The sequence below is a fragment of the Marinobacterium profundum genome (genome assembly GCF_001528745.1).
Classification (GTDB): domain Bacteria; phylum Pseudomonadota; class Gammaproteobacteria; order Pseudomonadales; family Balneatricaceae; genus Marinobacterium_A; species Marinobacterium_A profundum.
In genome coordinates, this window is sequence record NZ_BCNS01000091.1 from 1 (window position 1) to 57,671 (window position 57,671).

General features: G+C 57.6%; 50 protein-coding genes (1 of these 50 running past the window's edge). 24 read left to right on the top strand and 26 right to left on the bottom strand.

Annotation, left to right across the window (positions count from 1 at the left end):
* Positions 1-351: 351 nt before the first annotated feature.
* A complete protein-coding gene (locus MPRO_RS05990) occupies positions 352-912 on the bottom strand; it encodes a class I SAM-dependent methyltransferase (protein WP_067288792.1) in 561 nt (186 codons plus the stop codon).
* A 23-nt stretch (positions 913-935) separates the two neighbouring features.
* Positions 936-2,948, bottom strand: coding sequence for a DNA helicase Rep (gene rep, locus MPRO_RS05995; RefSeq protein WP_067288795.1), 2,013 nt, complete (start codon positions 2,946-2,948; stop codon positions 936-938).
* Between the two features lie 304 nt (positions 2,949-3,252).
* Between rep and MPRO_RS06000 the strand changes: the two genes are divergently transcribed.
* Positions 3,253-4,965 carry a two-component system response regulator gene (locus MPRO_RS06000; protein ID WP_067288798.1) on the top strand — a complete coding sequence of 571 codons (1,713 nt, stop codon included), beginning with the start codon at positions 3,253-3,255 and terminating at the stop codon, positions 4,963-4,965.
* A gap of 162 nt (positions 4,966-5,127) precedes the next feature.
* Here MPRO_RS06000 and MPRO_RS06005 read toward each other — a convergent pair whose 3' ends face one another.
* The 5 genes from MPRO_RS06005 to MPRO_RS06025 form a co-directional block, all read right to left on the bottom strand.
* Positions 5,128-6,072 (bottom strand): amidohydrolase family protein, encoded by a 945-nt coding sequence (locus MPRO_RS06005; protein WP_067288801.1) that lies wholly within the window; start codon positions 6,070-6,072, stop codon positions 5,128-5,130.
* A gap of 27 nt (positions 6,073-6,099) precedes the next feature.
* Positions 6,100-7,038, bottom strand: coding sequence for a YncE family protein (locus MPRO_RS06010; protein WP_067288804.1), 939 nt, complete (start codon positions 7,036-7,038; stop codon positions 6,100-6,102).
* 174 nt (positions 7,039-7,212) lie between these two features.
* Positions 7,213-8,187, bottom strand: a complete 975-nt coding sequence (locus tag MPRO_RS06015; RefSeq protein WP_067288807.1) for a YncE family protein — start codon at positions 8,185-8,187, stop codon at positions 7,213-7,215.
* Between the two features lie 129 nt (positions 8,188-8,316).
* Positions 8,317-8,733 carry a GlcG/HbpS family heme-binding protein gene (locus tag MPRO_RS06020; protein ID WP_067288810.1) on the bottom strand — a complete coding sequence of 139 codons (417 nt, stop codon included), beginning with the start codon at positions 8,731-8,733 and terminating at the stop codon, positions 8,317-8,319.
* A gap of 52 nt (positions 8,734-8,785) precedes the next feature.
* Positions 8,786-9,802, bottom strand: a complete 1,017-nt coding sequence (locus MPRO_RS06025; RefSeq protein ID WP_067288814.1) for a LacI family DNA-binding transcriptional regulator — start codon at positions 9,800-9,802, stop codon at positions 8,786-8,788.
* Between the two features lie 305 nt (positions 9,803-10,107).
* Here MPRO_RS06025 and MPRO_RS06030 point away from each other — a divergent pair, with 305 nt between their 5' ends.
* From MPRO_RS06030 to MPRO_RS06085, 12 genes are all read left to right on the top strand, one after another.
* Entirely contained in the window at positions 10,108-10,581 is a 474-nt protein-coding gene (locus MPRO_RS06030) for a TRAP transporter small permease (protein WP_067288817.1), read from the top strand.
* On the top strand, positions 10,578-11,858 hold the full coding sequence (locus tag MPRO_RS06035; RefSeq protein ID WP_067288820.1) for a TRAP transporter large permease subunit: 1,281 nt from the start codon (positions 10,578-10,580) through the stop codon (positions 11,856-11,858). Before MPRO_RS06030 ends, MPRO_RS06035 begins: the two co-directional genes overlap by 4 nt.
* A 19-nt stretch (positions 11,859-11,877) precedes the next feature.
* Complete coding sequence (locus MPRO_RS06040; RefSeq protein ID WP_067288832.1) at positions 11,878-12,855, top strand: DctP family TRAP transporter solute-binding subunit; 978 nt, start codon at positions 11,878-11,880, stop codon at positions 12,853-12,855.
* 320 nt (positions 12,856-13,175) lie between these two features.
* Positions 13,176-14,195: a 4-hydroxythreonine-4-phosphate dehydrogenase PdxA gene (locus tag MPRO_RS06045; RefSeq protein WP_067288835.1), complete on the top strand. Its 1,020-nt coding sequence runs from the start codon at positions 13,176-13,178 to the stop codon at positions 14,193-14,195.
* 19 nt (positions 14,196-14,214) lie between these two features.
* Positions 14,215-15,387 carry an L-rhamnonate dehydratase gene (locus MPRO_RS06050; protein ID WP_067288838.1) on the top strand — a complete coding sequence of 391 codons (1,173 nt, stop codon included), beginning with the start codon at positions 14,215-14,217 and terminating at the stop codon, positions 15,385-15,387.
* Between the two features lie 10 nt (positions 15,388-15,397).
* A complete protein-coding gene (araD1, locus tag MPRO_RS06055; RefSeq protein WP_067288840.1) occupies positions 15,398-16,387 on the top strand; it encodes an AraD1 family protein in 990 nt (329 codons plus the stop codon).
* A gap of 11 nt (positions 16,388-16,398) precedes the next feature.
* Positions 16,399-17,982: an aldehyde dehydrogenase (NADP(+)) gene (locus tag MPRO_RS06060; protein ID WP_067288843.1), complete on the top strand. Its 1,584-nt coding sequence runs from the start codon at positions 16,399-16,401 to the stop codon at positions 17,980-17,982.
* A 291-nt stretch (positions 17,983-18,273) separates the two neighbouring features.
* The gene (locus MPRO_RS06065) at positions 18,274-19,269 is read left to right on the top strand and encodes a TRAP transporter substrate-binding protein (RefSeq protein WP_082708483.1); all 996 of its coding nucleotides are present in this window, start codon (positions 18,274-18,276) and stop codon (positions 19,267-19,269) included.
* Between the two features lie 64 nt (positions 19,270-19,333).
* Positions 19,334-19,912 (top strand): TRAP transporter small permease, encoded by a 579-nt coding sequence (locus MPRO_RS06070; protein ID WP_067288846.1) that lies wholly within the window; start codon positions 19,334-19,336, stop codon positions 19,910-19,912.
* On the top strand, positions 19,909-21,195 hold the full coding sequence (locus MPRO_RS06075) for a TRAP transporter large permease (RefSeq protein WP_067288856.1): 1,287 nt from the start codon (positions 19,909-19,911) through the stop codon (positions 21,193-21,195). Before MPRO_RS06070 ends, MPRO_RS06075 begins: the two co-directional genes overlap by 4 nt.
* Before the next feature lie 202 nt (positions 21,196-21,397).
* Positions 21,398-22,453 (top strand): 4-hydroxythreonine-4-phosphate dehydrogenase PdxA, encoded by a 1,056-nt coding sequence (locus tag MPRO_RS06080; protein ID WP_067288860.1) that lies wholly within the window; start codon positions 21,398-21,400, stop codon positions 22,451-22,453.
* 178 nt (positions 22,454-22,631) lie between these two features.
* Positions 22,632-23,546, top strand: a complete 915-nt coding sequence (locus MPRO_RS06085; protein WP_082708485.1) for an AEC family transporter — start codon at positions 22,632-22,634, stop codon at positions 23,544-23,546.
* Positions 23,547-23,974: 428 nt separating this feature from the next.
* Here MPRO_RS06085 and MPRO_RS06095 read toward each other — a convergent pair whose 3' ends face one another.
* Together MPRO_RS06095 and MPRO_RS06100 are read right to left on the bottom strand one after the other, a co-directional pair.
* Positions 23,975-25,498 (bottom strand): YifB family Mg chelatase-like AAA ATPase, encoded by a 1,524-nt coding sequence (locus MPRO_RS06095; RefSeq protein WP_067288870.1) that lies wholly within the window; start codon positions 25,496-25,498, stop codon positions 23,975-23,977.
* A gap of 131 nt (positions 25,499-25,629) precedes the next feature.
* Positions 25,630-25,893, bottom strand: coding sequence for an accessory factor UbiK family protein (locus tag MPRO_RS06100; RefSeq protein WP_067288873.1), 264 nt, complete (start codon positions 25,891-25,893; stop codon positions 25,630-25,632).
* 331 nt (positions 25,894-26,224) lie between these two features.
* Here MPRO_RS06100 and glnK (MPRO_RS06105) point away from each other — a divergent pair, with 331 nt between their 5' ends.
* The 6 genes from glnK (MPRO_RS06105) (at position 26,225) to astD (ending at position 32,355) form a co-directional block, all read left to right on the top strand.
* The gene (glnK, locus tag MPRO_RS06105; RefSeq protein ID WP_067288876.1) at positions 26,225-26,563 is read left to right on the top strand and encodes a P-II family nitrogen regulator; all 339 of its coding nucleotides are present in this window, start codon (positions 26,225-26,227) and stop codon (positions 26,561-26,563) included.
* Between the two features lie 35 nt (positions 26,564-26,598).
* Positions 26,599-27,873, top strand: coding sequence for an ammonium transporter (locus tag MPRO_RS06110; protein ID WP_067288880.1), 1,275 nt, complete (start codon positions 26,599-26,601; stop codon positions 27,871-27,873).
* 270 nt (positions 27,874-28,143) lie between these two features.
* Entirely contained in the window at positions 28,144-28,482 is a 339-nt protein-coding gene (glnK, locus tag MPRO_RS06115) for a P-II family nitrogen regulator (RefSeq protein ID WP_020679463.1), read from the top strand.
* 542 nt (positions 28,483-29,024) lie between these two features.
* Positions 29,025-29,828: a DUF1338 domain-containing protein gene (locus MPRO_RS06120; RefSeq protein ID WP_067288883.1), complete on the top strand. Its 804-nt coding sequence runs from the start codon at positions 29,025-29,027 to the stop codon at positions 29,826-29,828.
* 23 nt (positions 29,829-29,851) lie between these two features.
* Positions 29,852-30,886 (top strand): arginine N-succinyltransferase, encoded by a 1,035-nt coding sequence (gene astA, locus MPRO_RS06125; protein WP_067288886.1) that lies wholly within the window; start codon positions 29,852-29,854, stop codon positions 30,884-30,886.
* Complete coding sequence (gene astD, locus MPRO_RS06130; protein WP_067288888.1) at positions 30,883-32,355, top strand: succinylglutamate-semialdehyde dehydrogenase; 1,473 nt, start codon at positions 30,883-30,885, stop codon at positions 32,353-32,355. The genes astA and astD overlap by 4 nt, the downstream gene beginning before the upstream one ends.
* A 73-nt stretch (positions 32,356-32,428) precedes the next feature.
* Here the strand turns inward: astD and MPRO_RS06135 are convergent, their stop codons facing one another.
* The 5 genes from MPRO_RS06135 to MPRO_RS06155 all read right to left on the bottom strand — a co-directional run bounded on the left by MPRO_RS06135 (position 32,429) and on the right by MPRO_RS06155 (position 38,930).
* Positions 32,429-33,709 carry an ATP-binding protein gene (locus tag MPRO_RS06135; RefSeq protein ID WP_067288890.1) on the bottom strand — a complete coding sequence of 427 codons (1,281 nt, stop codon included), beginning with the start codon at positions 33,707-33,709 and terminating at the stop codon, positions 32,429-32,431.
* Positions 33,706-34,410 carry a response regulator transcription factor gene (locus tag MPRO_RS06140; RefSeq protein WP_067288893.1) on the bottom strand — a complete coding sequence of 235 codons (705 nt, stop codon included), beginning with the start codon at positions 34,408-34,410 and terminating at the stop codon, positions 33,706-33,708. Before MPRO_RS06140 ends, MPRO_RS06135 begins: the two co-directional genes overlap by 4 nt.
* Positions 34,411-34,501: 91 nt before the next feature.
* Positions 34,502-35,368, bottom strand: a complete 867-nt coding sequence (locus MPRO_RS06145; protein WP_067288896.1) for a helix-turn-helix transcriptional regulator — start codon at positions 35,366-35,368, stop codon at positions 34,502-34,504.
* A gap of 151 nt (positions 35,369-35,519) precedes the next feature.
* Positions 35,520-37,115, bottom strand: coding sequence for a sulfatase-like hydrolase/transferase (locus tag MPRO_RS06150; protein WP_082708487.1), 1,596 nt, complete (start codon positions 37,113-37,115; stop codon positions 35,520-35,522).
* 18 nt (positions 37,116-37,133) lie between these two features.
* Entirely contained in the window at positions 37,134-38,930 is a 1,797-nt protein-coding gene (locus MPRO_RS06155) for a solute:sodium symporter family transporter (RefSeq protein WP_067288900.1), read from the bottom strand.
* Between the two features lie 294 nt (positions 38,931-39,224).
* On the opposite strand from MPRO_RS06155, the gene MPRO_RS06160 reads away from it, so the two are divergent.
* Entirely contained in the window at positions 39,225-39,704 is a 480-nt protein-coding gene (locus tag MPRO_RS06160) for a Spy/CpxP family protein refolding chaperone (RefSeq protein ID WP_067288902.1), read from the top strand.
* A 303-nt stretch (positions 39,705-40,007) separates the two neighbouring features.
* Positions 40,008-40,352 (top strand): hypothetical protein, encoded by a 345-nt coding sequence (locus MPRO_RS06165; RefSeq protein ID WP_067288905.1) that lies wholly within the window; start codon positions 40,008-40,010, stop codon positions 40,350-40,352.
* A 32-nt stretch (positions 40,353-40,384) separates the two neighbouring features.
* On the opposite strand, the gene MPRO_RS06170 is transcribed toward MPRO_RS06165, so the two are convergent.
* From MPRO_RS06170 to MPRO_RS06215, 10 genes are all read right to left on the bottom strand, one after another.
* Positions 40,385-42,286 (bottom strand): beta-galactosidase, encoded by a 1,902-nt coding sequence (locus MPRO_RS06170; protein WP_067288908.1) that lies wholly within the window; start codon positions 42,284-42,286, stop codon positions 40,385-40,387.
* A gap of 4 nt (positions 42,287-42,290) precedes the next feature.
* A complete protein-coding gene (locus MPRO_RS06175) occupies positions 42,291-43,151 on the bottom strand; it encodes an SMP-30/gluconolactonase/LRE family protein (protein ID WP_067288910.1) in 861 nt (286 codons plus the stop codon).
* The gene (locus MPRO_RS06180) at positions 43,148-43,759 is read right to left on the bottom strand and encodes a 2-dehydro-3-deoxy-6-phosphogalactonate aldolase (RefSeq protein ID WP_067288913.1); all 612 of its coding nucleotides are present in this window, start codon (positions 43,757-43,759) and stop codon (positions 43,148-43,150) included. Before MPRO_RS06180 ends, MPRO_RS06175 begins: the two co-directional genes overlap by 4 nt.
* A gap of 1 nt (position 43,760) precedes the next feature.
* On the bottom strand, positions 43,761-44,696 hold the full coding sequence (locus MPRO_RS06185) for a 2-dehydro-3-deoxygalactonokinase (protein WP_067288915.1): 936 nt from the start codon (positions 44,694-44,696) through the stop codon (positions 43,761-43,763).
* Positions 44,693-45,463, bottom strand: coding sequence for an SDR family NAD(P)-dependent oxidoreductase (locus MPRO_RS06190; RefSeq protein ID WP_067288919.1), 771 nt, complete (start codon positions 45,461-45,463; stop codon positions 44,693-44,695). Before MPRO_RS06190 ends, MPRO_RS06185 begins: the two co-directional genes overlap by 4 nt.
* Positions 45,463-47,178 carry an IlvD/Edd family dehydratase gene (locus MPRO_RS06195; RefSeq protein WP_067288922.1) on the bottom strand — a complete coding sequence of 572 codons (1,716 nt, stop codon included), beginning with the start codon at positions 47,176-47,178 and terminating at the stop codon, positions 45,463-45,465. Before MPRO_RS06195 ends, MPRO_RS06190 begins: the two co-directional genes overlap by 1 nt.
* Positions 47,175-49,259: an alpha-galactosidase gene (locus tag MPRO_RS06200; protein WP_067288925.1), complete on the bottom strand. Its 2,085-nt coding sequence runs from the start codon at positions 49,257-49,259 to the stop codon at positions 47,175-47,177. Before MPRO_RS06200 ends, MPRO_RS06195 begins: the two co-directional genes overlap by 4 nt.
* Entirely contained in the window at positions 49,256-50,104 is an 849-nt protein-coding gene (locus MPRO_RS06205) for a carbohydrate ABC transporter permease (protein ID WP_067288929.1), read from the bottom strand. Before MPRO_RS06205 ends, MPRO_RS06200 begins: the two co-directional genes overlap by 4 nt.
* Before the next feature lies 1 nt (position 50,105).
* Positions 50,106-50,993 (bottom strand): carbohydrate ABC transporter permease, encoded by an 888-nt coding sequence (locus MPRO_RS06210; RefSeq protein ID WP_067288932.1) that lies wholly within the window; start codon positions 50,991-50,993, stop codon positions 50,106-50,108.
* A 67-nt stretch (positions 50,994-51,060) separates the two neighbouring features.
* Positions 51,061-52,305, bottom strand: a complete 1,245-nt coding sequence (locus tag MPRO_RS06215; protein ID WP_067288936.1) for an ABC transporter substrate-binding protein — start codon at positions 52,303-52,305, stop codon at positions 51,061-51,063.
* 186 nt (positions 52,306-52,491) lie between these two features.
* Here MPRO_RS06215 and MPRO_RS06220 point away from each other — a divergent pair, with 186 nt between their 5' ends.
* Genes MPRO_RS06220 through MPRO_RS06230 form a run of 3 tightly spaced genes read left to right on the top strand, consistent with a single transcriptional unit; the run spans position 52,492 to position 55,420 of the window.
* Positions 52,492-53,280: an IclR family transcriptional regulator gene (locus MPRO_RS06220; RefSeq protein ID WP_067288939.1), complete on the top strand. Its 789-nt coding sequence runs from the start codon at positions 52,492-52,494 to the stop codon at positions 53,278-53,280.
* Positions 53,281-53,298: 18 nt separating this feature from the next.
* Positions 53,299-54,360: an ABC transporter ATP-binding protein gene (locus MPRO_RS06225; RefSeq protein ID WP_067288943.1), complete on the top strand. Its 1,062-nt coding sequence runs from the start codon at positions 53,299-53,301 to the stop codon at positions 54,358-54,360.
* A gap of 46 nt (positions 54,361-54,406) precedes the next feature.
* Positions 54,407-55,420 (top strand): aldose epimerase family protein, encoded by a 1,014-nt coding sequence (locus MPRO_RS06230; RefSeq protein WP_067289419.1) that lies wholly within the window; start codon positions 54,407-54,409, stop codon positions 55,418-55,420.
* A gap of 41 nt (positions 55,421-55,461) precedes the next feature.
* Here the strand turns inward: MPRO_RS06230 and MPRO_RS06235 are convergent, their stop codons facing one another.
* Entirely contained in the window at positions 55,462-56,427 is a 966-nt protein-coding gene (locus MPRO_RS06235) for a D-2-hydroxyacid dehydrogenase (RefSeq protein ID WP_067288947.1), read from the bottom strand.
* Positions 56,428-56,450: 23 nt separating this feature from the next.
* Positions 56,451-57,671, bottom strand: partial view of a transketolase gene (tkt, locus tag MPRO_RS06240; protein ID WP_067288951.1) — the 3' portion only. It continues 759 nt past the right edge of the window; only the last 1,221 of its 1,980 coding nucleotides appear in the window; the start codon falls outside the window, past its right edge; it ends in the stop codon at positions 56,451-56,453.

Genomic DNA, 57,671 nt, shown 5'->3' on the forward strand with positions numbered 1-57,671 from the left:
GCCGGCGAGCACTGAGGTCATTCGGCGATCAGGCCCGAAGGGGCGCAACAGGGACTGATGCGCCCGCGATGAGGTACATGGATGTACCAACTCCTAACCTTGAGAGCCGCAGCCCTCCGAATGATTTCAGAGCACAGCGAATAGGCTTCATCGGGGGCGTCGTCCGTCAAGATAAAGAGCCTTGGTTACTTTCTTTGCACGAGCAAAGAAAGTAACGCGCCAGCAAGGCGCAACATGAGCCATCAAACCGCTCCGATACCCCAGCCTGCACAGACTCCAACAGGGTCACCTTAATCTCGTCTCAACTATCGCAATGGGTCGATGTATGGTGAAAGTGCTCTAGCAACCTGATCAGCGGCGGCGAAACAGATAATCGTCGAAGCAGTCGTCACCGCGCGTCACACTCACGCAACTCAGCAGTTCAAGCGCAGGGTCGATAGCCTTGAGTTCGCCCGGCGCTACACAAAAGCGGGCAGGAAAGCCGTGCCGTTCATTTTGCTCCAGATTGAAAGTGCTGAATGCCAGCAGGCCGCCCGGCACCAGGGCGGCTGCCAATTGCGGCCAGAGTTCAGCTTCGGGCTTGTAACGACAAACAAGGATGTTATCGAAGGGGCCCAGGCCCTGCAGGCAGTCCGGCTGAGCCAAATCACGGCAGTGGGTCTGGATTGCCAGCTGTTCGACACTGGCAAAGCCCGACAGGCGAGCCAAACCAACCTCGGCGATATCCACCGCCGTTACCGCAAATCCCAGCCGTGCCAGCTCAAGGCTCCCAGCACCGTCGCCCGCGGCCAGGTCCAGCACTGAACCTGGCAAAAGCCCAGGCGCCACCTGGGTCACAAAGGCCGGGGTTGCAGGAGCGACTTGCGAGCGGGCCTCGTAACGGCGGTTCCATTTTTCCCGTGCGGCATTCATCTGCAAATCCTTGAAAAGATGACCTAAAAACTGTCGAGCAAACTTTTTAAACTGTTTAGCGTCGCCTTTCCCCGCGCCTTGTTCTGATCCTGATTACGCTCCAGCCCCTCGATCACCAGATCTTCCTGCGGTATTTCGTCGATAAAGCGACTCGGCAGGCAGTCCACCATCTCGCCGTACTGCTTGCGCTGGCGCGCCAGGGTCATGGTGAGGGTTTCCCGCGCACGGGTGATGCCGACGTAGGCCAGCCGGCGTTCTTCCTCGATGGTGCCCGTTTCGATGCTGTTGCGGTGCGGTAATAGCTCTTCTTCCATCCCCATCATGAACACATGGGGGAACTCCAGCCCCTTGGACGCGTGCAGCGTCATAAGCTGCACCCGGTCTGAGTCATCTTCTTCTTCCTGGCGATCCAGCAGGTCGAGCAGGATCAGGCGGGTGATGGTTTCCTCGATACCGGCATCGGGATCGTCTTCACGCAGCCTGTCGAGGGTAGAGCGAATGGAATCCAGCAAAAACCAGACATTTTTCACCCGCTTGTCGGCCGCAGCTTCACTGGCGGTGTTCTGCCGTATCCAGCCTTCATAGTCGATATCGCGCACCATTTCACGAATGGCATCCACCGGATCGCCTTCCTGGCACTGGCGATAGATACGCTGCATCCAGTCGCGGAAACGGCGCAGACGATCGATCGCCTGGGCCGGCAGCATCTGCTCGAGCCCCATTTCGTCACAGGCCGCAAACATGCTCACCTGGCGTTCAGAGGCATAGGTGCCGAGCTTTTGCAGCGTGCTCGGGCCTATCTCGCGCCTGGGCGTATTGATGATGCGCAGGAAAGCATTGTCATCATCCGGATTGATCAGCACTTTGAGGTAAGCCATTACATCCTTGATCTCGCCGCGGGAGAAAAAGGAGGTGCCGCCACTGAGCTTGTAGGGCACCTGGTAAGCCTGGAGCTTGACCTCCAGCAGACGGGCCTGGAAATTGCCGCGGTAGAGGATGGCGAAATCCTTGAAAGGCACAGCCTTGCGCAGGTGCCTGTCGAGTATTTCGGTGGCAATGCGCTCGCACTCGGTTTCTTCGTTGCGGTTATAAATGATCCGGATCGGCTCGCCGTAGCCCATGTCGCTCCACAGTGTCTTTTCGAACACATGGGGATTGTTGGCGATCAGGGTATTCGCAGCCTTCAGAATCAAGCGGGTGGAACGGTAGTTCTGCTCCAGCTTGACCACTTTAAGGCTCGGGAAATCCTCATTGAGCTGAATCAGGTTCTCGGGCCGTGCGCCGCGCCAGGCGTAGATCGACTGGTCATCGTCGCCCACCACCGTCAGGGCGCCACGATGCCCCACCAGCTGGCGCACCAGCCGGTACTGCGACAGGTTGGTGTCCTGGTACTCGTCCACCAGCAGGTAACGGATACGCCCCTGCCAGCGCTCCAGCACCTCGGGATTGTTCTGAAACAACCGCACCGGGATCAGAATCAGGTCGTCAAAATCCACCGCGTTGTAGGCCCGCAGATGGATCTCGTAGGACTCATAGGCGCGGGCCGCCAGAATCTCATCCGGGCCCTGGGCCTGGGCCAGCGCCTGGCCGGGCTCCAGCATGTCGTTTTTCCAGTTTGAAATCTGGTTACGTACGCTATCGACCTGCTCGGCATCCTCATCCTGCTGCAGCATCAGATCACGCAGCAACGCCTTGCTATCCTGATCATCGAACAGCGAAAAAGCAGGCTTCAACCCCAGGATACGATGTTCCCGTCGAATGATATTCAGACCCAGGTTGTGAAAGGTGGATACCTTAAGACCGCGGGCTTCCTTGCCTTTCACCAGCTGCCCGACCCGCTCCTTCATCTCGCGGGAGGCCTTGTTGGTGAAGGTTACGGCGGCGATATGACGCCCCTCAACACCGCACTTATGGATCAGATAAGCGATCTTGCGCGTGATAACGCTGGTTTTGCCGGAGCCAGCGCCGGCCAGAACCAACAGCGGGCCACCCACATACTCCACCGCTTCTTTCTGTCTGGGATTGAGCTTGCTCATGAGTCAATATTCGAAAAAGTGCTAAAGCCGCAGGAAACACGGCCGCTAACCGTCAATATCGGAAGGGGAATCCGGAACTGGCTAGGTTCTGGATACATTCAAGGATTGACTGAAATGACAGCACAACTGCCTGATTAAACGGGCTTTCGCTGTCATTTGTAGTGTTGGCGGCTCGTGCCAAGTTTGTCCTGCGCATTATGCCACGAACAGCACCACACAAGCACAAAGGATCCCTCACCAACCAGCGGCTGCAGTCCAACGCACGCACTTGAGAATTGCTGTCCAATTGTGGGGTATTAACTTGATGCAGTCTGCCCAGCGGCAAACCAGCGAGTCAGTGATCAAACTACTGATCGTCGCTGATGATCTCCAGACATCGGACAAGATCTGCACCCTGCTCAACACCGAACATGTATACGATATACAGTATTGCGAAGATGTGTCCCAGGCACTGATTCTGATCGGCTGCGAGAAAGTCGACCTGCTATTTCTCTGCCTGCCGGCAAGCCATTTGCTCGACAATGCCACCCTGCTGACCTTCAAGCGCTGCAACAGCACAGTTCCCATCATAGTGCTGGATGACGACATCAATGACCTGACCGGCCGCAAACTGCTGAATCAGTCCGTGGCCGATTACCTGCCACTGCGAACACTGGTAGCCGACACCCTGCAGCGCGCCATTCGCTATGTGCTGGGCAGCCAGCGCCAACATGCCCAGATTGATTACCTGCGCCACGCCGACCCGCTCACCGCCATCGGCAACCGTCAGTATTTCTACCGCCAGCTGCTCGAAGCCCTGGCGCGCATCGACAGTCATCAGCGCAATGTCGCGCTGATCACTGTGGATCTCGACGGTTTTCGCAAGTTTAACAACAGCATTGGCCATTCCGCCGGCGATGATGTGGTGCGCCAGCTGAGCCAGCGATTGCAAACCTGCCTGCAGAACGAGCAGCTGTGCCGTATTGGCGGCGACGAATTTGCCATCATTCTGGAAGTCGAGCAGGACACCGACCTGCGCGCCAGCACTCTGGCGCTGATTACCCGACTGATGCAGCATGTAAGCCACCCCTACCAGTGCAGTGAGCGGGAGATAATGCTGCCCAGCAGCATAGGTGTGGCCTTTGCACCTGAACACAGTCGGGAGCTGGATTCACTTATTCGCCAAGCCTCACAGGCGCGGCAGCGGGCCAAGCAACTACATGGCTGCAGCTATGCCATTTTCGAAGTCGACAAGGACACAGACCCCGCCACCCAGATTACGCTGGAACCCGAGCTGTGGAGCGGCCTGCGCCAGGAGCAGTTCGTCCTTTACTATCAGCCGCGCATTGACCTGCGCACCGGCAAGATCATAGGCGCCGAAGCCCTGATGCGCTGGAACCACCCCGAGCGTGGCCTAGTGCAGCCCGACGAGTTCATCCCCATCGCCGAGAAAACTGGCCTTATAGTTCCCATGGGGTACTGGGCTATTCACCAGGCCGGCCAGGACATGCTCAAGTTCAAGGAAGCGGGCTTTCGTTACGGCAGCATTGGCGTCAACCTGTCATTTCGCCAGTTCAAGGATGACTTCCTCGCCAAGACCATTCGCCGCATTATCGACAAGAATCAGATAGACCCGCACCGGCTGGAATTCGAACTCACCGAAACCGCGCTCTTCTCGGACGAAGCCCATGTGCAGAGCTGCCTGAAAGAACTCAGTGCTCTGGGCATCGACTTCTCGCTGGACGACTTCGGCACCGGTTACTCCTCCTTTGCACTGTTGCAAAAGCTGCCGATCAGCACCCTCAAGATCGACAAGTCCTTCGTCGCCGGCGTGAATCAGAACAAAGATGACGAGGAGATTGTGCGTGCCATCATTAATCTGGCGCACAACCTGCAGAAAAAAGTTATCGCCGAAGGCGTCGAAAACAAGGCCCAGCTGGAATTTCTGATCCGTCACGATTGTGATCAGGTGCAGGGCTATTTTTTCAGCCCACCGGTGCCGATCGAAGACTTTATGCGCATGTTGCGCGGTAACTGAGCAGCAACTGAAAGGCATTCGCCCCCACCACGGGAACCAGATGCAGAGGCACTTCAGAGTCGCAAATCTAGTCCGCCACTCCCTTCAAACAAGGCTCATCGCAGACTTCATGCTTGAGCTGAACAAACGGCTCTCGCGCTTGAGCCGTTGTTCGTCGCGTCCCTACAATCCTGGAATAAACAGTCGCTTTTCATCAAGCCGATACCAGTGGCAGGCGTTGCGCCACAGAATGTCGTCACGCGCTGTCGGCGCGCCAATCCTAATCGCTTCTTCGATCAGCGCCAACCATTGTGAATAGCTAATCTGTAACCCCGATACCGGCATGTTACTGGCAAACAGACAGCGCTGCGGGCCGAAAATTTCGATAACCTGGCACAATAACCGCAGATTTTGTTCCGCGTTCCAATCTTTCCCCGGCACCCCTAACTCGGATAGCTTGACGCAGACATTGGGATTCTCTGCCAGTATCTCCATCTGCTGCCGCCAGCTGCCCAGGCCGGCCTGGGAGCGATCCCAGGGGAGTCCGCAGTGGTTCAGCACGACCCGCAAGTTGGGCCGATGCTCCAACACTTTGGCGGCATCGGCCAGGTGCCAGGCGGGAACACGAAGGTCCCACGACAGGTTGCGTTCCTCGAGCAATGTCAGACCGGCACACCAATTCGCATCCTGCAAACTGCCAGTGCTTCCATTGACCCTATCTCGCTGAGCGGCCGAGGCAGCGGTTACCGGTTTGACCCGAACCCCGCGAAACAGGGCTGAACTCATCTGTCGCTCGAGCCATGCAGCGCAACGCGCAGTTCCGAACGGTGCCCATCCGACATGGGCACAGGGCAACCCTTCGCGCTGCGACAGGGACGCTACCCAGGCGGTCTCATCGCACGCCTGAGTGCGATCAGCCTCGGCTTCGCAGTGAACACTACCAAGCAAGCGATAGCCTTGCGGAATCAAACCTTGCAGCTGCAGAGGCAGAAAGGCACGACGAATCGCGGCATAATCGCCCAGAAAAAAATCACCAACAATCTGATCGCTAAGCCACGGGTAATAGATCCGACCATCAAGTCGCCAAAGGTGATGGTGACTGTCAATCAACCGCTGCACGTCGTTCATCGGCTTTCTCCCCTGGTTGCTGGTGACTTACTTGATCGGCGGCAGATAAGTGACCACGTCGGGAGTATCAAGGGTGTCGAAGTAACGCACGATTTTCTGGCTCTCAAGGTCCAGCACGCCCATCTTGTCACCCACAAAGGTGACGAAAGCACGCTTGCCATCCGGGTGAAAGGCCAGGGCGACCGGACGGTGTTCAAGTTCAATTGACCCCAGCGAGTTGAGCTGCTGATCGAACAGCGCCAGTGAGCTTTCACCGTAATTGGTCACGATCAGGCGATCGTTGGGATCGAGATAGATGCGGGTCGGATCTTCGCCGGTCGCAGCGGTATGGGTCACTTTCAAGGTTTCAACGTCGATCGCGACAATGCTGTTGTCGATGCGGTTGGCGACGAACAGGGTTTTTTCGTCGGCGGATAAACGGTTGCCTTCAGGCTTGCGGCCAGGATAAACCGCGACCGGTGTAAAGGTCGGATCTTGCGGCTTGATCAGGGTAACGGTATGGCTCAGCAGGTTGATGCCAAAAGCAGTTTCACCGTCGCGGCTCAGTGCAAACAGGTGGGTTTTGTAACCGCCCGACGGCACAGCACGATCAGCTTCATCGCGTTTTTCCGGCTCGTCAAAAATCAGCAGAGTGTCGTTGCCTTCGCTCATCGCATAGAGACGATCCTGGTCGTCCATGCCCAAGCCGTGGATGCGATAAAAAGGCCAGGTATTGAGGGTGCGGACGTGTTCACCCTTTTCCAGATCAATAACAAACACCGAGCAACCACCTTGATTACCATAGTGGTGAATACTTTCGATGCCGTAATGGGCGACGTAAGCAAAGCGGCTTTTAGAATCCACCACGAGCTCATGAGGAAAATCCGGTAACCGAATGTTTTTCAGTACCTCACCGCTTTCAAGATCGTAAAAGCTTAATGTATGAGCACACTTCTGATTGAGCAGTAAGACTTCTTTACTTCGCATTGGAGGGTTTCCTATAGTAAAAATCGAAGCCGCGAAACAGAACAAACCGGCACAGGTACCCCTGACCGTTCGATAACAATCTTCGCGGCGAGCTTTTAATTGGGTTTAGTGTCGAGCTTTGCAGCCCATACCTAAGCGGAGGTCGTGGCTGCCTTCACTGTTGCCACAGGCATATCAGGACCGTGGAGTGCCGTTGGCAATGGCATTGCAGTCGTCGGCCAGCATCACAATGGCCGAAACATCGGGTTCCTCGTGGGTGTAAATGCTCTGGCTGATCGCCAGGGTGTCCAGATCAACAATATGCAGCATGTTGTCATCGACACTGAGGTAGGCGTGCTTCATTTCCGGATCCAGACTCATCGCTACCGGCGCGGCCTGCAGATCAATACCGCCAACCCGCTCCAGACTCGACTCATCAAACACCGAGACCGATTTCCCCCCGTAGTTAATGGTCATCAAACGACCGCGGCGACTGTCATGAAAGATGCGTACCGGATCACCCGGCGCCGACGTTGAGGCCACCACGCTGAAGCTCACCGTATCGATAGCCACCAGTGTTTCACTACCCCGGTTGGCGACATAGAGCATTTTTTCGTCGGCTCGCAGCAGGCGCCCCTCGGGCTTTTCGCCGGTATTCAAGGATACCGGTGCAATTGAAGTATCCTGCGGGTTAAAGCGGGTAACATCATTTGAGGCAAGGTTCATTGAATAGCAGGTATTGCCGTCGCGGGTGATCGCAAACAAGTGAGATTTAACACCGCCACTAGGCGCGCTTCGATCCGGCGCTCCTCCTTTTGCCGGGTTATCCCAAACCAGCAGGGTGGAGGCCGTTTCCGACAGAGCATAGAGGCGCCCGTTACCGTCCAGACCTATGCCATGCGGTCGTCCCATTCCCTCACCGCAGCTAAAGCGATCTGCAATCTTTCCTGCCGCTACATCCAGCGCCAGAATTTCATTACCACCGTCACCGGTACTGCCGGAGTTAATCACCCCATAATGGCCGATATAAACGCGCGATCCGTCCGCCGTCAGTACAAACTCATGCGGGAAGTCGGGTAAATCAACTGTGTGCAGCCGCTTGCCGCTCTCAACATCGTAGTAGGACAGACAGTTTGAGCTTTTTTCGATTAACAGCAGAACCTTACGCATCTTATTTTCCTTACAGCGACGTGACCACGCGGTTACGGACAGTCGATCTCCATCACACGGGCGTGGCGAACGCTCAGTTATAAAACAGGCGTAGCGGTGCAATGCTTATATGTATCGCGATGGCGGCCGTCAGATCTGGGCGCCAACCGCCACCAGAGCGGCAGTAGCGACCGCAACATCCTGCTCACCAGTGCCCGAGCCAATCCCAACACCGCCAACCAGCACACCATCGATCCGAATAGGCAGACCGCCTGGCAAGCCCGTGATGCTACCTTCAGTAGCCAGCCCAATAGCGCTACGTACAGTTTCGGGAATACTGCTCGAGGCGCCGCCGGTGGATGCCGAGGTTAGTGCCTTGGCCAGTGCACTTTTGCGACTCAAAAACTTAGCGCCGCTCATCCGGATTTCACCCAGGGTTTCGCCGCTAGCATCAACAATCACGATACATTGCGGCTGGCCCACCTCATCAGCTTTGCTGATAGCCGCCTTGAGCATGGTCATCACCCCGTTATCGGTAAGACTTATAGTGGCCTGGGTAAAACTCATCAGATTCTCCTGTGTCCGTTACTGCGCGCCTATCGCGACGGCCAAAAGGCTGTCAGGTGGTATTACCTTGCACCAAACAAATGGGAGAGCGAACGATGCGCTGAGGTTTTTCGCCGGCGGCAAGCGCGATAATCGCGTTGCCGGCAGCGGTTCCAATGCCGTGACGCGGCAGATCGACCGTGGTAATGCGGGTACGAATGGAGTGCCCTATAGAGGTGCCATTAAAACCGGCAACCGCCACTTGCCCAGGAACCGGAATACCTTGCTCACATAACCAAGCAGTACCACCAACGGCCATGGCATCATTGAGGTAGAAAATGGCATCCGTTTCCGGATACTTCGCCATCAACTGCCGTGTCAGCTCCCGGCCCGATTCGGCTTGGCGCGGAAGATTCGGATCGATCACCTCAACCACCGTCTTGCCAGCGGCTTGCAATGCCTCAACAAACGCCACATGGCGAATCTCTGCACACAGGTCTTTGCCAAGTTCGGCGCCTATATAACCAACATGCTTAAAGTCACGCTCCAAAAAATGCTGCGCCATCAACTGCCCGGCCTCAACATGGCAGGGGCCGATACTGACGTCACCAAAGTCCTCATCCGGCCGCCAAAGATGTACCGACGGACAATGCTTGAAATTCAATAACTTGACGGCACTTTCAGTATGATTCAAGCCACCGCAGATAATCATCCCGAGGGGCTGGATCGAGAGCATGGTTCTAATCAGATCTTCCTCAATCTTGCCGTCGAACAAGGATTCACCGATCAGCGTGTTTAATCCGTGCGGCCGCAGCTGTTCATTAATGCCACTGAGTATTTCAGCGAAAATCGCATTGCTGGCAGAGGGGATAATCACCCCAACAAAGGAGCTGGTTTGCGATTTCAGCGAACCCGCCAGGAAATTTTTGACATACCCCAGCTCATCGGCCGCAGCGAGAACCCGGGCACTGGTTTTTTCCGAAATGCTGCCGGCGCCTCGCAGCACTTTCGACACCGTCATCCGGCTAACGCCGGCAAGCTGGGCAACATCATCCAGCTTGACCAGTTTTTTCTTCTTAATTTCACCCATCCTGCGACCAAGACCTCTGACTATCTGCGGCTCGGCTGTCACCGCATATGCGAAACAAGGACAGGATTCTCAATCACGAACCCAATGCCGAACCGCCTCGCTTGATGCTGATGTCACCGCACAACATTATTTTACGCGTTGACGTACGCTCGAAAGTTAACGTTAACCCAATCGATATGCAAGCAAAACTTTAACATAAAAAAAACCATTTGATTTGTTTGCAATACGTCTTGGCAACCATTAGGGTTATCGTTAAACCTTGTACTGAACACACCATACAAAAAAACTAAATATTGGCATTTCAAATGGCAGATCTCGTTAAAAAAATCTGGAATATCATCGATATTCTATTGGCTGGCTTGATGATGATGATGATCCTCCTCGTCTTCATCAATGTCGTCATGCGCTACGGATTCTCGTCGGGTCTGCGCCCTTCTGTCGAGCTTTCCCGACTCGGGTTCGTATGGATCGTCATGCTCGGCTCGGTCACGGTATTACAACGCGGCGAGCATTTAGCCATTACCGAAATATCCGAGTATTTGTTTCCACGCGCGCTGCCCTTTCTGCGTCGAATCGTCTGGTTAATCATTATTGTCTGTGTCTCCATGTTGTTCTGGGGCTCGCTCAATCAGACCATCGCCAACTGGAGCAACATTTCGCAGCTGACCGGTTTACCTAAAGGGCTGTTCTACCTTGCCGGCGCGCTTTCCGGCTTTCTGATGTTCTTTGTTGCAGTTTTTCGTCTATTCGTACCGGTTAACAAGCGAGATATCCCATGACTCTGGCATTATTTCTTGGCGTCCTCCTCGCCGGCATCATAATCGGTGTTCCAGTCGCATTCTCACTGCTGCTCAGTGCCATTGCACTGATGCTGCACCTGGACCTGTTCAGCGCCGATATCTTGGCGCAGTCACTGATCAACGGCGTCGACAGCTTCCCGTTATTGGCTATTCCTTTTTTCCTGATCGCCGGTGAAGTAATGGCGTCGGGAGGCCTGGCCACCCGTATCGTTCGGCTTGCCTCCAGCCTGCTCGGACACCGCAAAGGCGGGCTCGGATTTGTCGTCATCTTCACCTCTGTATTGCTGGCGGGGCTATCCGGTTCGGCAGTGGCTGATGCAGCAGCACTTTCAAGCATGCTGTTTCCGATGATGGCCAAGGCCAACTATCCCCACGGCCGTTCCGCTGGGCTATTGGCAGCCGGCGGTATCATTGCCCCCGTCATCCCTCCTTCCTTGCCGCTTATCCTTATTGGCGTTGCCGGCAATATTTCGATCGCCAAACTGTTCGTCGGTGGCATAGTGCCGGGCCTTATGATGGGGGCGACACTGGTCATCGTATGGAAAATACTGGTTCGTAACGAAGATCTGGAAGTGATGCCCAAAGCCACGGGCAAAGAGCGGCTCGCGGCACTTCGCGATGGCGTCTGGGCATTACTACTACCGGTTATCATCATTGGCGGTATCCGCTTCGGGATATTCACGCCGACTGAAGCCGCCGTGGTTGCGGCGGTCTACGCCATCTTTGTTTCGACCGTTATCTACCGTGAAATGACCTGGGCCGGTTTCTTCCGGATGCTGGTCACAGCAGCGCGATCATCCGCCATGGTGATGTTTTTGGTCGGCTGCGCCATGGTGGCGGCCTGGCTTATCACGATTGCACAACTGCCCCAGCAGCTGGCGGCCGCCCTCGGCCCACTGGTCGATTCCCCCCGCGCCTTGATGGCGACGATCATGGTAATCGTCTTTCTGGTCGGCATGGTGATGGATCTCGGCCCATCGGTGCTGATCCTTGCCCCTTTGTTTATGCCCGTCGTCAAGATGGCTGGCATCGACCCCGTCTACTTCGGGCTGTTATTCATCATCAATGCCTCCATTGGCCTGATCACACCACCGGTTGGCAACGTCCTTAATGTTGTATGCGGCGTGTCGCGTACTCCCATGAGCTTGGCAGTCAAAGGCGTTTGGCCCTTTGTTCTGGCTTATCTGGTGCTTTTATCACTGTTCGTGGTGTTTCCAAGCATCATTATCGTTCCTATGAATCTACTCATTGGATAACTTCCTAGAGGAAGACTATATGAAAAAACTAATAAAAATCATTTGCGCGGCTTCAGCATTAACGTTTATGGCGGCATCGGCGCAGGCAGAGACTCGCTTGAAATTTGGTCATTCATCGCCCGATACTGATCTGTCACACCAAATGGCATTGATGTTTGCCCAAGAGGTCAAGGAAGGGACCAACGGATCGATTTCAATTGACGTTTTCCCCAACGGCCAGCTTGGTTCAGACAGCCAGCTGATCGACGGTGTACGCTCAGGCATCATTGATTTTGAACTGTCCGGTCTGAACAACTTCACCGGCATGATCCCGGAAGCCGGCGCATTCTCGCTGCCATTCATGTTCCCCAACCGGGATACCGCTTACAAAGTGCTTGATGGTCACGTCGGTCAGGGCGTGCTGGACAGTCTGCAAGAATTTGGCATGAAGGGTCTTGGCTTCGCCGAAAACGGCTACCGCAATATCTCAAACAACCGTGGCCCGATACGCGTACCCGCCGACCTTGCGGGTCTGCAGATGCGAGTAAACAACTCTAAAGCGCTGAATGACCTGTTCCAGCAATTTAACGCGAATCCACAGCAGATCCCTGTATCCGAGCTGTACACCGCTCTGGAAACCGGTGTTGTCGATGCACAGGACCATCCAATCTGGGTTGTCGAAGCCTTCAAATACTATGAGGTGCAGAAATACCTCAGCGTGTCACAGCACGCTTACTCTGCTCTGACCCTTGTCATGAATGCCAAGCGTTTCAACGACCTGACCGAAAAAGAACAGTCTGCAATCACCTCTGCAGCCGCTAAGGCGATCGCCTTCCAGCGCTCGGCCAGCCAGGCTGACGAAGAAGCCAAAATCCAGTTCCTGGAAGACAAAGGCATGATCGTAAACCGCGACGTTGACGGCGCCGCATTCCAGCAAGCCGCTAAACCCGTATGGGAAAGCTTCATCGAGAACAATGGCGATACGCTGGTCAACGAAATCCTGGCAGCATCGAAATAATAGCCAGTGTCTGGGCGGTGGTATCCCACCGCCCAATACATCTGCCTGAATTTTTTGGGGGCCGTTCACCACCTGGTCAACCCCCCGCGGTTATGTGACAGGTCCGTCTCAAACATGTTTCAGGGCTATCGGTAGCTCCTGATTCTGGTCACGACCCACACGCCTGGCCTGGATTATTCAACACAGTACTTTGAGTCAAATTGGATGCTATTTTCACGAAAAAACTGGCCTTCTCTTCAGACCATAAAACAAGACCAGCCGTAATTTGAAAAGCCACATCCAGTCGCTATCTCCCACGCATAAATGAGGATCGAACTCAAATGCATAAACCCACCGTAGCCCTGACGTTAGGCGACCCCGCCGGCATCGGAGCTGAACTGATCGCAAAGTTGCTCAGTATTCCCAACCTGACTGATCATGCCAACATCGTGCTGATCGGCGATCAGTGGCTGTGGCAACAAGGGCAGCAGATCGTCGGTGTCCAGATCAAGACCCGTCAGATCGGCAGCCTGGCTGACGCTCGTCAGTATCAGGACTGCCAACAGGTTTTGCTGGTGACTGTCGACACTATCAGTCCGGCGCAGGTTCAGCTCGGGGTTGCCAGCCCGGCTGGGGGAGCCTCGGTTCTGCAGGTGCTGGATCTTTGCCTCAAGGCGGTCACAAACCGGGATATCGATGCGATCTGTTTTGCCCCGCTCAACAAGCAGGCGATGAAGCTTTCAGGAATGAAGTTCGAAGATGAGCTGCACTATTTCGCCCATGCTCTGGGGGTTACAGGCTTCTTCTGCGAGTTCAATACCCTGGGCGATCTGTGGACCTCGCGGATCTCCTCCCATGTGCCATTCAAAGATATCGCCCGTTATGTGGAAAAGGACCGGATCAAAGATTCCACTCGCCTCATTTACCAGTCACTCCAGTCTGCCGGTTACGCACAGCCCCGCGTGGCCGTCGCTGCCTTCAACCCGCACGGCGGGGACGGCGGTTCCTGCGGTCGAGAGGAGATCGACATCATTACGCCGGCAATCAGCGAACTCAACGTCGAGGGAGTACCGGTGAGCGGCCCCTTCCCGGCCGACACCATCTTCCTTAAAGCCCGCGACGGCGAGTACGACGCCATCGTCACCATGTACCACGACCAGGGCCAAATCGCGATCAAACTGCTGGGGTTTGAAAAAGGCGTCACCGTTCAGGGTGGCCTGCCGGTTCCCATCACGACCCCGGCTCACGGCACCGCTTACGACATCGCCGGCCTAAACAAAGCTAACGTCACCGCCACCGAGCAAGCGTTCTTTATCGCTTGCCGAATGGGTGAAAACTACCGCGGCCAAGCGGCCAAATAACTATCAGGAGCTCTTCTCAATGAAAATCACCAATGTGCGCGCCCGTGTTTTTGAATGGAAAGGCAAGACGGTTCCTCCACAGGCCAACTTCTGTTCCAACGCCATGGATCAACTGTGGGATCGGGGCGACTCGATGGGCACCTTCCGTTTTCACGGCTGGACCGTGGTCGAAATTGAAACCGACGAAGGCATTGTCGGCATCGGTAATGTGGCGCTGGCCCCCCGTATAGCCAAGGCGATCATCGACCAATACCTGGCACCGCTGGTGATAGGCCATGACCCGTTCGACTACGAATACCTGTGGCAGCGCATGTACCGTTCGACTCACGCCTGGGGCCGCAAAGGTATCGGTATGGCAGCGATCTCGGCGATCGATATCGCTCTTTGGGATCTGATGGGTAAGGCCACCGGTCGTCCGGTATTCAAGCTGCTCGGCGGCCGCACCAAGGAGAAAATCCCTTGCTACGCCTCCAAACTCTACCGCACCGACCTAAACGAGATGCAGCGTGAAGCCCAGGCCTACATGGATCAAGGCTTCAGCGCCGTTAAGATGCGCTTCGGATACGGCCCCAAAGATGGTCCCCAGGGCGTGCGTGAGAACATTAAGAGTGTCGAAGCCGTTCGCGAGGTCATTGGGGACGATGTTGACCTGATGCTTGAGTGTTATATGGGTTGGACCCTGGAATACACCAAACGCATTCTGCCCAAGCTCGAACGTTTCGACCCGCGCTGGCTGGAAGAGCCGGTCATTGCCGACGATGTCGACGGCTACGCCGAGCTGAATCAGATGACCAATATCGGCATTTCCGGTGGCGAGCATGAGTTCACCAGCTACGGATTCAAGCAGTTGCTTGATAAACGTGCCGTGTCGGTTATTCAGTACGACACCAACCGCGTTGGCGGCATTACCGCCGCTCACAAGATCAATGCCCTGGCCGAAGTTTACGGCGTACCTGTAATCCCGCACGCCGGCCAGATGCACAACTACCACCTGACCATGTCGACACTGGCATCACCGATGTCCGAGTACTTCCCTGTGCACGACGTAGAGATCGGTAACGAACTCTTTTACTACATCTTCGAAGGCGATCCGACTCCGGTTAACGGCTTCATCGACCTGGATGAGAATCTGCCCGGACTGGGTCTGACCATCTCCGATAAATACCTCGACCAGTTCAACATCATCGAATAAGGGTTCTGACATGCGTTTAATCCAATGTATCCACCAGCAGCAACTGCGCGTCGCCCTGGTTGAGTCAAGCGACACCGTTCGCCTGCTCCACGGCGAAGGCGGTACCTATGCGCTGGCCATGGCCGCGGTCAATAACGGCAACAGCCTGCAGCAGCAGGTTGAAGCCCAGCTCAGCGACGACACCCTCGATTACCAGCAACTGGTCGACAATGGCGACCTGCGGGCACCTGTCAGCCACCCAGATCCGGCTCACTGCCACATTACCGGCACCGGTTTGACCCACCTGGGCAGCGCCGATACCCGCGCCTCAATGCATAGCAACCTCAGCGAAGAAACCCAGCTGAGCGATTCAATGAGGATGTTCAAGATGGGCCTGGAGGGCGGCAAGCCCGCTGCTGGCGAAACCGGCGTTCAGCCCGAGTGGTTCTACAAAGGTGACGGCGATATCGTCATCGCGCCTGAACAGGCGCTGCCGGTACCCCACTTTGCTGAAGATGCCGGCGAAGAGCCCGAGCTGATCGGGATCTACCTCATTGGGCCCAACGGCCAGCCGCTGCGGCTGGGCTTTGCCATCGCCAATGAATTTTCAGACCACAAGATCGAGAAAGTTAACTACCTGTGGCTGGCACACTCCAAGTTACGCGCCTGCAGCTTTGGCCCTGAACTGTTGGTTGGCGACCTGCCTGATCATATTGAAGGCGAGAGCCGCATCGTCCGCGACGGCAAAGTGCTATGGCGCAAGCCGTTCCTGACCGGCGAAGCAAACATGTCACACAGTATTGCCAACCTGGAAGAGCATCACTTCAAGTACGCCCAGTTCCGCCGTGCCGGTGACTTGCATCTGCACTTTATGGGTACTGCCACCCTGAGCTTTGCCGACGGTATCAGCACCATCGCCGGCGACCGGTTCGAGATCGAAGCCCCTCAGTTTGGCCGGCCTCTCTGCAATGGCCTGGAGTTTGAAGTCGATACAACCCCCGTCATCGTTAAATCGCTGTAACAGGAAAGACCATGAAAATTACCGGGAACATGTTACTGGGCCAGAGCGAACAGTTGGGCCAGTACGGCGAGATTTTCGCCATCAACCCCGCCACAGGCGAACAGCTGCCTCCAGCCTTTGGTAGCGGCAACCAGCAACAGGTAACGGCTGCGTGCGCCCTGGCCGAGGACGCTTTTCAGAGCTACCGCAGCACCAGTGCCGAGCAGCGGGCCGCCTTCCTGGAGCAGATCGCTGTCAATATTCTCGACCTTGGCGACGACCTGGTTGAGCGCGCAATGGCAGAAACAGGCCTGCCCCGAGCCCGTATTGAGGGAGAACGGGGCCGTACCATGGGGCAACTACGGTTGTTTGCTGGTGTTGTCCGTGCAGGCCAGGGTCTGGATCCCCGGATCGACCCAGCCATGCCTGAGCGGCAACCGCTACCACGCAGTGACCTGCGCCAGCGCCATGTGCCTCTGGGACCGGTTGCCGTCTTCGGTGCCAGCAATTTCCCGCTGGCATTCTCCGTTGCCGGTGGCGATACCGCATCAGCACTGGCTGCCGGCGCACCGGTGGTGGTTAAAGCGCACTCCGCCCACCCCGGTACTTCAGAACTGGTTGGTCGCGCAATTCAGCTGGCCGTCAAACAATGCGACTTGCACCAAGGCGTATTCTCGCTGCTGTATGGCTCGGGTCGGATGATCGGCACCGGACTGGTCAGCGATCCACGCATCAAGGCGGTTGGCTTCACCGGTTCGCAAGCCGGCGGTACCGCACTGATGAAAATTGCTTTCGAGCGTCCCGAACCGATTCCGGTCTACGCCGAGATGAGCAGCGCCAACCCAATGTTCCTGCTGCCGGCCACTCTGGCCGCCAATCCGACAGCACTGGCCGCCGGTTTCTGTGGTTCGCTGCAGATGGGGGCCGGACAGTTCTGCACCAACCCCGGATTGATCGTGGCCGTCGATGGCGCGCCACTTCAACAGTTCATCGACGAGTGCACCGGGCTGCTATCGCAGAGCCCCAGCCAGACCATGCTCACCCCCGGAATCCAGCAAGCCTATGTCAGTGGCGCCGAGCGTCTTGGACAAAGTACCGGTGTCGAACAGTTGGCCAAAGGCCTGTGCAGCGACGCCCCCAATCAATGCCAGGCAACCCTGTTTGCCACTTCCGCCGAAGCTTTCATCGCCGACAAACGCCTGACCGAAGAGGTTTTTGGTAGTTGTTCGCTGGTGATTCGTTGTCAGGACGAAGCCCAGATGCTTAAAGTCGCCAAGCACCTGGAAGGTCAGCTGACCGCCTCGATTCACTGCAACGACAACGAGAATGAGGACCTGGTTCGCAATCTGATCAGCGTACTGGAACTCAAAGCCGGCCGGGTGCTGTTCAACGGCTACCCCACCGGCGTCGAGGTATGCCACGCCATGGTTCACGGCGGCCCCTACCCGGCCACATCAGATAGCCGAAGCACCTCCGTCGGCGCCGCTGCGATCCAGCGTTTCATGAGACCGGTCTGCTATCAGGATGTACCCGAGAAATACCTGCCTGCCGAGATCGACTCTGCCAACAGCCGGGGTCTGACGCGGTTAGTGGATGGTGTGTTAAGCAACGCCTGAATTAGCAACGACCGATGAGATTGGGGGGCGCCAGAAGCCGGCGCGCCCCCTTGTTTCATGCAGCAGAAACAGAATCCAGACCAGGTTCGCCGACGCTCTCTATAGCTGCGGCTTAAACGTTCACCCCAGGCGCTGAAACCCTCAGCGCTTAATCGAATCGAGAATTTAAGAGCAGGTCCAGTTCACCACTGACCCATCGGCTAGAGCCTTAGCCACATAAAACCAAACAGTGCTTTTTTTGCACCCGATAAGGGTGCCAATTAAGTTTTAACCCTAAAAAGAGATGCAAAAATGAAAAATAAAATAATGCACACCCTAGTCCTTGGCTTCGCCGGTACAGCCCTGACACTAAGCGCAGCTCAGTTGCAGGCCGAAGAACTGATCTTCGGGATTGGAGCCCCACAGGGATCACTTCAGTACAAGACTGCCGAGCGCTTCACCGAGATAGCTAACGCCCGGATGAAGAACGAAGGCCTGGATTACTCGATCGCACTGTTCGGCGATGCCCAACTGGGCAAAGATAAGGCGCTACTACAGAAACTGAAACTGGGTACCGTTCATTTCAGCCAACCATCGTCGATCATGTCTACTGTAAGCGACAAGTTTGCATTGTTCGATATGCCATTCCTGGTCAAAGACCGCGAGCACCTGGCCAAAATTGAGAAAGAGGTATTCTGGCCCCAGATCGCACCAAGCGCCGAAGCCAAGGGCTACACCGTTCTAAGCCTGTGGGAAAACGGTTTTCGCCACATCACCAATAACACCCAAGCGATCAACACTCCGGCGGACCTGGCTGGTGTCAAATTGCGGACACCTAACAGCACCTGGCGCGTCAACATGTTCCGCGAGTGGGGCAGCAACCCAACGCCAATGTCTTTCTCCGAGGTATTCGTAGCATTGCAGACCGGTGTTATCGACGGCCAGGAAAACCCTTTGACAAACATCTACTCAGCCAAGCTGCAGGAAGTTCAGACCTACCTGTCACTGACAAACCACGTCTACACGCCCTCTTACCTGGTAGCGGGCAAGAACACTTGGGCCAAATTACCGGCGGCAGTCAAGACCGCGATCAAAGAGTCAGGCGACCAGGTCAAGCCGTGGATGTACGAGCAGGCAGACAAGTCTGAAGTAGAGCTGCTGGACAAGCTGACAGCCGGTGGCATGAAGGTCAACAAAGCCGACCGAGAGGCGTTTGTTAGCGCCAGCAAGCCAATTTATATCACCTTCGCCTCTCAAGTTGACGGCGGTGAAGCGATGCTGAACACAGTTCTCCAGCTCGCCAACTAATCGATTCTCTTTCAGGGAGGTATTGGCCGGAGAGGTTTGTCCTCTCCGGTCCAGGAGAATAATCATGATTAAACAACTCGCAACCTCACTCGAGCAGCTTCTCGAAGCAATATCGGTGGCACTCATTCTGGCGATGACGCTGGTCATCGTCTTCGGCGTCATCATGCGAAAGTCTGGCGCATCGCTCATTTGGTACGACGAGGTCGCATCAATTCTATTGGTTTGGATCACCTATTATGGATCTGCTACTGCAGCGATAAAGCGCAGCCACCTGGGCTTTAGCGGTTTGCTATTTGGACTTCGAGGTAAGACCCAAAAGGCCGTTTTCTGGTTCACCGAGATCATGGTAATTGGATTCTTCGTCACCATCGGTATCTACGGTTTAATTATTCTCGAGTATTTCCAGGGTGAAACGCTCGTCAGCTTACCCTGGATGTCTGTGATCGTAACCCAGTCGGTCATCCCTATTGGCTCGGCGCTATTTGTGATCGCCGAACTACTCTCCATCCCACAGGCTCTGGACGACATGGCCAGCGGTCGTAACCAGGACCAGGCCGAACTGGAAGAATATGCCCAAGAGTGTGGATTGTCTTGCGAAGGCCTTTTCGCCGACCGTAAAAGCCAATCCGGAGCTACGCCATGATTTATTTACTGCTTTTTGGCACGCTACTGGCCCTGGTTATGATCAACGTGCCGATTGCAATTGCGATCGGGATTACGGCCATCGGCGGCATGCTGGCGGCCAGCGGTAGCGACGCCATGCTGAACGTGCCGCTCACCCTGTTCGACGGCGCCACCAAATTTCCATTGCTGGCGATCCCGCTGTTTGTCCTGGCTGGCGAGCTGATGAATACTTCCAGTATCTCGCGACGACTGATCGACCTGGTATCGGCGATGATCGGCTTTGTTCGCGGCGGACTGGCAATGGTAAACATTGGCGTGTCGATGTTTTTCGCTGAGATCTCGGGCTCAGCCGTAGCCGATGTTGCGGCCACCGGCAGTGTATTAATGCCGGCGATGAAGAAAAAAGGCTATGACCCCCACTTTGTGGCGGCAATCACTTCATCTTCAGCGTCTCTGGCAATCATCATCCCACCATCGATCTCAATGATCCTGTACGGTGCGATCGCCGATACCTCGATCGTTAAGCTGTTCCTCGCAGGTGTGGTGCCTGGCATCCTGGGCGGTGTCCTGATGATGGCGCTGGCATACTACCTGGCCGTCCGTTACAACTTTCCCCGCGAAGAAGGCTTCAGCCTCAAGCGGCTCAGCCAAAAATTCCGCGAGTCAGCCTGGGCCTTGTTGCTACCGGTTATTATTCTAGGCGGGATCTTTGGTGGCATCGTTACCGCAACCGAAGGTGCAGGCCTGGCCGTTTTGGCAGCGCTACTCATCAGTGCCTTTATTTATAAGGAACTGACTCTCAAGCAACTGTACCGCTGCATGGTCCGGGCGTCGGTGCAAACCGCTACCGTAATGCTACTGGTGGCAACCTCGGCGCTGCTGGGACTGTCTCTAACCGAAGCCCGCCTGCCGCAGCAGATGGCTCAAGCGATCATGGAATTCACCGATAGCCCGGTTGTAGTGCTGATGCTACTCAACCTGCTGTTCCTGATATTGGGAATGTTTCTCCACGGCGCCGCCGCGATCATTTTGATAGTCCCGATGGTACTGCCATTGATCCACCAGTTCGGCATAGACCCGATACATTTTGGCCTGATCGTTACGCTGAACCTGGCTATCGGCCAGCAAACGCCACCAGTAGCCAGTGTACTGGCTACTGCCTGCTCTATCGCCAAGGTCGATATCTGGAAAACCAGCCGTGCCAACCTGCCTTTTATCGGGGTGTTGTTCGGATTGTTGATACTGGTCACCTACGTGCCAGGAATCTCCCTGACACTGGTCGACCTGGTCTACGGCCCTTGATAAAAGGCGAACCGAACAAACAACAGGCGCCTACTGCGCCTTGTGTAACTGATTTTTAGATTTTTAAAGTACAGCTGTCAGGCACTGGCGCGTTCTACTTCCGCTACTGCGGATTTTTACGACAACAGCACTGACGGCTGTTTCGCTTACGAGAGGTCTCTACCTGAGGTAGAACCTCTTCCCTTGCATCATAGGAGCCATCATGACCAAAAAAACTATCGCGTTATTACAGGGTGACCCGGCTGGAATTGGTCCGGAACTGTTAATCAAGCTACTGGCCGACAAGACCGTTCGCGAACGCGCCAATCTGCTGGTGATCGGTGATCCCCGAATTTTTGCCCAGGGCGAAGCCACGGTCGGCTCTACCATCGGAAACGTTCGCCACCTGAGCGATAGCCAAGAGCTAACAGCAACGGATCTGGATTTCGGCGACGGTGCTATCCTCCACCTCGATCAGAATTATGCTGGCATCGACGAAGTCCCAACCGCTACTGCGTCAGCGCCCGGCGGGGCTTCTTCGGTTGGTTCACTGCACCGTTCACTGGAACTGTCACGCGACGGTCTGATTGATGCCATCGTTTTTATGCCGTTCAATAAAGAGTCAATGCATCTGGGCGGCAACGCTTTCAATGATGAACTCGGCTACGCCAGCCAGTTCTTCGGTTTAACCACCCCTGCCAGCGAGTTCAATGTTGCCAACGGCATGTGGAACGGTCGGGTGACCTCACACGTGGCGATGAAAGATGTGCCGGGTCTGCTCAGTGTCGAGCGAATCTGTGACTCAATTACGTTGGCCCACGACACGCTCAAGCTGGCCGGTTACGACGATCCGCGCATCGTGGTCTCTGCCTACAACCCGCACGCCGGCGACAATGGCCTGATGGGACGCGAAGAAATCGATGTGATTGTGCCTGCGGTGAAAAAGATGAAACAACAGCAGGTTAACGTCAGCGGCCCTCTGCCGGCCGATACACTGTGGCTCAAGGTTCGCGACGGCGAGTACGATGCCGCGGTGACCATGTACCACGATCAAGGGCAGATCGCGATCAAGCTGCTGGGGTTCGATCGTGGTGTTTCCGTACTGGCAGGACTACCCGTTGCCATTACCACGCCGGCGCACGGTACCGCATTTGATATCGCCGGGCAAAACAAAGCCAACGTGCTGCCTACCCTTAACGCCTTTACGATGGCGGCCAACACAGCCGAGCGACGCAAGGCTACCGATGGTGTTCGGGCGTCACTGGATAACGCCGACTGATAGTGCTTGCCGTTAAAGAGCCGCGATAGCTTTAGCATCGCCGCTCTTTAACGGCTAGCCCTTCACCATACAAGGTCATCGAACCGGGTTCCATTTCCTTAGGGTCCCCGGTTCATCTTGCCGTCTGCAATTTAATTGCTAAATCACTCCCCCTTGGGCAGACCGATACCCCGCAATCATGCATGATCTCGCCTCAACGATACTGATCTGCGTCGCATTGCTGATTCTAACTGGCTATGCGGCAGTGCGCTCCGGCTACCTGAGCGCCGAAATACGACAACCGCTGATGCTGTTTATCAATCACATCTCGGTTCCTGCGTTGCTCGTCAACTCGTTAATACAGGATCGACCTCTAACGCTTCCCGAACCCCGGATGTTATTGGCTTACTTCATCCCGGTGACAACCGTTTTCATGATGCACTGGTGGGCGCTCAAACCTCGCCATCAAGCCACCAATGATTCAACCAGTCAGCAACGCCGCACCGTACTGGCGTTCGGTAGCAGTTACTCCAACATTATTTTTTTGGGGCTGCCGCTGGCGGTAGCAACCTTTGGTGATCAGGTGGCGCTGATGATAATTGTGTTTGGGGTGACTAACAATTTGCTACTGCTGATTTTAGCGGAGCTGACAAGTAACCGACTTAAGCCCGGCCAGTTGGTACAAACGCTGCGCCAAACGTTGCTGACGCCTGTGGTAATCGCGGCCCTGGTGGGATTTTTAACCCGCCTGCAGCCACTGACACCTCCAACTGCGCTCGTAGGTACTATCGACTTACTGAGCAAAACAACGCTACCTTTAGCATGTTTCTGCATGGGCGCAACCCTGGCTACCTTCAAGATCCAGGTTCAGCCGTATCCACTATTGCTGGGGCTCTTTCTCAAAAACCTGTTACTTCCGGCCCTGGTCGCGCTTTGCTGTTATCTGCTAGCGGTCGATCAACAGCATGCTCGCATCAACGTGTTTCTGGCAGCCATGCCCTGCGGATTTTATATGTATATTCTGGCAAGCCGATTTGAGCAGATGCAACTGCATGCCATCGGCCAGATCATGGCCTCCTCATTGCTGTCGCTACTGGTTCTGTCTTGGCTGTAAGCCTTGATGAGACAGCAGCTAATATTCACATGACTACCCACGAGCGACCGAACATCGATAAACAGACCAACCTGTAGAGGCCGCGAATAAAGCTGGACGCCTTAGATGACAATCAGGCAACGTCATTATAACTGGAATATAGCCAACAGTTACTTGGCTCTATTGGGTAAATGTAGCTGCCTGATTATTGGAAATGAGCGCATGACCTCACCCAATAATCGCTAAATCAGTAGTTGAGTAAACACGCCGCAATTTCCATCCCGAATTTCACCTTGTGCACTGCTCCGCTCTTAGAGACGCTTTTAGCGAGTCGCCAGAAAGTGGGCCTGTAATGGTCAACTAAGACCGGACGGTACATTAAGTTCTTCTTCGGCTCTTGCCGGCGGAACACCATCGTTATACTGATGAGGTAAGTGGCTCGCCAAGGCCTAGCGGCCGCCAGAACCACCCTGGCGCAGTAATCCCTGGCGAAAGCTCAGCGCTTCCAGCAACTGTGCTTCACCGACCCGTTCCTCTGCGGCCAGATCCGCCAGGGTGCGTGCCACCCGCAGAATACGATGACAGGCTCGTGCCGAAAGCCCCAGTTTTATAGCAGCATTCACCAGCAAATCCCGCTGTGGCCGTGCCAGTCCACAGACCTGATCCAGCTCAGCCGCACCCAGATCCCGATTGGGCCGCCCCTGGCGCGCCTGCTGCAGACTCATGGCAGCGGCCACACGCTCGGCCACCACGCCACTGGCTTCACCCTGGCCGCTAGCCGGGTCCAAAAGCTGGGCAGGATCCAGCGCCTTCACATTCAGCTGCATATCGAAGCGGTCTAGCAGTGGGCCTGAAATGCGCCCCTGATAGCGCTGAATCTGATCCGGCGTACAGCGACAGCGGCCCGACGGATCACCGAAATAGCCACAGGGGCAGGGATTCATCGCGGCCAGCAATTGAAATCGAGCTGGGAAAAGCATCTGACTGGCGGCGCGGGAGATCAGAATTTCACCGGTTTCCAGCGGTTCGCGCAGTACATCCAGCACAGCGCGGGGAAATTCCGGCAGCTCATCCAGAAACAGCACGCCCTGATGGGCCAGGGAAATTTCACCGGGCCTTGGCTGACTGCCGCCGCCCACCAGCGCCACAGCGGAGGCAGTGTGGTGCGGGTTGCGAAAGGGCCGGCTGCCGTGTCCCACCGTATCAATGGCACAGCCCGCCACCGAATACACCGCCGCCACTTCGAGTCGTTCCTGCTCTCCCAAAACCGGCAACAACCCCGGCAAGCGCGCCGCCAGCATGCTCTTGCCACTACCTGGCGGACCGCTGAAAAGCAAATTATGACTTCCGGCGGCGGCGACCTCCAGTGCCCGGCGTGCCTGATACTGGCCCTTGACCTCGATCAGGTCAGGCAGACCCGTTATGGCTGGTGGTGGCGCTGCTACTCCAGGCTCCAGACTACTATCGCCGCGCAAGGCCGCGCAGACCTGCAGCAGATGATCGGCAACACGTACATCGCAACCCTGCACCAGGGCGGCTTCGGCGCCATTGAGGCGGGGCACCAAGAGGGCGCGATCCAGATCGCGGCAGACGATGGCCGCCGGCAGCACACCGCGCACCGGCCTGATTTCCCCCGCTAGGGTCAGCTCGCCCAGTACTTCCCAGCCATTAAGGGACTCAGGCGGCAGCTGTTTTGAAGCCGCCAGTATGCCCAGCGCAATCGCCAGATCATAGCGTCCGCCTTCCTTGGGCAAATCGGCGGGTGCCAGATTGATGGTGATACGACGTTGCGGGTAATCAAAACCGGAATTGATCAGGGCGCTGCGCACCCGATCCTTGCTTTCACGTACAGCCGCTTCAGGCAAGCCAACGATATTCAGGGATGGCAGGCCCCCCGAGAGGTGCACTTCCACCGTAACCGCTGGCGCACCTATACCCAGCATTGCGCGGGCATGAACCACTGCAAGTGACATAGTTACCATCCCTGGTTTGCGGTTACTCCCAAGCGGTGCTGCCCGGTGTTGCGCGCTTTCGCACCATCCTTGTGCATTTTTCAGCCAGCTCTATCGACGATACTCTTGAGCCGCCCGCTATTAGGTCTCTTTTACTCGCCGCTGGCGTTATCCAGCCGCTGTTCAATTTCGCTCAGTTTTAGCTCCAGCTGATCCACCTTCTCGCGGGTGCGCCCCAGCACGGCGGCCTGGGCATCAAACTCGTCCCGCGTAACCAGATCCAGTCGGGCAAAGCTGCTCTGCAGCGCCGCCCGCACCTGTTGGCGCATCGCTTCCTGCCCCGGCAGGCCACGGCCACCCTCAAACAACTCGCTCAGCTGGGCTGAAACCGTCTCAATAAGCTTTTGATTAAGCATTGCACAATCTCCGGTAATTTCGCGCAAGCTTAGCATTTTTCAGCCACAGGGCGCAGCCGCGCCCGGGTCCTGCCGCGGCTCTGGGCTCGCTGCGCAAAGCCGTCTGCACCATATTGGTGCGCGCACCCAAATCGTGCACGCAATAATCACCTGACAATGCCCAATCCGGCGTAATTTTCCCGCAAGCAACGCCAATACATCAATAACTCATTGTAAATTATATATTTATTAAATTTGGCACGGGTTTCGCTAATAAGTAATCAACCGTTACGGGTCAGTCGTAGCCTGGCGGCCCGTAAAAGGAACCAGTCCAAAGATGAGGGACATACACATGAAACTTATATCGGCGATCATCAAGCCCTTCAAGCTGGACGATGTCCGCGAAGCGCTGTCCGAAATTGGTGTTCAGGGCATTACCGTGACCGAAGTTAAAGGCTTTGGTCGCCAGAAAGGTCATACCGAGCTTTACCGCGGCGCCGAATACGTCGTCGACTTCCTGCCCAAGGTTCGTGTCGATGCAGCCGTGTCGACAGACCTCGTGGATCAGGTTGTGGAAGCCATCAGCAAGGCGGCCCACACCGGCAAAATCGGCGACGGCAAGATTTTTGTCACACCGCTGGAGCAGGTTATCCGAATCCGCACCGGCGAAACCGGTAACGACGCACTTTAAATTCACCAATCGCGCCTGAACGGAGGGCTGTCGAGATGGAAGAGCTTCTTAAAACGACCGCTGCGGATTTATCCCAGCTCAAATACGCCGTTGATACCTTTTACTTCCTGGTATGCGGCGCCCTGGTAATGTGGATGGCTGCGGGTTTCGCCATGCTCGAAGCGGGCCTGGTGCGCGCCAAGAACACGACCGAAATTCTGACCAAGAACATCGCGCTCTATGCTATCGCCTGTACCATGTACCTGCTCTGCGGCTACTACATCATGTACAGCTCCGATGCCGGCGGCCTGCTGCCGAACTTCGGTGCCCTGATCGGTACTGAAAACGGCGTCGATGCGGTGCTGGCAGGTGGCGATGACGCCCCCTACTACTCGTCCCGTTCAGACTTCTTCTTCCAGGTTGTGTTCGTGGCCACGGCCATGTCCATCGTGTCCGGTGCCGTTGCCGAGCGCATGAAACTCTGGGCTTTCCTGGCCTTCGCAGTAGTCATGACCGGTGTTATCTACCCGGTTGAAGGCTACTGGACCTGGGGCGGCGGTTTCCTCAGCGAAGCCGGTTTCTCTGACTTCGCAGGTTCCGGTATCGTTCACATGGCAGGTGCTTCTGCAGCCCTGGCCGGTGTACTGGTACTGGGCGCCCGCAAAGGCAAGTACGGCAAGAATGGCGAGATCAATGCCATTCCGGGTGCCAACCTGCCGCTGGCAACCCTGGGTACCTTCATCCTGTGGCTGGGCTGGTTCGGCTTCAATGGTGGTTCCGAGCTGAAACTGTCCGATGTCGGTGAGGCCAATGCGGTCGCTCAGGTCTTCGTTAACACCAACGCCGCTGCCGCCGGTGGCGTTATCGCCGCCCTGATTGTTGCGCGCCTGTGGTTCAAAAAGGCTGACCTTACCATGGCACTCAACGGCGCTCTGGCAGGCCTGGTTGCCATTACAGCTGACCCGCTGTCGCCCAGCGCCCTGGTATCGACCCTGATCGGTGGTGTTGGCGGCGTGCTGGTGGTGTTCTCCATCGTCACCCTGGACAAGATCAAGATTGATGATCCTGTCGGTGCCATCTCTGTACACGGCATCGCCGGTGTCTGGGGCCTGCTGGCGGTACCGCTCAACAATGCTGATGCGACCTTCGGTGCTCAGCTGCTGGGTATCATCTCCATCTTTGGCTGGGTCTTCCTCGCCAGCCTGCTGGTATGGCTGCTGCTCAAGGCTGTCATGGGAATCCGTGTCACCGAAGAAGAAGAATACGAAGGTGTCGACCTTGCCGAATGCGGCATGGAAGCCTACCCGGAATTCAGCTCCAGCAAGAAGTAATGCTGCGGTAGCTGGAACTCAAGGGCGCCGCAGGGCGCCCTTTTCGTTAGCCCGCACAAGGGTGACCACTCTGCTCTGCGCACACAGGGCAGCGTAGGCGCCAGGCTTATTTTACGGGTATACTGACGTGAATTTTTCGAGCATCCAGACTCCGGGGGTCATGATCCAACCCAGACACCGGGCTTGAAAAGCCGGGCCAGAGCACGGATTCTACTTACCATCACAGCGACCAGCGCCGTATCTGGCACAGGATCGCATAGGGAGCACGCTATGAAGTTGATTACTGCGGTTATCAAGCCTTTCAAACTTGATGATGTTCGCGAAGCCCTGTCCGAAATCGGCATCCAGGGTGTTACCGTAACCGAAGTCAAAGGCTTCGGTCGCCAGAAAGGCCACACCGAGCTGTACCGCGGTGCCGAGTACGTGGTCGATTTTCTGCCCAAGGTCAAGATTGAAGTGGCCGTAGACAGTGACATGATCGACCAGGTAATTGAAGCCATCACCAAGACAGCCAACACAGGCAAGATCGGTGACGGCAAGATCTTCGTTACCCCGCTTGAGCAGGTTATCCGTATCCGTACCGGCGAAACCGGCCCGGACGCACTCTAAGCGCAGACTCTTTCCACCGACGGCGCTCGAAACTGCCCGTCTGTGGATAACTTAAGACACCAAAAAGCACCTGTTCGGTGCTTTTTTTGTGCCCATCAAAATCCGAAACGAGAAGCGGGAAACTTTCTGCCAACAAAGAACCCACAAGATACTAACAAAATACCGCATGTGGACAATCTGTTTAGAGCCTGTGCTTAACTCAATTAGATAACATTTAACTCATTGTTATATATCGAATTACCTAGGTATAAAATCACTTATAACTATTTATACACAGTGCGCTAAAACACAGATCTTAAAAGTTACCCCCAATTTTATGTTCCCTCGCCTCGCGCCCATTGACTGCTTTTATCCATGCCTGCCCACCTTGTTATTAGCGCCGCCCATTCCCGTGAGGTGCCCATCGCAAGACATCGCAGCCCCGCGACGCCTAATTGAGGTGAGAGCGTCTAAACTGACATTGGCAATAGCAATGGTGTGACCACTGCGTTGTAACACGCTGCGGGATAATAGCGGTGCAACCAACCCTGAGGGGGTGTGTTATGAAGCGCGAGCAACTGGATCAAATGCTGGAGACGCTCTGGCTGGACTTCCTTGCACGAACCCCAGATGCCGGTCGCATTCACAGCCTGCTGCTGCCGGAAAATCCACAGCTGCGCATCGATCACCTGAGTCTGCATACCCTGGCACTGCCAAGGGTTAACATTACCCAGCTGGCCAAGCCATTCGAACGCGCCGGCTACCAGTCCCGCGGTGAATTCGACATCACTGGTACCCGCCTGTTTGCCCGCCACTATGAACATCCAGACCCCTCACTGCCGAAGCTGCTGTTAACCGAACTGAATGTCGATTCACTTGGTGATGAGGTTCGCAATATTCTGCATCAACTAATCAGCCAGATTGCGCCTGCAACACTGCAGCAAGACAACTTCTGCATATCGGGCCGGCACTGGAAGATCGATTTCGACACTTATCAGCAGCTGCAGCGCTGTTCCGAGCATGCCGCCTGGATCGCCGCTTTTGGCTTTCGCGCCCATCACTATGCTCTATTGATCAATAGCTTGAATCAAGACGACGATATAGATGAGCTGAATGACTATTTACTGGAACAGGGCTTTCGACTCGACAGTCGCAACGGCCTGGTACAGGGATCTGCCGATGAATACCTCGAACAGTCCGCTACTGTGCCAGGCAATACCGAGGTGGAATTCAGCGACAGGCGCGCACAGGTTCCAGGCGGCCATTGCGCCTTTATCCGCCGCTACCCCACCAGCGATGGCAGACTCTACCAGGGCTTTATCAGGACCTCCGCCGTGTCGCCGGGGCCTTATCCGCACTACCGCTAAAAGTACATGGCAAGGAGAGTTGCATGATCATAATGAGGCCGATCCGCGAGAGCGATCTGGATGTGTTATGTGACATCGCCAGGGAGTCCGGCCCCGGATTTACCTCACTGCCGGATAACCGCGAACTGCTGCAGGCCAAGATCGCACGTACCCGCCAGACGCTGCAACAGGAGGCCACCCTGGACGGCAGCCAGGGTTATCTGTTCGTGATGGAGGATCTTGCCAGCGGCCAGGTGATCGGCACCAGCGGCATTGAAACCGCCGTGGGCCTGAACGAGCCCTGGTATCACTACCGTATCGGCACAGTCGTGCATGCTTCGCGTGAACTCAACGTCTACAACAATTTCCGCACCCTGGATCTGTGCAACGACTACACCGGTTGTGCCGAGGTCTGTACGCTGTACCTGAAACCCGACTTTCGCAAGGGCAGCAACGGTAACCTGCTCTCCAAGAGTCGCTTCATGTTCATGGCAGAATATCCGGAGCGTTTTTCCGAGCGGGTCATCGCCGAGATGCGCGGCTATTCCGATGACAAGGGCCGTTCGCCTTTCTGGGACGGTCTGGGACGGCACTTTTTTTCCATGGAATATTCCCAGGCGGATTACCTCACAGGCTCCGGCAACAAGATCTTTATCGCCGAACTCATGCCCAAGCACACCATCTACCTGCATCTGCTGCCCAAGGATGCCCAACGGGTGATCGGCCAGGTGCATCGCAATACCGAGCCCGCCAAGCGCATGCTGGAAAACGAAGGTTTTCGGTTTGAGGGTTATATCGATATCTTCGACGCCGGCCCCACAGTCGCGACCCGGCTCAACGATATCCGCAGCGTGCGAGACAGCCGTTACATCAAGGCCAGAATCAGCGACACGCCCTGCAGGAGTGACCATCTCTATCTGGTCAGCAATACCCTGCTGGAGGACTTCCGCTGCACCGTTGCGCCCCTTCAGCCCGAAGGCAGCGCGGCCCAGATCAGCCACGAGCTGGCCGATGCATTGCGCGTCTCCAACGGTGATCCGCTGCGCATAGTCCCCATCAAAGCGAGACAGCCAGAATGACCGAACCCGCTTCCCTGTTTATCAATGGCCAGTGGTGTCAGGGTGACGACGCCGACATGGAATCCTTCAACCCAGGCAACGGCCAGCGCATCTGGCACGGCCGCGCCGCCAGCTGCGAACAGGTTAATGAAGCCGTACTGGCGGCCCGCGAGGCCTTCGAACACTGGCGCCTGATGACATTTGAGCAGCGCGCCACCCTGGTACGCCGCTTCGTCAGCCAGCTGGAACAGCATCGCGACCTGCTCACAGATACCATCGGTCAGGAAACCGGCAAGCCGCAATGGGAAGCCGCCACCGAAGTGGCCGCCATGATCGGCAAGGCCGACATCTCGATTCAGGCGGCACTGGAGCGCAGCGGCGAAAAGCGCCAGCACGGCAACGGTATTACCTCGACGCTGCGGCATCACCCCCATGGCGTGGTGGCAGTGTTCGGCCCCTACAACTTTCCCGGCCACCTGCCCAACGGACACATCATTCCGGCGCTGCTGGCGGGTAATACCCTGCTGTTCAAGCCCAGCGAACTGACACCCAGGGTAGCGGAACTCTGCATGCATTTCTGGCAGAAGGCCGACCTGCCAGATGGTGTGCTGAACCTGCTGCAGGGCGGGCGCGGCACAGGCCAGGCCCTGGCTGCTCATCCAGGGCTTGATGGCCTTTTCTTTACCGGCAGCGCCGATACCGGCAGCTACCTGCACCAGCAGTTCGCCGGCCATCCGGAAAAAATTCTGGCGCTGGAGATGGGCGGCAACAATCCACTGATTGTGGCCGATACGCCGAATATGCGGGCTGCAGTGCTGATGACCATTCAGTCGGCCTATTTGAGCGCGGGCCAGCGCTGTACCTGTGCCCGCAAGCTGCTGGTACCAAGAGGCCGCAGTGGCGATGCCTTTATCGAACAGCTGCGTCAGGCCGTGCTGGATATTCAGGTGGGACCCTACAATCAGCAGCCACAGCCCTTTATGGGCGCGCTGATCAGCGAGGCGGCCGCACAGCAACTGTTGCAGGCCCAGCACGAACTGGTGCAACTCGGTGCCAGGGTACTGGTCTCCATGAGTCAGCTGCGCCCGCGCACCGGCCTGCTGTCGCCGGGGCTGATTGATGTCAGCGCCGTACGGGATCTGCCCGACAAGGAATATTTTGGACCTCTGCTGCAGATCATCCGCTACGACGACTTCGATGAGGCACTGAACCTGGCCAACGCCACGGCCTTCGGCCTGAGTGCAGGCCTGTTCAGCGGTGACGCCCAGCTGTATCAGCGATTTTTGCAGCGCATCCGCGCAGGCATCGTCAACTGGAACCGCCCGCTTACCGGCGCCAGCAGCGGTCTGCCCTTTGGGGGCATTGGTCGTAGCGGCAATCACAGGCCCAGCGCCTGGTATGCCGCGGATTATTGCGCCTATCCGGTGGCATCCCAGGAGGCAGAACAGCTCGATATGCCGGCCACCCTGCCACCAGGTCTAACGCTTTAAGCTTATGATCTTAATTCTTGTCCTTTGGCTCTGGCCTTGAACTTTGGAGTTTCGACTTTTAACCTTGAATTGCTCAGGCCACCGGCAGGCGAATCAGCAGCTCAAGGCCCCCCTGGGGGTGATTGCTCGCTTCGATGCTGCCTCCCAGCATACGCAGCGCACGGCGGGCAATGCTCAGCCCCAGGCCATAGCCATCGGCATCAACACCGCTACGCTGGCGGAAAAACGGATCAAACAGCTGTTCCAGCGTCTCGTCCGGCACACCAGGACCATGGTCTCGAATCCGCAGCTCATGCAGGTTGCCAACAGAGGCGTGACTCAGTTCGATCGCCGTCCCCGTCGGCGTGTGCTTGAGAGCATTATTGAATACATTGCTCAGGGCACGTTCCAGTAACTGGCGGTTACCCCGCGCCCGGCAGCCTTTGGGCACATCAAAGGACAGTTTGCGGTCAGGCTGCTGAAAGTGGATATCTTCCCTCAATTCGGTCACCAGCTCCTGCACACTGAATGCCTCAGCCCCCGACTCCAGTGCTTCAAGGCGCGACAGCGAGAGAATTTCGGTAATCAGGCGATCGATTCGACCACACTCACGATTAAGCCGCTGCAACAGGGGATCACCTTCGCCCAGGCGCTGCTCCAGCAATCCGGCCGCGGCCTGCAAACGCGCCAGGGGCGCACGCAGCTCGTGGGATACATCCTGCATTAGCCGCTGACTGGCTCCCAGAGTGCGCTCGACATAGTCCGCCATGGTATCGAACTCCCGCGCCAGCTCACCGATTTCATCGCCCCGGGCGCTCAGTTTCTGATCGCTGCGTACCGCCAGATCACCCTGGGCCAGAGCCCTGGTATGTAACCGCAGCCGTTTGAGCGGCCGCACCACCAGCCAGGTCAGCACCAGACTGGTGAGCGCCGACACCAGCAATATCAGTACAATTTGCACCGACACCAGCAAGCCCAGGAAACGACCGAACTGCTCCCGCTGTGGCCAGGCGCCAACCTGCACGCGGTAGCTGCGCCCGGACTCGGACACCAACTCGAAGGTCAGCACCGTCTTGGCACCGGGCCCGCGCTTGGGCAGCGAGTTAAATATCGGGTCCTTGCTGCCCAGCTCCACAATGCGCATGCCAGGAGCGCCACGGGATGACTTGCGCTGCAGCCGCTCCAGCCCATGATCTTCCTCGTAACGCTCCAGCATGCGCTCGGCCAGGGCGCGAGCGCGGGTTTCCTGCACCTCGGCATCGCGCTCGTGATGGGACATGCCCCCAACAATCACCGCTGTGGCCAGGATCACCAGCACGCTGCTGAGCCAGATGGCCAGGAAAATCTTCCAGTACAGACTGCGATACCACTTCATCCTGCCTCCAGTACCAGCAGGTAACCTTCGCCGCGCAATGTTTTAATCAATTCCAGGGAATCTCCGCCGCGCTGCAGCTTTTGCCGCAACCGACTCACATGTACATCAATAGCACGATCATAGGCCGTGAGCGGACGGTGCAGCACGCGTTCGGTCAGCTCTGCCTTGGACATTACCCGGCCGGCGTTATGCAGCAGATAGGCCAGCACGTTGAACTCAGCAGAGGTCAGCTCTACCACCTCGCCCGCCACCCGCACTTCCCGCTGGCCCGGATCAAGGCGGATCTCGTGCAGCTCGATAGGCCGTTGCGGAAATTCCGTCTGCTGCGCCGGCACTTCACTGCGCCGCCGAATGGCCCGGATACGCGCCAGCAGTTCGCGCGGATTACAGGGTTTGCCCAGATAATCATCAGCGCCCATCTCGAGCCCCAGAATACGATCGATTTCCTCACCCCGGCCCGTCAGCATGATCACCGGCAGCTGCACCCGCGGGCGCATCTGCTGCAGCAGCTCAAGACCACTCTGGCCCGGCATCATCACGTCCAGCACCATCAGGCTATAAGGATGGTTACCTTCCAGCCGCACAAGTGCTTCACGCGCGTTATGGGCGTAATCAATTTCGTAACCTTCGTGACGCAGATAGTCGCCCAGCAACTCACACAGCTCGACGTCGTCATCCACCAGCAGCAGTCGTTCTTTCATTCATTCAGGCCCCCGTTATTCAGGCTCCATGATAACGCCGTCACCTGTTACACACTGAGCCTTTACCAAACTTTACAGTCGATCTGCCAGATCAGGCGTCAGGCACCGCCGTATCCATCAGATAGACATTATCAATACTGTCGCGGGGCTCCCTGCTCACCTCGGAGGGCGGATAGCCAAAGCGGCTCTTGAATGCCTTGCTGAAGTGGAAGGCATCACTAAAGCCGAGTTTGAAAGCGGCCTGGGAAACATTCAGCGAGCTTCTGTTGAGCAGCGCATGGGCCATATCGAGCTTGAGATTCATGAAGTACTCCTTAGGCGTCTGGCCGGTGTATTGCTGGAATACCTTGCGAAACTGCTGTTCGCTAGCGCCGTACAGGCGGGCCATGTCCTTCACCGCCCAGCGCTCATCGGTATGACCATGCATCTGGCTGATCACCGTTTGGATGCGCCGCAAAGATGCAGGCTCGGCATGGTGGTTCGACAGTGCGACCCACTGATAGAGCACTTTGGTAAAAATGGCGGCGGCATAGGCCTGATAGTTAGTGTCACCCACTCGAACGCAGCTGACCAGCTCGCTGAACTCGCGACTGTGGCCAGTCGGATCCCGCAGCAGTACCGGCGTATTGAGCGGCAAAGTGACAGGCCCATGCAGCACAAACTCAACCCAGTACAGCTCCCACAGCAGACCCTCGCAGGCATAGCTCAGAATGTCACGGGCTTCGAGCAACAGTACGCAAGCCCCCTTGGCGTGAATTTCCCGGCCCGACCTGAGGCGGATAACGCCATGCCCCTGGCGGGTAAAAACACATACATGGGCGCTGGGCAGCAGCGGCAGTTTCTTGTCCCTGGGCCAGAGCACCTGATAGCTCTCATCGGCATAGATATCCCACACGGACCTCAGGGTGATACCAAAGGCCGTGGCGGGGCTTTCCAGCAGTACAGGGGTGTTTTTCATGCGTCACGCATTCGTGGCAGGGGGCTTTGGATATTAGGCGCTGTGCCAAGGGCGGTCAAAACAGCCGATACCAGGCACTGTCTCGCTCCCGAAAAAGGGCTGGCGAGGTTGCCAGCCCTGCGTTGTCGTGCTTACCCGATGAGATGGCGCCTCAGAGCTGTGGCTTCAGCATCTGGATATCCTCCAGCGACTCATCCATGAAATGCTCCATGTTATGCAGCCGGAAAGAGGCGAAATAACCGCTCCAGCGCTTGTCCGCGCGCATCACGGACCCGGCATGCCTGACCATGCGAGCACGAATAGCCTCCAGCGCCGGGTCATGGATGGCATTTACCGGCTCTACCGCGCCCAGGTCATACAGCTCTTCGCAACCCGTAGTGGTGCTGTAACCATAGAACCAGGCCGTATCACCGATGCGTGCCTGGCAGCCAAACCCGAAATTGGTGCCCACATGAATGCCCAGCTGATAGACCTGCTCAAGTGCGGGCCTTGTTCCGGTGGCCATAATATCCAGCAGGCTCGCGCCTTCCATCTGCAGCGGCGTTTCCAGACCAGCAGCCTGCAGTATGGTCGGCCCCAGATCCACCAGGGATACAGGTGTTGCTATATCACCCGGCGTCGCCATGGCTCCGCCCGCCGGCTTGACCAGCATGGGCACACGGAAAATGTCGGGATGGAAGTAGGAGCCCTTGTCCGCCAGCCCCAGCCGGCCGTTCATCTCGCCATGGTCTGCGGTGAACAGAATCAGGCTGTCATCCCACAGACCCTCAGCCTTCAGGTACGCAAACAGCTTGCCGATGGCATAGTCCACCAGCTCCACCTGTAGCAAATGACAGGCGATATAGTCCTTCACCAGTTCCTCGTCATACAGGCCCCAGTAGCGGTGATACAACCGAAATATTGGGTTCTGGCTACCGCGACCCTCGTCCTGCAGCTCATGGAAGGATGCTGGCACCTGCACCACGGACCTCAGATATTCGTAGCGTTCCTCGTAGCCCTGCGGAATGGAATAGGGCTGGTGCGGGTCGAAAATATCGATCTGCGAAAACACCGGTTTTCCGGGAGCCTGCAATTCGGACGCCTTGAACTGGCGAATCGCCAGATCCGCCAGAAATACCGAATAGTGCGCATCCCGAGGGAAAGCCTCACCGTTACGTTGCTGGATCCAGCCACCGAAGGACGTGCTGGCGGTGACTCTGTCCGCCAGAGTGCCTCTGAGTTCACGGCTGTATACCGGCGCTGTCACGCCCATGGCACCAATGTACTCAACGTAACGGTCATCATCCATCACCGGCGGGCCCCAGCGATCCCAGGCATGCACGTTTTCGCCAAAGGTATCGACAAACTTGGGCGTACCTACATGGCACTTGCCCACATGCTTGAGGTTATAGCCCTGCTGTTTCAGATAATCCTGAAAAATCGGATCTTCGAGTTCCAGATCAGACTTCATGCCACTGGGCGTGCGCTCGCCATTAGACAAATAGGGCGGATGCATGCCCGTGCACAGGGCCGCCCGGGCCGGCCCGCACAATGGGCTGGGAGTAAAGGCATTATTGAAGCGGACACCCTGATCCAGCAGGCTGAGAATGTTCGGCGTTTCTATGTGCTGCGACAGCGGCCGCGAGGGCAGATAACAGTCGGGCGAGATCATATCCACGGTGATAAGGATAATATTGGGCCTGTGTTGCTGCTCTTTCACTTCGAACGCGCCCTGGCGGGTTTTGGGGTGCAGAAATTTTACAGTCATGGCTTGGGCTCCTGATGGTTACTTGTAGGCGCGAGTGTCGGCAACAGGACTCGCTTTCTGCGCAGTAACGGAGCTATTTGACCTGAGCCAGGCCAGTATTTTCAGCAGGGCGTAAATGGCCGTAACCCCAATGACCATGGTCGCAAAGACTTTCAGTACAGAGCCATCCGTACTCAGCAGACCCAGACCGGAGAACATGGCGTAGAGCCCGATCAACATGATGACAATGATCCAGCAGGCATGCCTGGCATACTTCCAGTGTGTGATGTCCACTTCCTGGGTATGCACCTGGTTATAGGGCTGAGCCAGAGGCTTGAGGTAACGCACCAGTAGCATGATGCCGAACATCAGCGCGAAGTTGACGCCCACCAGGTGCAGCCAGTTCAGCTTGATAAAGCCCAGATCATCCTTGAGCACAAAGTGAGTGATATAGAAGAAAATCATGCCAAAGGGCAGGGCGATATAGCCGGCCAGGGCAGGCGTTCTTTTCGACAGAATACCCATCATCACGACCGCCAGAATCGGCACATTGATCACCGCCATAATGGTTCTCATCAGGGTATAGAGGCCATCGGCTGTGGCCACAAAGGGCGCGATCAGAATGCACACGACTATAGTTGCCAAGCCAAACACGCGGCCGACCCGCACGGTCTGGGCGTTGGAGGCCGTCTTGTTGATGTACTGCTTGTAAATATCCAGACTTGCCAGGGTCGACAGACTGTTGACGCCACTGTTAAACGAACTCAGAACCGCACCAAAGAGCACAGCGCCAAAGAAGCCGCTCAGCCAGCTGGGCAGAACTTCTCGCACCAGTACCGGATACGCCATATCCTGCGCCAGTATGACCTTGCCGTTGGCGAGCACTTCCTTGACGGGAATATTGAGCATCCCTCTCTGGTGCATGTGCCAGGCAATAATCCCCGGCAAGACCAGCATCGCCACGCCGAACACCTTCATTGCCGCGGCCGCCAGTACGCCTTTCTGCCCCTCGGCCAGGTTTTTTGCCCCCAGGGTGCGCTGAATAATCGCCTGGTTGGTGCACCAGTAGAACAGGTTGATCAGAAGGATACCGCTGAACAGCGTATGCCAGGGAATTGCAGCCTCGGCGCCTATACCGGCGGCTTGCATGCGCTCAGGCGATTCGCTGATCAGAATCTGAAAGCCCGCTGCCATACTGCCATCCCCAAGGTGCATCAGCGCCAGAATCGGCACCAGGAAGCCGCCTAGCAGTAGCCCCACGCCATTCACAGTGTCGGACACCGCCACCGCCTTGAGGCCCCCGAATACCGCATAGATGCCGCCAACAACCCCCAGGGTCACCACCATAATCCAGGTGGTAACCGTATCGGATGTGCCGAACAGCGTACTCAGATCAAACAGCTTGCTCAGCGTAATGGAGCCTGCGTAGAGCACGAAAGGCAGGAAGCCAATGACGATGGCATAAAGAAAGATGCTGGATGCCACCAGACGCATGCGCTTGCCAAAGCGGTCTTCAAGGAATTGGGGCACAGTGGTAATGCCGCCTTTGAGGAAGCGCGGCAGAAAAATCAGCGCAAAGGCGATCATCGCCACCGCCGCCACCGTTTCCCAAGCCATCACGCTGGCACCCTTGGCAAAGGCGTTGCCATTTAGGCCAGTAAGCTGTTCGGCGGAAATATTGGTCAGGAACAGGGACCCTGCGATCACATACCAGGGCAGGCTTCGGCCTGCGAGGAAATAGCCGGTTTCGTGGCTGAGGTCTTCGTCCCGGGTCTTGTAGTAGGAAATAACGGCTACTAGCAGGGTAAATCCGAGGAAGGAGATAATAGCAAACATGCTTGCCTCCAGAACTGAGTTCTTATCGTTGTTATGTTCTGCCGCCGATCCGGTGATCGCACGACTAGAGTGCCATGATTACAGACCTGCCCGGGTGGCGTGAATGTAATAAGAGCACCGATGCATGTACAAAACGAAACCTTCAGAATCTCCTGCTACTCAGCCGTAAGCGCCCGGCGTCAGCCAAAACCCACCTTTACCAAACTTTACAGTGTCGTAACCCAAGTTTGCAGGCCAATACCCGATACTGGACTCATCAAAACGCGTCATATCAAACACAGCAGGAGAGACACCATGCGCAAGCCCATGATGATAGTTCTGACCACCCTGGCTCTGGCCGGCACCGCAAGCGGACTGGCCTTGGCCCACGGCAAGGGCGGCGACAATGACGAGCGGCAGCAGCGCCACCAGGAGAAGCGCCTGGAACACATGAGTGAAAAACTCGGACTGAGCGACGAGCAGCGCGCCCAGATGAAAGAGCTGATGGCCGCACCTGCCGACCGCAAGGCAGACCGGGACGAGAAACGTGACCTGCAGCGTCAGATCCGCGAACTGGATACGGCGGCAGCCGACTACAATCAGCGTCTCGATGGCCTGATCGAACAGGCACAGCAGCAGCTCGGCGAGCAGATTCGTGAGCGCCAGGCCAAACACCAGGCCATGCAGGAAATACTCACTGATGAGCAGGAAAAGAAACTCGCTGAAATGACCAATAAGCGTATGGACAAGATGGAGCACCATGGGCGCCACGGCGGTGGTCGCGACAAGAGCTGAGAAGCGCCCTATCAACATTCCTTTGCGGCCCCGCCGGGGCCGGCTTTTACTTTTTAAGACCCTCGCGAGGAGCGGGCTGAAACCCTGTTCACCCCTCGCATCAGGACGACCGGGATCCTAATATGTTTGCATCTTTGCTGAAAAAGCTGCATGTTTTGCTTCGAGGCAGTACGCTGCCACAACAGCGACCTGCAGCAGAACCCTGCACTTCGCCAGGAACCGACCGCTGGCAACAGGCCGCCTGAACCTGACCATAGTGTCTAGAAGAACACGATTAGAATCTGCAACGCCATGAACAGAGTGATGAAAAGATACCTGACTCCGGCACTGCTGCTTATGAGCCTCGCGCTCAGCTCCCTTGCACAGGCCAATACTTTCGTTTGCGACCCGCAGGATCTGCAGGGTCACTACAGTCGTGATCCGGCCTATTCCGATCATGGAGCCTTGCTGCGCATGCAGTATCTGGCACCGACACAGGCATCAGGCGACCTGGCGGTAAGCGACTGGACCACAAAGGAAAGACTGCAGTCCAGTCCCGATCCTGAGTCTAGCCTGCCCCAGTCCAGCACCGTCTGCCCACCCGAGCTTGAGTCACCGCAGAATCATAGCCCGCAGCGACTACAGGCCCCCAGGCGCGTCTGGCTTTAACCCTCTATTCTAAATAGGGGCAAGATCGGCATTCAGAGCAAGGGCTGCCAGTGCACGCCCGCCGGCGCCAGAGTGATCCCATCAAAGGTCACCGGCTCTGCGCCATAGTTGAACAGGAAACGATGCTGGTCGGTATCACGCCGACGCAGCCCCTGCGGCAACCGCATCACGGCAATACCCTGCGCCACACAGATTGACTCCAGTATGCGTACCAGCGCCGCCTGATCAGCCCAACCGGCCAGATACTGACGCTGTGCCGTACCCACTCGCGCCGCCTTGCCACAGACCGTGCGCTCCAGCACCGGATCATCACCGTCCAGTGTCTCGACCCAATGCTCGAACGAACCGCCCTGCTGCAGCGCACGACCTGCGCCTGGGCGCAATGACTCCACATAGGCCGGCCGCGTATTCAGCCCCGGCAGTACCGAGCCCGAAGTACGCAGCGCAAAGTCGATCGTTTTGGCACCGGTACGGGGCCCGGCCAGCACAGCGCCAGGACAGGCTTCGATCGCCCGCTCAAGGCGCTCGCCTATTGTCATCAGACCGGGTAGCAGCACCAGAGCGTAGGCCGCAAGATCGTCACAATCGGGGGGCAGAATATCCACCGACAGACCCAGCGCACGCAGCGCCCGATACTGCTCAAACACCAGTCTGAAATAATCGAAGGAAGCGCCCTGGGGCTGGATTTTCCAGCTCCAGGCCGATTCGTAGTCAAACACCAGCGCCACCGGCGCGCAGGCAGTGCCAACATCCGGCAGCATGTCGATCTCGCTGGCTACAACGCGGGCTTCCTCAAGCCCTGGGGCATCGACGCTGTCGGGCCTCAAGAGCCCAGCGTGCATCTGTTCCTGGGCAAAAGGCGCCTGGCGCCAGCGGAAATAACACACCATCTCGGCGCCATGGGCAAAGGCTTCCCAACTCCACAGCCGCACCATGCCAGGCAGTGGTGCCGGATTATAGGGGGCCCAGTTTACCGGCCCCGGCTGCTGCTCCATGACCCACCAGCGCCCCTTGCCGACGCTGCGATACAGATCATGGTGAAACGCCTGAAAATCCGGGTCACCCTGGCGCGAAAACCTCAGCTTCCAGCCATCACCGTCATCGGAACGGTCTTCCAGAAAGCCCAGCGGATAGCTGTCCCAGCTGGCGATATCCAGATCCGCACCCACCTGGTAATGATCAAAATCGGTGATGCGTCCCATGTAGTTGTGAATCAGCGGCACTTCGGTATGGCGACGCAGAATCTCGGCCTGAATACGGTTGAAGGCCACCACCTGATCTGAGCTGAAACGCTGAAAATCCAGCCAGTGCACCGGGTTTGCTTCGGTCACCGTCAGGTTGGGCAGATCGATCTGATCGAAGCGCTCATAATCCATGGACCAGAATACATTGCCCCAGGCACGGTTGAGGGCTTCGATACTGCCATAGCGATCGGCCAGCCAGGCGCGAAATCCCGCCTGTGCCGCAGCGCTGTAGGACAGAGTTGTGTCGTGGCAACCGTATTCGTTGTCGGTCTGCCAGGCCACCACAGCCGGGTGGCCGCCGTAGCGCAGCGCCATCAGTTCGGTAATGCGCGCGCTTTCATGGCGATAGCCCACATGGCTAAAGCAGTAATGCCGGCGGGAGCCAAACTTGCGCTCCTGCCCCTGGGCATCCCGCGCCAGCATGTCGGGCCACTTATCCAGCATCCAGCGCGGTGGCGTGGCGGTAGGCGTTCCCATGATGATCTTAAGCCCGGCCTGACCCAGCACCTCAACGGCAGTATCCAGCCAGCGCCAGTCGAGTTCACCCGGGCGGGGCTCAAGCCGGCTCCAGCCAAACTCACCTATGCGCACCCAGCTCAGGCCCGCCTCGACCATGCGTTCGGCATCCCGGGCCCAGATATCCTCAGGCCAGTGTTCAGGGTAATAACAGGTGCCCAGGGAGCGCTTCATGGTGTTACTCCAGTATGACGGGGTATTCGGCCAGGCCCCGGGTGTCGGTATCAATAAACAATGTCTGACCGGCAGGCTCGGCGGCAATCTGCGCCCCAGACAGGCCCTGGGTCGCCGAGGTGACATAGAGCCGCTTCAGGTCTGACCCGGCGAAAGCCGGGCAGGTGACATGCTGCGTGGGCGTCGCAATCGCCTGAAGAAACTCACCTGTCGGGGAGTACTGGGCAACACGCGCAGCGCCCCATTGGGCAATCCACAGATTACCGGCGGCATCACAGACGGCACCGTCGGGATCCAGGTTCTCTGGGCGCAGATCCAGCAGCATCTGCCGCTCGCCCACCGGCCAGCCATGCCGCGGTTCCAGTGGCTGACGCCAGATAATCTGCTCCACCGTATCTGTGTAATAGGCACAGCTCTTGTCCGGCGCGAAGCAGATAGCATTGGTGATCGAAACAGCCTCGACCAGCAAGCGCAGTTCGCCACGGTAGTAGCGGTAGATAGCACCGGCGCCGCGCTCGCCCTGCTTGCCCATAGTGCCTATCCAGAAACCACCGCACGGATCCGCACGGCCATCGTTGGAGCGCGTCACTCTATTGTCGGCTTCCAGTGCCACCAGCGGCGTCTGTGCGCCAGTCACCAGATCAAAGCGCAGCAGCGCCGTTTCACTGGCGATCAGCAGCGTATCGCGATCCACCCAGCCGGCCGCCGACACATACTCGGCAAAATGCCACTGCTGCAACTCTTCACCGTCGCGGCAATAGAGCGTCTTGCCGGTAATATCGAACCAGAACAGCTGCCCGCGCAGTGGATGCCACAGAGGCCCTTCACCCAGGCCGCACGGCGTCGCATCGTACACCTGCATCATGATGCGATGGCGCTGTCGTAGGCTTCGACCATTTCCAGCGCCAGCGCCCGTACGTCGGCGACACTGCGCCCGGGCTTGTAGAGCGCCGAACCTATACCAAAGCCCTGGGCGCCGGCGGCGATCCACTGGGCGAAGTTTTCGCTACTGGCGCCGCCAACGGCATACACCGGAATTGCCGCTGGCAAGACCGCACGCATTGCCGCCACACCGGACGGGCCAATGATCGAGGCCGGGAAGAACTTCAGGCCATCGGCACCAGCGTCCAGAGCGGCGAAACACTCGCTAGGCGTAAAGACGCCAGGATAAGACAGCATGCCCCTATCCTTGGTGGCGCGGATAACCTCCAGATTACAGTTCGGAGAAATGATCATTTGGGCGCCGGTCTGGGCCACCGCATCAACATCATCACAGCTCAGTACGGTGCCGGCTCCAAATATCGCCTGACCTTCAAAAGCTCGTATCATGCGGGATATGCTGTCCAGCGGCTGCGGCGAGTTCAGCGGCACTTCGATCTTGGTAATACCCGCCTCGATCAAGACGCCGGCAATGGCTTCGGCTTCACTGGGCTGAATACCGCGTAATATCGCAATCAGTTCGCGTTCTTGCATCTTAATCTCCGGTCATCTGCTGATAGGCGGCGTGCAATCCCTTGAGAGTCAGTGCCTCGCCATCGTGAATGTCGCTTTGTGCGCCCAGCTGTTGCAGCCCCTGGGAGTAGTGCAGTCCCAGCTGCGTGGCGCCAATAATGGCCACTGGCTGGCCATCCCAGTAAGCTCTGGCCGCAGCCAGTTCAAGACCGATAACATAGCCGGACAGCCGTGCGCGGGCGGTCTGCGGTGCAAGATCCGCCAGCAACGCCTCGGCGCGCAGCGAAAACAGTCGCCCGGAAACATCCGCCGGATTCTGCAGTGCCGTTGCAATCGCACCGGCAAAGGCGGCGTCATCCCAACCCTGTGCAGCCACGGAGTGGCGCAACACCGACTGAGTCGCCAGCAGTGCATAGAGCTCGCCGGTCATAAAAGTCTGGAACGCGGTGAGTTGCCCTTCATGTACTCGTACCCACTTGCTGTGGGTCCCTGGCAGGCAAACGACCCCTTCAAAGCCGGGATGAGCAGCCAGCAGGCCGGCAACCTGGGTTTCTTCGCCGCGCATAACATCGGCGGGCGTCTGCTGCTTGAGCCCGGGGCACAGATAGACCGCGATGCGGCTATCGGCCACCGCCACGCTCATTAGCTCTCCGGCCGGAGCGCAGGGCACGGCCCTGTAGGCCGCTTCCACCCAGCCCTGGCGGGCACCTACCATGCCACAGGCAACCACCGGGGTAGTGCGGCCGGGGTTCAACCAGGGACTAATTGCGTCCAGCAGCGCAGCTTCGAACTGGTGTGGTGCCAGGCTGCCCATCCCCTTGTCACTGCTGGTGCTAGCCAGGGTTATGCCGTCGTCTGTCATGGCCCAGGCACGCATCCGGCTGGTGCCCCAGTCAACGGCAATCCAGTCGGCACAGCGGTCTGTGCTTGTGCTCGTGCTTTTGTCGGTGCTGCTCATCCCGTCACCACCACGCCGCCGTCCACCACCATGGCCTGGCTGGTCATCATGCGACTCGCCCTGGAGGCCAGAAACAGAGTCGCATCAACAATATCCTGGGGCACAAGATGTTCCTTCAGGCACTGGCGCTCCAGATGTGCTGCCAGGCCCTCAGGCGTGGCCCACATATCCAGCTGTTTCTGCGTCAGCACCCAGCCTGGCATCAGCGAATTTACGCGAATACCATCCGGGCCCAGCTCCCGCGCCAGGCCACGGGTCAGGCCGGTAATCGCCGCCTTGGACGCAACATAACCCGGATAGCCTGCATTACCCATCATGTAGGAAATGGAGGAAAAATTGATGATCGAACCGCCACCCAGGGCCTTCATGCCCTGGGCAACGGCCTGGGCGGTGAAGAAGTGCGGGCGCAGGTTTACGGTCATGGCGTTGTCCCAAGCTTCAGGCGTGTACTCCTGCAGCGAATGGCGGGCATCGTTGGCGGCATTGTTCACCAATACCGAAATATCGCCATGGGCGCTGGCCGCCTGTGTCATGGCCGCCTTGAGTGCTGCTACATCGGAGATGTCGCACTGAACAAACAGCGGTGTGACACCATGTTTTTCCTGCATTTCGGTAACAAAACCGGTCGCATCCGAGCGCTGTACAAAGGCAACTTTTGCGCCCTGCTCAATAAAGCCTTCGGTCAGGGCTGCGCCTATGCCGGCACCACCACCGGTAATAAAAACGCTGGCACCCTTGAGGTCATGAAAACTAACAAATTCGGACATCAGTGGCTCTCCCGTGTCACAGGGCGAGTGTCTTTACCCACCAGAAAATCGAGGTCAGCGCCTCTGTCAGCCTGCATGACGTGATCAATATAGAGCTTGGCGTAACCACGGCTGTAGTGCGGTGCCTCGGGCGCCCAGTCCTTGCGCCGCTCTTCCAGCTCGGCCTCGCTGACCTTTAGTTCCAGCACGCCGTCCTTCGCATTGAGGCGAATCATGTCGCCGGTTTTAACCAGCGCCAGTGGGCCGCCGGCATTGGCTTCAGGGGCTACGTGCAGCACTACAGTGCCAAAGGCGGTACCGGACATGCGGGCATCGGATACGCGCACCATGTCGCGCACACCCTTTTCCACCAGGCAGCGCGGAATCGGCATATTGCCCACCTCCGGCATGCCCGGGTAACCCCTGGGCCCGCAGCCCTTGAGCACCAGCACGGTGTTTTCATCCACTGGCAGATCGGGGCGGTCGATATTTGCTTTTAGATCCTCAATACTTTCAAACACATAGGCGGGGCCTTCGTGATCCAGCAGATGATCGGACGCGGCTGAGGGCTTGATAATGGCGCCGTTGGGCGCCAGATTGCCGCGCAGCACCCGCAGGCCCGCCGCGGGCTTGAGCGGCGCATCGAAGCTGCGGATCACGTCGCTGTTAAAGCACTGGGCACCGTCGGAATAGGCCGAGATATCCTTGCCCAGCACCGTATTGGCCGGACGCAGATGGCCTGCCAACTCCTTCAAAACCACCGGCATGCCGCCGGCGTAACAGAAATCTTCCATCAGGTACTTGCCCGACGGCATGCAGTTCACCAGCAGCGGAATCTCGCCGCCGAGCTCGAAGTCTTTCAGCGACAGGTCGATTTCGGCGCGACCGGCAATTGCCAGCAGATGTACGACCGCATTGGTTGAACCGCCCACGGCGGCATTGGCCAGGATGGCATTCTCAAGGCTCGCCTTGGTCAGCACCTTGGACATGCACAGGTCTTCTTCCACCATCTCGACAATGCGTTTGCCGGTCAGATGCGCCAGGGCCGCACGGCGGGCATCCACCGCCGGCAAGGCGGCATTGGTGGGCAGGCACAGGCCCATGGCTTCCACCAGGGAAGCCATGGTCGAAGCCGTGCCCATGGTCATGCAGACACCGGCGGAGCGGCTCATGCCGGCCTCGGCCGCCATAAAGTCCTGCAGTGACATATCGCCTGCGCGCACGCTCTCGGAAAATTTCCAGACGTCGGTGCCGGAACCTATATCCTGGCCTTGCCACTTGCCGTTAAGCATGGGGCCGGACGACACCACTATGGTGGGCAGGTCGACACTGGCCGCGCCCATCAGCTGACCCGGGGTTGTCTTGTCACAGCCACCGAGCAGTACCACACCATCAATGCCATAGGCACGGATGCTTTCTTCCACATCCATGGCCAGCAGGTTGCGAAACAGCATGGCGGTGGGCTTCATCTGGGTTTCGCCCAGAGACATCACCGGGAACTCCACCGGAAAACCGCCCGCTTCCCAGACCCCACGCTTGACCACTTCGGCCAGCGCCCGCAGGCCTGAATTGCAAGGCGTCAGTTCCGACCAGGTGTTGCAGATACCAATGATTGGCCGGCCATCGAAGGCATGATCGGGAAAGCCCTGGTTTTTCATCCAGCTGCGGTGAATGAAACCATCACGGTCCTGCTTGCCATACCAGGCCTGGGAGCGGCGCGTTTTCTTGGTTGTCATAATTTTTTACCTTCAATGACCCAGAGAGTCGCTGGAAATGCGATGGGCAGCTGCAGACCGAGTTCCATCAGGGCACGTCCGCTGAGACTCAGCGGGCCGACTTTCAGCGCCACCTTGCCACGGCTGACCGCAGCCGCCTGATCGGGGTTGCGTAGCTGAATCTGATAGAGTGCGTCCGGTGCCAGCCCCGTAAGGCGAATAGGCCGCGGCAGTGTTTGTGCCGACGGTGTGATTTGGCCAACAAAGGCCACAAAACGCTGACCGTCGCGGGCCAGCTGCAACTCACCGAGAACTGCGGCATCGTCGCTGTCCAGGCGCAGTATATGACCCTGGTGCAGCCAGTCGCGGTTGGCCTTGTACCAGTCAGTCGCATCCTGCAGCACCCGGGCTTCGTCGTCGGTCAGCTCGCGCGGGTCCATCTCAAAGCCCATGTGACGGCTCGCCGCCACCCAGGCACGAAAGCCGATCGGCATCACGCGACCCGACGTGTGACACAGTCGCGGCCCCACATGGCTGCCGGTCACTTCCGAGGGCAGAAAGAGCGCGGCGTTGCGCTGCATCCAGAAGCGCTCGATAGCATCGTTGGAATCCGACAGCCAGACGCGATGGGTGCGTTGTAGTATGCCAAAATCAATGCGCCCGCCACCGGAGGCACAGCTCTCGATTTCTACCGATGGATGTGCGCTTCGCAGGGCATCCAGCAGGCCGTAAACCGCCTCGGTCTGACCCGCTACGGGCGTGGGCAGCACGCGATTGTGATCCCACTTGATGTAGTCGATATCGTACTCGCTCAGCAAACTGCTGATGCGCTCGAACAGATAGTCGCATACCGCACTCTGGCTCAGGTCCAGTACCATCTGCTGGCGCCCGAGTAACTGCTCGGGCCTGCCCAGCGCCCAGTCGGGGTGGGCACGATAAAGATCGCTGTCAGGGTTGACCATTTCGGGCTCGAACCAGAGGCCAAAGCTCATACCCAGACTTTTCACATAATCGATCAGCGGCGTCAGCCCCTCGGGGAATTTGCGCCTATCCACCAGCCAGTCGCCCAGGCTGCTGGTATCATCATCGCGCCCCTTGAACCAGCCGTCATCCAGCACGAAGCGTTCGGCACCCAGGGCAGCAGCACGCTGGGCTATGTCTTTTAGCGTATCCAGATCGTGCTTGAAATACACCGCTTCCCAGCAGTTGTAATGCACCGGCCGCGGTCTGGCTGCATCCGGGAACTGCAGAACATGCTGGCGCAGGTGCGACTGGAATGCCGCCCCAAGACCATTGAGGCCACAGGCGGAAAAGGTCGCAAACAGCGGCGCCGTTGTCACGCTTTGACACAGCGCCTGATCCGGCTGGCTGGCATGGCCAAACTGTAACTGGCGACGGCCGTCAGGCAGCTCTTCAGCCAGCATGCGATGGCCACCCGACCAGCCGTAGTGCAGACCAAACGCCTGTCCCTGGCTGTTGGTAGCCCCCCGGCACGGCAGAATCACGCCGGGGAAATGTTCATGGGAAGTACGCCCAAGGCGGCACTCACGCAGGCGTGCTCCGCTGTTCCAGGGCACTTCGTTCATTTGAAACTCGCCACACCAGCGCCCGGAGAATTCCAGCATATGTTCGCTCTGCTGCGGCGCAGGCAACACCGGTGCCGCCAGCCAGTCGACAAAGATCGGCTGATGGCTCTGCAGTGCGCAGCTCAAACGCAGCACATCGGAATCTGCCTGGGCCAGGATCTCCAGCACATAACTCAGCCCCAGAGCGGCATCTTTATAGGTCAGGCACAGGCTGTTGTCGGCACTCTCGTCCAGAGCCAGGCTGAAGACGGGCAGCAGCCCCTTGCCCTTGGCATCGCGCAACTGCATGCCGGGCTGACCCGGAAAGGGATCACCGGCCTGGGGCGAAACCGACAAATCCGGTACGCCATCAAGCATGCCGCCGGTGATATCACGCTGCGCCGCTGCGGCCAGCACAGCGAGGTTTTCCTGCAGAGGCAGGCTCTGCCCCCAATACACAACCGTCGGCAGACGCGACTCCTGTGATGCCAGTACCAGTGTTTGTACAGGCGTATCAATGCGCCAGGTCTGAATCATTTAACGGCTCCGAGCGTCAAACCAGCAATGAAGTGTTTTTGCATGGCGAAGAACATCAGTACCGGCGGCAGTGCCGCCACTATGGATCCGGCCGACACCAGATGCCAGGACGCCACCCACTGGCCATTAAGCGAATACAGACCTGCGGTAACCGGCTGGGTATCGGCGCCCTGTGTCAGTACGGTGGCCCAGAAGTAATCGTTCCAGATAAAGGTGAAAATCAGCACCGACAGGGCTGCAATCGCAGGCTTCATCAGCGGCATGACCACATGCCAGAAAATCTGAATTTCAGATACGCCTTCCACCCGCGCAGCCTCGATCAGCTCGTGGGGCAGCGCACGGATAAAGTTGCGCATGAACAGGGTGCAAAAACCGGTCTGGAAGGCGATATGAAACAGCGCCAGCCCCATGGTGGTGTTGTAAATGCCCATCGACAGCGTCAGGTCACGCACCGGCACCATCAGAATCTGGAAGGGCACAAAGTTGCCCGCCACGAACATGAAGAACACCAGCATGTTGGCCTTGAAGCGATACACGCCCAGTGCAAAGCCGGTCATGCAGGACAGCGCCACTGCACCGATTACCGTCGGGATAGTGACCTTGAAGCTGTTCAGGATGTATTGGCCAATGGGCGAGTTGGTAAAGACCGCCGTGTAGTTTTCCAGCAGGTTAAACGAGGTCGGCCAACCCCAGTAGTTGCCAGCCGTGATATCACCGGCGGAGCGAATGGAGGTCAGCGCCACCGCGATCAGCGGCAGCAGCCAGAGAACCAGCGCGATGGGCAGGGCAATCTTGTACAGACGGCGTGCCGAGGGGGATGCTTTTTCGATAGGCGTTGGAAACATCTCAGCGTCCTCTCTCGTCGCGGTACATTTTGTAAAGGAACCCGGTGATGTAGACCATCATGATGGCGAACAGCACCACGGCAATAGCCGCGCCGTAGCCCATGCGGAAACCGTATTCGGAGAACGCCTGCTCATACATGTAAAACGCCAGCACCCGACTCGATCCCCAGGGGCCGCCGTCGGTCATGATCGAGATCAAATCGAAGCTGCGCAGCGCACCTATCACGGTCACGACTATGGCAATAAAGGTGGCGGGTTTGAGCTGCGGCAGTATCACGTACCACAGCATGCGCCAGCCCTTGGCGTTATCCAGCCGGGCCGCCTCGATCTGCTCCGGGTCCACGGCGTTAAGGCCGGTCAGGTACAGAATCATGCAGTAAGCGGTCTGCGGCCATAGCCCAGCGACTATGATGCCGTAGGTCACGAAACGCTCGTCAGCCAGTACAGCAATGGAATCAAAGCCCAGCGCGTTGATCAGAATATTCAGCAGGCCGTAATTGGGGTCGTAGAACCAGGCAAATACCAGACCCACCACCACCTGAGAAATTACAAAGGGGAAGAAAAACAACGACTTGTAGATACGAATGCCGCGCACTGTCTGATTCAGAAACAATGCCACGAAGAGCCCGGCCGGAATGGCGAGCATATAGAGCACCAGCCAGATAAGGTTATTCTTCAGCGATGTGTAGAACGCCTCGTCATCCATCAGCTCAACATAGTTGGACATGCCAACGAATTCTTTCTCCCCCAGGCCATCCCAGGCATAGAAAGAGACATTCAGGGACTGAAAGATCGGGATGATGACGTACATCAGAAACATCAGGATGCCCGGCAGCAAAAATAGCCAGGGCGCCAGCTTGAGCTGATTGGCTTTCCAGTAAGCACGCATGGTGAAGGACCCTCGAAGTGCGTAGGTGCCCCGACTGCAGAACGCAGCCGGGGCCTTGTATCAGTGACTACTTGTAAATGCGCAGACGAGCCTTCTCGAGACGTTTCAAAATGGTATCCAGACGTTCTGGTTTCACCATGAATTCCTGGAAGCCTTCCATACCGGCTTTCGCCATCTCGGCGGGAGCATCACGGTCAAAGAACTGCGCCAGGCCTTCGGCGTTGGACAGTAGCTCGAAGCCCTGCTGCAGGAAGACATCGTCACCGGCGGTAGAGTCGGCGTTAATCGGCAGCTGACCGAGGGTCTTGTTCATTTCAGTCTGAACATCGGCGCGGGCCAGGTAGGCGAGGAATTTCTTGGCATCTTCCTTGTTCTTGGCATTGGCCGGTATATGCAGGGTATCGGTCGGTGCATCTTCTGCGCGCGGGATTCCCGGGGTGATTTCAGGGAACGGGAAGAAGCCCAGCTGATCATCGCCAAGGCCTGCCTCACGCAGCGGTGCCACGGCAAAGTTGCCCATGACATACATGGCCGCTTCGCCCTGTACCATCGGCGCCAGCGCTTCCTGCCAGCTGTAGGCCGCGTGGTTCTTGATAAAGAATCCGGCGTCGATCAGTTCCTTCCAGTGATTCATGGTGTTGAGCACACGCTCGTCCGTCCAGGAGATTTCGCCCTTGGTCAGCGCCATATGGAAGTCGTAGCCGTTGGTGCGCAGGTTCAGATAATCGAAGACACCAGCGGCAGTCCAGAGGTACTTGGTACCTATGGTAATGGGCGTGATGCCCGCGGCGGTCAACGTGGCGCCTGCGGCCTTGAATTCAGCCCAGGTGGTGGGCACTTCGATGCCGTTTTGGGCAAACAGATCCTTGCGGTAATAAATACCCCATTGATAGTAGGTATAGGGAATGCCCCACTTCTTGCCATCGATGGTCATGGAAGCTGCAGCGGACTTGAGAGACTTGTTCAGGCCATTGGCGTCCCAGACATCATCCACCGGTTCAAAGAGCCCAGCATTAACATAGGGCAGCATGCGGTTGCCGGCATACCAGCTCGCCAGATCAGGCGCGTCGGCGGTAAGGAAGTTGCGGATAGAGGTCTTGTAGCCCTCATGGTCAAACAGATTGAGAGTAACTTTTACGTCCGGGTTTTCAGCCTCAAAGCCTTTCACCAGGGTTTCAAACGCCTCCTTGGGCGCCGGGTCCGAGGTATCGGTGTTAATCACAAGTTCGCCGGCAAAGGCGGTAGAACCAAACAGGGCGCTCGCCAGTGCTACTGCCAGTCCGTGTTTGAACACTTTGTTTTTGTTATTCATAGGTTACTCTCTTTTGCTGGGTCAATTTACTGACCGGACGCTCGGCGCCGGTCACTCTTGAACGAGCCACTAACTGGTTCCATTTATTGAAACCTCGTCTCAACTATTGAAAATATGCTTGATTAGGCCTACTCTTGTCAACAGTTTCAACGCAGGTTGGCATGGCAGAGCGCCGGAGAAATACCGATGACAACAAAGAAAAACAGCGATGGAACCGTAGGCAAAGCATTGAATTTGCTGGATGAAGTGGCGGCAAAAGGTCGCCCGGTACGCTTTAGCGAACTGCTTGCCGAAAGCGAACATCCCAAGGCCACGCTTTACCGCCTGCTGCAAACACTGACCAGCCAGGGCATGCTCAGCTACGACCCCGACAGGCAACTCTACAGCCTGGGTGTGCGGCTGGTGAAACTGGCTCACGCCGCCTGGCAGCAGTCGTCCCTGGCGCCCATTGCGCGTCCGTTTCTGGATGAACTGTCGAACAAGCTGGGCGAAACCGTGCATCTGGCGCAGCTGGATCATGGCCAGGTGCTCTACGTGGACAAACGCAATCCGGCCAAGCCGCTGATGATGTTTTCCGATGCCGGCAAAATAGGCCCGGGTTATTGCACCGGTGTTGGCAAGGCCATGCTGGCCTTTCTCGACGACGCCACACGCGAACAATGTATCAAGCAGCAGGCCTATCACCGCTATACGGCCCACACACTGACATCGGCCGAAGCGCTGCGCACTGAACTGGACAACATCCGTACCCAGGGCATTGCCTTCGACCGTGAAGAGCATGAGCCTAATATCATCTGCATTGCAGCACCTATTTTGTCCGGCACCGGGAGGGTGCTGGGCGGGATGTCAATAACCACATCCACACAGCGTTACTCATTGGAAACACTGGAAAAATTCAAACCGGATCTTCTCGAGACCGCCCGTAGAATCGGCCTTCAGGCCGAAGCATGGCGGTTCCCCGAAACAACCCAATAAGAAATATCGGGAGTTATCATGTCAGGCGTATCGCTAAAAAATATAGTCAAGAAATACGACGCCGTGGAAGTCATCCACAACATCGACCTGGATATCAAGGAAGGTGAGTTCTGCGTCTTCGTCGGCCCGTCAGGCTGTGGCAAGTCCACGCTACTGCGCATGATTGCAGGTCTGGAAGAGACCACCAGCGGTCAGATGAGCATCGGCGGGCGCGATGTCACCAAGGCGGACCCGGCCGAACGCGGCATCGCCATGGTGTTTCAGACCTATGCGCTTTATCCGCACATGACGGTCGAAGAGAACATGGGCTTTGGCCTGAAAATGAACAAGGTTCCCAAGGACGTCATCGCCCAGAAAGTCGGGGAAGCCTCCCGTATTCTCAAGCTCGACGACTATCTCAAGCGCAAGCCCAAGGCTCTTTCCGGTGGCCAGCGTCAGCGTGTTGCCATTGGTCGTGCCATAGTGCGTGGCCCCGAAGTTTTCCTGTTCGACGAACCGCTGTCGAACCTCGATGCCGAACTGCGCGTTGAAATGCGTGTTGAAATAGCACGGCTGCACAACGAAATCGGCGCCACCATGATCTACGTCACCCATGATCAGGTCGAAGCCATGACCCTGGCCGACAAGATAGTAGTGCTGCGCGCAGGCAACATAGAGCAGGTCGGTTCACCGCTGCACCTGTACGATGACCCGGACAACAAGTTTGTCGCAGGCTTTATCGGCTCCCCCGGCATGAACTTCCTCGAAGGCGTGGTACAGGGGCAGGGCGTGCGCGTACCCGCCCTGGCTGATCGCATTATCGAAACCGCTGTTGGACTGCCAGCCCAGGGCACGGCCGTGACTGTGGGCGTGCGGCCGCAGACCATGATGCTGGAGTCCGGCACAGGCCCGCTGAAAATAGATATCGCCGAAGAGCTGGGTGGAGTGTCCTATATCTACCTGAACGCCCCGACCGGCGAGCGCCTTGTAGTCGAGGCCAGAGGCAAGTCCATGGCCCGTAGCGGCTCCAGCGCCAACGTCCAGTTCGCGCCAGAAGATGCCTTGTTCTTTGACGCCAAGAGTGAAAAGCGCCTGCGCTAAACCGCGCCAGGCTCACTACAGCGGCAACAAAATAGGGGCGCAGGCCGTGGCGCAGACAGAAGTTTTCGGATATCTGAACAACGGCATACCGGTGCAGCGTCTCTGGCTGCGCCGGGGCAAGCTGCGCGCCGCAATTCTGACCTACGGTGCCACCTTGCAGGATCTGCGGCTGGAGGGCGTTGAGCACCCACTGGTGCTGGGCGCCACAGAGCTTGAGCCCTACCTGGACGACATGAGTTACTTCGGTGCCAATGTCGGCCGGGTCGCCAACCGCCTTGCAGGCGGGCACGCCCGCATTGGTGGTATCGACTGTACCCTGCATATGCCTGGAGCAGACAAGCACCTGCTGCACGGTGGCAAAGACGGCCTGCATGCCCAGCTGTGGCGCATCATTCAGGCGGACGACGGCCACATCACTCTGGGTATTAAGCTGGCCGATGGTCATATGGGCTTTCCCGGCAATCTGGATATACGCCTGACCTATCGCATTATTGCCCCGGCAACACTGCAGCTGGAAATTGAAGCGCGCACCGATGCCGCCACCCTGTGCAATATCGCCCACCACAGCTATTTCAACCTCGATGGCAGCCCCGACATACTGGATCACCAGCTGCTGATCGACGCCGAACACTATCTGCCGGTGGACAGCGAACAGATTCCCAGCGGCGAGATCGCCCCCGTACAGGGCAGCCGATTCGATTTTCGCTCCCCGCGACCGCTACGCAACGTCGAGCCCCATTTAGGTTATGACCACAATTTCTGCCTGTCCCGCACAGTGCAGCCACTGCGCCCGGTCGCCAGCCTGTACAGCCCCAAGTCCGGCATCCGGTTGCGCCTGGATACAACAGAACCCGGCCTGCAAATCTACGATGGCAGCCATATCAATGCACCAGCACTGCACAGCATCAGCCAGACAGCCTACGGCCCCCACGCAGGCCTGGCACTGGAAGCCCAGCGCTGGCCCGATGCGCCCCATCATCCGGCCTTCCCATCCATTGCCCTGACGCCTGACGAGGTTTACCGGCAAAGCACTGCCTGGCATTTCGAAGGACCGGCCTGAAACCCGGCACGTCTGCAGGTCCCAGGCCATAAACGCCCTGGTTAGTAGGCGCCTTCCACCAGGTTAGTTGGCGTACCTTTGACGAATTGCTCGATATTGTCCATCAGCTGATCGGCGAGAGCCTGCTGGGCCTCGTCGGACGCCCAGGCGATATGGGGTGTGAGGATCACATTCCCACGGGTCGCAACACGCATCAGTGGACTCTCGGCAGACGGCGGTTCCTCCAGGGTGACATCGAATCCCGCACCGCTGATCAGTCCCTCATCCAGCGCACGGACGAGGTCTTCCTCCACCACCAGCCCTCCACGGGCGGTGTTGATAATCAGCGGACGACGTTGCATGGCACGAAACTCCGGCAGGGCAATCATGCCGCGGGTTTGTGGCGTCAGCGGGCTGTGCAGGGTGATGATATCGCTTGTTGCCAGTACCTCGTCCCAGGGCGTGTACAACCGGCCAAAGCCGCTGCTGCCCTTGTGTGCCGCAAACAGCGGCACCATGCCGAAGACGCGCGCAATGTCGGCGACGCGCTGACCGAGCACGCCCTCGCCGAGGATCCCCAGCCGCGCCCCGGCCAGATCGTGGACCGCGTGATTAAAGAAGCAGAACTGACCCGATTTCTGCCATTCGCCTGCGATAACATCCTCGCGGTACGCCACTATATTGCGACGCAACGCCAGCATCAGCGCGAAGACATGCTCCGGCACTGTGTTCACCGCGTAGCCTCGGATATTCACGACGGCGATGCCGCGACGCTGGCAATAAGCCTTGTCGACACAGTCGGTGCCGGTCGCGGCAACCGCGATCAGACGCAGGCCTGGCAGCTGTTCCAGCTCCGCAGCCCCCAGTCGAACCTTGTTGGTGATCGCAATCGTTGCGCCCGCCAGGCGCTCAACCACCTCCTCGGGGCGGCTGCGGTCGTACTCGATCAGTTCGTGCTCGAAAGCGGGCCGGCGCAGGCCGACCTGCGGCGCTATGGTCGAACGGTCCAGAAAAATGATTCTGTGCATGGGAATTCGTCTCCGCGCTAAGTTCAGAGGTGGCGTTTGGCCGCCGCGACTATGGCCGCAGGGGTGATACCAAAGTGTTCAAACAACTGCTCCGCCGGGCCGGACAAGCCAAAACCCGCCATACCGACAAAGTCACCTCGGCTCCCCAGATACTGATCCCAGCCGAAGCGTACCGCCGCCTCAATGCCGATGCGCACCGTACCCGACCCCAGCACTGCGTCACGGTAGGCCTGGCTCTGGGCGTCAAAGAGTTCCCAGCAGGGCATCGATACGACGGCGGTCGGCACACCCTGGGCCTGCAGTTGCGCCCGCGCCTCAACCGCAAGCGCGACCTCGGAGCCGGTCGCCAGCAGGGTAACGACCCGCAGGCCGCCTTCGGCTTCGGTGAGCACGTAGGCACCACGGCGCACCCGGTTTTCGGCAACATGGGAGTGGCGTACCCGTGGCAGCGCCTGGCGGGCAAACACCAGGCTGCACGGGCCGCTACGATGTTCCAGCGCGACCTCCCAGCACTCAGCGGCTTCAACCGCATCGGCAGGGCGCATCAGCAGCATATTGGGCATCGCCCGCAACGAGGCCAGAATCTCGACAGGCTGGTGCGTGGGGCCATTTGTTCCAACACCGATGGAGTCGTGGCTGAAGACAAATTTCACCGGCAACGCCATCAGCGCGGCCATGCGCATCGCCGGGCGCTCGTACTCGGAGAACGCCAGATAGGTCACTGCAAGCGGAATAACACCGCCATGCGCCGCCAGGCCGTTAGCCATAGCCCCCATCAGATGCTCCCGTACGCCACAGTGAACATAGGCCCCCCCGCGGTTATCGGCCGTAAAAGCCGCCAGACTGCGCTTATGAGAGGTCGGTGCCTCGAGGTCCGCACAGCCGACGATACGCTCGGGCAGAATTGTCGCGAGCAAGTCATTGATCTCGGCGGATGCATGAATCCCAGGCTTAGCCTCGGTCTCGTTCACAGCACGGCTTTTATAGGCCTGCAGCAGCTCACGCCAACCCTGGAGGAGCTCACCCGCCTGAATGCGCTCGAACTCGGCTCGTTCAGCTGCGGGCAGCGCGGCAAGTCGGGCTTGCCAGGCAGCGTGTTCGCGCACAGAGCCTTGACCCGCATCGCGCCAGGCGGTCAGAGTTTCGTCTGGTACGACAAAGGGCGCATGGGGCCAATCGAGCAGCTCCCGCGCGGCATCGGCATCCTCAGCGTAAAGCCTGGCGCTGTGCCCCCCGCGCTGCCC

Bases quoted from the DNA above. Each gene is read 5' to 3' on its own strand.
- MPRO_RS05990 (WP_067288792.1), bottom strand. From the start codon at position 912: ATGAATGCCGCACGGGAAAAATGGAACCGCCGTTACGAGGCCCGCTCG.
- rep (WP_067288795.1), bottom strand. From the start codon at position 2,948: ATGAGCAAGCTCAATCCCAGACAGAAAGAAGCGGTGGAGTATGTGGGT.
- MPRO_RS06000 (WP_067288798.1), top strand. From the start codon at position 3,253: ATGCAGTCTGCCCAGCGGCAAACCAGCGAGTCAGTGATCAAACTACTG.
- MPRO_RS06005 (WP_067288801.1), bottom strand. From the start codon at position 6,072: ATGAACGACGTGCAGCGGTTGATTGACAGTCACCATCACCTTTGGCGA.
- MPRO_RS06010 (WP_067288804.1), bottom strand. From the start codon at position 7,038: ATGCGAAGTAAAGAAGTCTTACTGCTCAATCAGAAGTGTGCTCATACA.
- MPRO_RS06015 (WP_067288807.1), bottom strand. From the start codon at position 8,187: ATGCGTAAGGTTCTGCTGTTAATCGAAAAAAGCTCAAACTGTCTGTCC.
- MPRO_RS06020 (WP_067288810.1), bottom strand. From the start codon at position 8,733: ATGAGTTTTACCCAGGCCACTATAAGTCTTACCGATAACGGGGTGATG.
- MPRO_RS06025 (WP_067288814.1), bottom strand. From the start codon at position 9,802: ATGGGTGAAATTAAGAAGAAAAAACTGGTCAAGCTGGATGATGTTGCC.
- MPRO_RS06030 (WP_067288817.1), top strand. From the start codon at position 10,108: ATGGCAGATCTCGTTAAAAAAATCTGGAATATCATCGATATTCTATTG.
- MPRO_RS06035 (WP_067288820.1), top strand. From the start codon at position 10,578: ATGACTCTGGCATTATTTCTTGGCGTCCTCCTCGCCGGCATCATAATC.
- MPRO_RS06040 (WP_067288832.1), top strand. From the start codon at position 11,878: ATGAAAAAACTAATAAAAATCATTTGCGCGGCTTCAGCATTAACGTTT.
- MPRO_RS06045 (WP_067288835.1), top strand. From the start codon at position 13,176: ATGCATAAACCCACCGTAGCCCTGACGTTAGGCGACCCCGCCGGCATC.
- MPRO_RS06050 (WP_067288838.1), top strand. From the start codon at position 14,215: ATGAAAATCACCAATGTGCGCGCCCGTGTTTTTGAATGGAAAGGCAAG.
- araD1 (WP_067288840.1), top strand. From the start codon at position 15,398: ATGCGTTTAATCCAATGTATCCACCAGCAGCAACTGCGCGTCGCCCTG.
- MPRO_RS06060 (WP_067288843.1), top strand. From the start codon at position 16,399: ATGAAAATTACCGGGAACATGTTACTGGGCCAGAGCGAACAGTTGGGC.
- MPRO_RS06065 (WP_082708483.1), top strand. From the start codon at position 18,274: ATGAAAAATAAAATAATGCACACCCTAGTCCTTGGCTTCGCCGGTACA.
- MPRO_RS06070 (WP_067288846.1), top strand. From the start codon at position 19,334: ATGATTAAACAACTCGCAACCTCACTCGAGCAGCTTCTCGAAGCAATA.
- MPRO_RS06075 (WP_067288856.1), top strand. From the start codon at position 19,909: ATGATTTATTTACTGCTTTTTGGCACGCTACTGGCCCTGGTTATGATC.
- MPRO_RS06080 (WP_067288860.1), top strand. From the start codon at position 21,398: ATGACCAAAAAAACTATCGCGTTATTACAGGGTGACCCGGCTGGAATT.
- MPRO_RS06085 (WP_082708485.1), top strand. From the start codon at position 22,632: ATGCATGATCTCGCCTCAACGATACTGATCTGCGTCGCATTGCTGATT.
- MPRO_RS06095 (WP_067288870.1), bottom strand. From the start codon at position 25,498: ATGTCACTTGCAGTGGTTCATGCCCGCGCAATGCTGGGTATAGGTGCG.
- MPRO_RS06100 (WP_067288873.1), bottom strand. From the start codon at position 25,893: ATGCTTAATCAAAAGCTTATTGAGACGGTTTCAGCCCAGCTGAGCGAG.
- glnK (WP_067288876.1), top strand. From the start codon at position 26,225: ATGAAACTTATATCGGCGATCATCAAGCCCTTCAAGCTGGACGATGTC.
- MPRO_RS06110 (WP_067288880.1), top strand. From the start codon at position 26,599: ATGGAAGAGCTTCTTAAAACGACCGCTGCGGATTTATCCCAGCTCAAA.
- glnK (WP_020679463.1), top strand. From the start codon at position 28,144: ATGAAGTTGATTACTGCGGTTATCAAGCCTTTCAAACTTGATGATGTT.
- MPRO_RS06120 (WP_067288883.1), top strand. From the start codon at position 29,025: ATGAAGCGCGAGCAACTGGATCAAATGCTGGAGACGCTCTGGCTGGAC.
- astA (WP_067288886.1), top strand. From the start codon at position 29,852: ATGATCATAATGAGGCCGATCCGCGAGAGCGATCTGGATGTGTTATGT.
- astD (WP_067288888.1), top strand. From the start codon at position 30,883: ATGACCGAACCCGCTTCCCTGTTTATCAATGGCCAGTGGTGTCAGGGT.
- MPRO_RS06135 (WP_067288890.1), bottom strand. From the start codon at position 33,709: ATGAAGTGGTATCGCAGTCTGTACTGGAAGATTTTCCTGGCCATCTGG.
- MPRO_RS06140 (WP_067288893.1), bottom strand. From the start codon at position 34,410: ATGAAAGAACGACTGCTGCTGGTGGATGACGACGTCGAGCTGTGTGAG.
- MPRO_RS06145 (WP_067288896.1), bottom strand. From the start codon at position 35,368: ATGAAAAACACCCCTGTACTGCTGGAAAGCCCCGCCACGGCCTTTGGT.
- MPRO_RS06150 (WP_082708487.1), bottom strand. From the start codon at position 37,115: ATGACTGTAAAATTTCTGCACCCCAAAACCCGCCAGGGCGCGTTCGAA.
- MPRO_RS06155 (WP_067288900.1), bottom strand. From the start codon at position 38,930: ATGTTTGCTATTATCTCCTTCCTCGGATTTACCCTGCTAGTAGCCGTT.
- MPRO_RS06160 (WP_067288902.1), top strand. From the start codon at position 39,225: ATGCGCAAGCCCATGATGATAGTTCTGACCACCCTGGCTCTGGCCGGC.
- MPRO_RS06165 (WP_067288905.1), top strand. From the start codon at position 40,008: ATGAAAAGATACCTGACTCCGGCACTGCTGCTTATGAGCCTCGCGCTC.
- MPRO_RS06170 (WP_067288908.1), bottom strand. From the start codon at position 42,286: ATGAAGCGCTCCCTGGGCACCTGTTATTACCCTGAACACTGGCCTGAG.
- MPRO_RS06175 (WP_067288910.1), bottom strand. From the start codon at position 43,151: ATGATGCAGGTGTACGATGCGACGCCGTGCGGCCTGGGTGAAGGGCCT.
- MPRO_RS06180 (WP_067288913.1), bottom strand. From the start codon at position 43,759: ATGCAAGAACGCGAACTGATTGCGATATTACGCGGTATTCAGCCCAGT.
- MPRO_RS06185 (WP_067288915.1), bottom strand. From the start codon at position 44,696: ATGAGCAGCACCGACAAAAGCACGAGCACAAGCACAGACCGCTGTGCC.
- MPRO_RS06190 (WP_067288919.1), bottom strand. From the start codon at position 45,463: ATGTCCGAATTTGTTAGTTTTCATGACCTCAAGGGTGCCAGCGTTTTT.
- MPRO_RS06195 (WP_067288922.1), bottom strand. From the start codon at position 47,178: ATGACAACCAAGAAAACGCGCCGCTCCCAGGCCTGGTATGGCAAGCAG.
- MPRO_RS06200 (WP_067288925.1), bottom strand. From the start codon at position 49,259: ATGATTCAGACCTGGCGCATTGATACGCCTGTACAAACACTGGTACTG.
- MPRO_RS06205 (WP_067288929.1), bottom strand. From the start codon at position 50,104: ATGTTTCCAACGCCTATCGAAAAAGCATCCCCCTCGGCACGCCGTCTG.
- MPRO_RS06210 (WP_067288932.1), bottom strand. From the start codon at position 50,993: ATGCGTGCTTACTGGAAAGCCAATCAGCTCAAGCTGGCGCCCTGGCTA.
- MPRO_RS06215 (WP_067288936.1), bottom strand. From the start codon at position 52,305: ATGAATAACAAAAACAAAGTGTTCAAACACGGACTGGCAGTAGCACTG.
- MPRO_RS06220 (WP_067288939.1), top strand. From the start codon at position 52,492: ATGACAACAAAGAAAAACAGCGATGGAACCGTAGGCAAAGCATTGAAT.
- MPRO_RS06225 (WP_067288943.1), top strand. From the start codon at position 53,299: ATGTCAGGCGTATCGCTAAAAAATATAGTCAAGAAATACGACGCCGTG.
- MPRO_RS06235 (WP_067288947.1), bottom strand. From the start codon at position 56,427: ATGCACAGAATCATTTTTCTGGACCGTTCGACCATAGCGCCGCAGGTC.